Annotated in this window: 49 protein-coding genes (2 of these 49 cut by a window edge); 26 read left to right on the top strand and 23 right to left on the bottom strand. The window is 66.7% G+C overall.

Features of this window, described 5'->3' with window-relative positions; translation table 11 throughout:
• Both FHX60_RS15375 and FHX60_RS15370 read left to right on the top strand, forming a co-directional pair.
• Positions 1 to 146, top strand: the final stretch of a protein-coding gene (locus FHX60_RS15375; protein ID WP_183283849.1) for an XdhC family protein. Its footprint begins 892 nt before the window's first position; only the last 146 of its 1,038 coding nucleotides appear in the window; its start codon lies beyond the left edge, outside the window; the stop codon is at positions 144 to 146.
• A gap of 19 nt (positions 147 to 165) precedes the next feature.
• Positions 166 to 771 carry a nucleotidyltransferase family protein gene (locus FHX60_RS15370; protein WP_112773799.1) on the top strand — a complete coding sequence of 202 codons (606 nt, stop codon included), beginning with the start codon at positions 166 to 168 and terminating at the stop codon, positions 769 to 771.
• A gap of 398 nt (positions 772 to 1,169) precedes the next feature.
• On the opposite strand, the gene FHX60_RS15365 is transcribed toward FHX60_RS15370, so the two are convergent.
• The 4 genes from FHX60_RS15365 to otsB form a co-directional block, all read right to left on the bottom strand.
• Positions 1,170 to 1,523 (bottom strand): 4a-hydroxytetrahydrobiopterin dehydratase, encoded by a 354-nt coding sequence (locus FHX60_RS15365; protein ID WP_092307621.1) that lies wholly within the window; start codon positions 1,521 to 1,523, stop codon positions 1,170 to 1,172.
• Between the two features lie 54 nt (positions 1,524 to 1,577).
• Entirely contained in the window at positions 1,578 to 2,969 is a 1,392-nt protein-coding gene (gene otsA, locus FHX60_RS15360; RefSeq protein WP_018008747.1) for an alpha,alpha-trehalose-phosphate synthase (UDP-forming), read from the bottom strand.
• A gap of 76 nt (positions 2,970 to 3,045) precedes the next feature.
• Positions 3,046 to 4,911 carry a glycoside hydrolase family 15 protein gene (locus tag FHX60_RS15355; protein ID WP_183283848.1) on the bottom strand — a complete coding sequence of 622 codons (1,866 nt, stop codon included), beginning with the start codon at positions 4,909 to 4,911 and terminating at the stop codon, positions 3,046 to 3,048.
• Positions 4,912 to 4,924: 13 nt separating this feature from the next.
• Entirely contained in the window at positions 4,925 to 5,731 is an 807-nt protein-coding gene (otsB, locus tag FHX60_RS15350; protein ID WP_092307618.1) for a trehalose-phosphatase, read from the bottom strand.
• 305 nt (positions 5,732 to 6,036) lie between these two features.
• On the opposite strand from otsB, the gene ilvA reads away from it, so the two are divergent.
• From ilvA to FHX60_RS15315, 7 genes are all read left to right on the top strand, one after another.
• On the top strand, positions 6,037 to 7,575 hold the full coding sequence (gene ilvA / locus FHX60_RS15345) for a threonine ammonia-lyase, biosynthetic (RefSeq protein WP_112773802.1): 1,539 nt from the start codon (positions 6,037 to 6,039) through the stop codon (positions 7,573 to 7,575).
• A gap of 16 nt (positions 7,576 to 7,591) precedes the next feature.
• Positions 7,592 to 8,425: an NADPH-dependent 7-cyano-7-deazaguanine reductase QueF gene (queF, locus tag FHX60_RS15340; protein ID WP_112773803.1), complete on the top strand. Its 834-nt coding sequence runs from the start codon at positions 7,592 to 7,594 to the stop codon at positions 8,423 to 8,425.
• 246 nt (positions 8,426 to 8,671) lie between these two features.
• On the top strand, positions 8,672 to 9,409 hold the full coding sequence (locus FHX60_RS15335; RefSeq protein WP_183283847.1) for a TetR/AcrR family transcriptional regulator: 738 nt from the start codon (positions 8,672 to 8,674) through the stop codon (positions 9,407 to 9,409).
• Positions 9,406 to 10,395 (top strand): HlyD family secretion protein, encoded by a 990-nt coding sequence (locus tag FHX60_RS15330; RefSeq protein WP_092307613.1) that lies wholly within the window; start codon positions 9,406 to 9,408, stop codon positions 10,393 to 10,395. Before FHX60_RS15335 ends, FHX60_RS15330 begins: the two co-directional genes overlap by 4 nt.
• Positions 10,392 to 11,351, top strand: a complete 960-nt coding sequence (locus FHX60_RS15325; protein ID WP_092307611.1) for an ABC transporter ATP-binding protein — start codon at positions 10,392 to 10,394, stop codon at positions 11,349 to 11,351. Before FHX60_RS15330 ends, FHX60_RS15325 begins: the two co-directional genes overlap by 4 nt.
• Complete coding sequence (locus tag FHX60_RS15320) at positions 11,348 to 12,493, top strand: ABC transporter permease (RefSeq protein WP_112773806.1); 1,146 nt, start codon at positions 11,348 to 11,350, stop codon at positions 12,491 to 12,493. Before FHX60_RS15325 ends, FHX60_RS15320 begins: the two co-directional genes overlap by 4 nt.
• Before the next feature lie 11 nt (positions 12,494 to 12,504).
• Positions 12,505 to 13,998 carry an efflux transporter outer membrane subunit gene (locus FHX60_RS15315; protein WP_183283846.1) on the top strand — a complete coding sequence of 498 codons (1,494 nt, stop codon included), beginning with the start codon at positions 12,505 to 12,507 and terminating at the stop codon, positions 13,996 to 13,998.
• 20 nt (positions 13,999 to 14,018) lie between these two features.
• On the opposite strand, the gene FHX60_RS15310 is transcribed toward FHX60_RS15315, so the two are convergent.
• The 6 genes from FHX60_RS15310 to FHX60_RS15285 form a co-directional block, all read right to left on the bottom strand.
• Positions 14,019 to 17,219, bottom strand: coding sequence for a pilus assembly protein (locus tag FHX60_RS15310; RefSeq protein ID WP_260164014.1), 3,201 nt, complete (start codon positions 17,217 to 17,219; stop codon positions 14,019 to 14,021).
• A gap of 128 nt (positions 17,220 to 17,347) precedes the next feature.
• A complete protein-coding gene (locus FHX60_RS15305) occupies positions 17,348 to 17,899 on the bottom strand; it encodes a pilus assembly PilX family protein (protein ID WP_183283844.1) in 552 nt (183 codons plus the stop codon).
• Between the two features lie 39 nt (positions 17,900 to 17,938).
• Positions 17,939 to 19,000: a PilW family protein gene (locus tag FHX60_RS15300; RefSeq protein ID WP_183283843.1), complete on the bottom strand. Its 1,062-nt coding sequence runs from the start codon at positions 18,998 to 19,000 to the stop codon at positions 17,939 to 17,941.
• The gene (pilV, locus tag FHX60_RS15295) at positions 18,997 to 19,617 is read right to left on the bottom strand and encodes a type IV pilus modification protein PilV (RefSeq protein ID WP_112773809.1); all 621 of its coding nucleotides are present in this window, start codon (positions 19,615 to 19,617) and stop codon (positions 18,997 to 18,999) included. Before pilV ends, FHX60_RS15300 begins: the two co-directional genes overlap by 4 nt.
• The gene (locus tag FHX60_RS15290; RefSeq protein WP_183283842.1) at positions 19,614 to 20,108 is read right to left on the bottom strand and encodes a GspH/FimT family pseudopilin; all 495 of its coding nucleotides are present in this window, start codon (positions 20,106 to 20,108) and stop codon (positions 19,614 to 19,616) included. Before FHX60_RS15290 ends, pilV begins: the two co-directional genes overlap by 4 nt.
• Before the next feature lie 2 nt (positions 20,109 to 20,110).
• Positions 20,111 to 20,527 carry a type IV pilin protein gene (locus FHX60_RS15285; protein WP_243419613.1) on the bottom strand — a complete coding sequence of 139 codons (417 nt, stop codon included), beginning with the start codon at positions 20,525 to 20,527 and terminating at the stop codon, positions 20,111 to 20,113.
• A 398-nt stretch (positions 20,528 to 20,925) separates the two neighbouring features.
• Here FHX60_RS15285 and FHX60_RS15280 point away from each other — a divergent pair, with 398 nt between their 5' ends.
• Complete coding sequence (locus tag FHX60_RS15280) at positions 20,926 to 21,861, top strand: MurR/RpiR family transcriptional regulator (RefSeq protein WP_092307597.1); 936 nt, start codon at positions 20,926 to 20,928, stop codon at positions 21,859 to 21,861.
• A gap of 37 nt (positions 21,862 to 21,898) precedes the next feature.
• Here the strand turns inward: FHX60_RS15280 and FHX60_RS15275 are convergent, their stop codons facing one another.
• From FHX60_RS15275 to FHX60_RS15260, 4 genes are all read right to left on the bottom strand, one after another.
• The gene (locus FHX60_RS15275; RefSeq protein ID WP_183283840.1) at positions 21,899 to 22,246 is read right to left on the bottom strand and encodes a hypothetical protein; all 348 of its coding nucleotides are present in this window, start codon (positions 22,244 to 22,246) and stop codon (positions 21,899 to 21,901) included.
• 48 nt (positions 22,247 to 22,294) lie between these two features.
• Positions 22,295 to 23,740, bottom strand: a complete 1,446-nt coding sequence (locus FHX60_RS15270) for an HdeD family acid-resistance protein (protein WP_183283839.1) — start codon at positions 23,738 to 23,740, stop codon at positions 22,295 to 22,297.
• Positions 23,741 to 23,836: 96 nt separating this feature from the next.
• Positions 23,837 to 24,337: an ion channel gene (locus FHX60_RS15265; protein WP_112773814.1), complete on the bottom strand. Its 501-nt coding sequence runs from the start codon at positions 24,335 to 24,337 to the stop codon at positions 23,837 to 23,839.
• 217 nt (positions 24,338 to 24,554) lie between these two features.
• Positions 24,555 to 25,550, bottom strand: coding sequence for a collagen-like domain-containing protein (locus tag FHX60_RS15260; RefSeq protein WP_183283838.1), 996 nt, complete (start codon positions 25,548 to 25,550; stop codon positions 24,555 to 24,557).
• 445 nt (positions 25,551 to 25,995) lie between these two features.
• Here FHX60_RS15260 and FHX60_RS15255 point away from each other — a divergent pair, with 445 nt between their 5' ends.
• Complete coding sequence (locus FHX60_RS15255) at positions 25,996 to 26,244, top strand: PA2433 domain-containing protein (RefSeq protein WP_112773816.1); 249 nt, start codon at positions 25,996 to 25,998, stop codon at positions 26,242 to 26,244.
• A 66-nt stretch (positions 26,245 to 26,310) separates the two neighbouring features.
• Here FHX60_RS15255 and FHX60_RS15250 read toward each other — a convergent pair whose 3' ends face one another.
• A complete protein-coding gene (locus FHX60_RS15250; RefSeq protein ID WP_183283837.1) occupies positions 26,311 to 26,649 on the bottom strand; it encodes an RcnB family protein in 339 nt (112 codons plus the stop codon).
• A 396-nt stretch (positions 26,650 to 27,045) separates the two neighbouring features.
• Here FHX60_RS15250 and FHX60_RS15245 point away from each other — a divergent pair, with 396 nt between their 5' ends.
• The 5 genes from FHX60_RS15245 (at position 27,046) to FHX60_RS15225 (ending at position 39,426) form a co-directional block, all read left to right on the top strand.
• The gene (locus tag FHX60_RS15245; RefSeq protein ID WP_092307572.1) at positions 27,046 to 28,218 is read left to right on the top strand and encodes a GGDEF domain-containing protein; all 1,173 of its coding nucleotides are present in this window, start codon (positions 27,046 to 27,048) and stop codon (positions 28,216 to 28,218) included.
• A 1,052-nt stretch (positions 28,219 to 29,270) separates the two neighbouring features.
• A complete protein-coding gene (locus tag FHX60_RS15240) occupies positions 29,271 to 31,094 on the top strand; it encodes an AAA family ATPase (RefSeq protein ID WP_183283836.1) in 1,824 nt (607 codons plus the stop codon).
• Positions 31,095 to 31,097: 3 nt separating this feature from the next.
• A complete protein-coding gene (locus tag FHX60_RS15235) occupies positions 31,098 to 31,742 on the top strand; it encodes a 4Fe-4S single cluster domain-containing protein (RefSeq protein WP_183283835.1) in 645 nt (214 codons plus the stop codon).
• Positions 31,743 to 31,759: 17 nt separating this feature from the next.
• Positions 31,760 to 38,068, top strand: a complete 6,309-nt coding sequence (locus FHX60_RS15230; protein WP_183284044.1) for an AAA domain-containing protein — start codon at positions 31,760 to 31,762, stop codon at positions 38,066 to 38,068.
• Entirely contained in the window at positions 38,065 to 39,426 is a 1,362-nt protein-coding gene (locus tag FHX60_RS15225) for a hypothetical protein (RefSeq protein ID WP_183283834.1), read from the top strand. Before FHX60_RS15230 ends, FHX60_RS15225 begins: the two co-directional genes overlap by 4 nt.
• Before the next feature lie 114 nt (positions 39,427 to 39,540).
• Here FHX60_RS15225 and FHX60_RS15220 read toward each other — a convergent pair whose 3' ends face one another.
• Both FHX60_RS15220 and FHX60_RS15215 read right to left on the bottom strand, forming a co-directional pair.
• On the bottom strand, positions 39,541 to 40,086 hold the full coding sequence (locus FHX60_RS15220) for a single-stranded DNA-binding protein (protein WP_112773818.1): 546 nt from the start codon (positions 40,084 to 40,086) through the stop codon (positions 39,541 to 39,543).
• Between the two features lie 199 nt (positions 40,087 to 40,285).
• Complete coding sequence (locus FHX60_RS15215; RefSeq protein ID WP_112773819.1) at positions 40,286 to 41,536, bottom strand: MFS transporter; 1,251 nt, start codon at positions 41,534 to 41,536, stop codon at positions 40,286 to 40,288.
• A gap of 225 nt (positions 41,537 to 41,761) precedes the next feature.
• On the opposite strand from FHX60_RS15215, the gene uvrA reads away from it, so the two are divergent.
• Complete coding sequence (gene uvrA, locus FHX60_RS15210) at positions 41,762 to 44,623, top strand: excinuclease ABC subunit UvrA (protein WP_112773820.1); 2,862 nt, start codon at positions 41,762 to 41,764, stop codon at positions 44,621 to 44,623.
• Positions 44,624 to 44,758: 135 nt separating this feature from the next.
• Positions 44,759 to 45,544: a hypothetical protein gene (locus FHX60_RS15205; protein ID WP_183283833.1), complete on the top strand. Its 786-nt coding sequence runs from the start codon at positions 44,759 to 44,761 to the stop codon at positions 45,542 to 45,544.
• A gap of 71 nt (positions 45,545 to 45,615) precedes the next feature.
• Here FHX60_RS15205 and FHX60_RS15200 read toward each other — a convergent pair whose 3' ends face one another.
• Positions 45,616 to 46,209: a histidine phosphatase family protein gene (locus FHX60_RS15200; RefSeq protein WP_183283832.1), complete on the bottom strand. Its 594-nt coding sequence runs from the start codon at positions 46,207 to 46,209 to the stop codon at positions 45,616 to 45,618.
• 117 nt (positions 46,210 to 46,326) lie between these two features.
• On the opposite strand from FHX60_RS15200, the gene FHX60_RS15195 reads away from it, so the two are divergent.
• Positions 46,327 to 46,812 (top strand): adenosine-specific kinase, encoded by a 486-nt coding sequence (locus tag FHX60_RS15195; RefSeq protein WP_183283831.1) that lies wholly within the window; start codon positions 46,327 to 46,329, stop codon positions 46,810 to 46,812.
• Positions 46,813 to 46,821: 9 nt separating this feature from the next.
• On the opposite strand, the gene FHX60_RS15190 is transcribed toward FHX60_RS15195, so the two are convergent.
• From FHX60_RS15190 to FHX60_RS15180, 3 genes are all read right to left on the bottom strand, one after another.
• Positions 46,822 to 48,501: a Na/Pi cotransporter family protein gene (locus tag FHX60_RS15190; protein ID WP_092307552.1), complete on the bottom strand. Its 1,680-nt coding sequence runs from the start codon at positions 48,499 to 48,501 to the stop codon at positions 46,822 to 46,824.
• A 211-nt stretch (positions 48,502 to 48,712) separates the two neighbouring features.
• The gene (locus FHX60_RS15185) at positions 48,713 to 49,324 is read right to left on the bottom strand and encodes a LysE family translocator (RefSeq protein ID WP_183283830.1); all 612 of its coding nucleotides are present in this window, start codon (positions 49,322 to 49,324) and stop codon (positions 48,713 to 48,715) included.
• Positions 49,325 to 49,364: 40 nt separating this feature from the next.
• A complete protein-coding gene (locus FHX60_RS15180) occupies positions 49,365 to 49,937 on the bottom strand; it encodes an adenine phosphoribosyltransferase (RefSeq protein ID WP_092307548.1) in 573 nt (190 codons plus the stop codon).
• Between the two features lie 212 nt (positions 49,938 to 50,149).
• On the opposite strand from FHX60_RS15180, the gene FHX60_RS15175 reads away from it, so the two are divergent.
• On the top strand, positions 50,150 to 50,728 hold the full coding sequence (locus tag FHX60_RS15175; protein ID WP_092307546.1) for a DJ-1/PfpI family protein: 579 nt from the start codon (positions 50,150 to 50,152) through the stop codon (positions 50,726 to 50,728).
• A 99-nt stretch (positions 50,729 to 50,827) separates the two neighbouring features.
• A complete protein-coding gene (locus FHX60_RS15170; RefSeq protein ID WP_062802030.1) occupies positions 50,828 to 51,202 on the top strand; it encodes a ribbon-helix-helix domain-containing protein in 375 nt (124 codons plus the stop codon).
• A 27-nt stretch (positions 51,203 to 51,229) separates the two neighbouring features.
• Here the strand turns inward: FHX60_RS15170 and FHX60_RS15165 are convergent, their stop codons facing one another.
• The gene (locus tag FHX60_RS15165) at positions 51,230 to 53,209 is read right to left on the bottom strand and encodes a monovalent cation:proton antiporter family protein (RefSeq protein ID WP_112773824.1); all 1,980 of its coding nucleotides are present in this window, start codon (positions 53,207 to 53,209) and stop codon (positions 51,230 to 51,232) included.
• Positions 53,209 to 53,466 carry a hypothetical protein gene (locus FHX60_RS15160; RefSeq protein ID WP_165835130.1) on the bottom strand — a complete coding sequence of 86 codons (258 nt, stop codon included), beginning with the start codon at positions 53,464 to 53,466 and terminating at the stop codon, positions 53,209 to 53,211. The genes FHX60_RS15165 and FHX60_RS15160 overlap by 1 nt, the downstream gene beginning before the upstream one ends.
• On the opposite strand from FHX60_RS15160, the gene FHX60_RS15155 reads away from it, so the two are divergent.
• The 5 genes from FHX60_RS15155 to FHX60_RS15135 all read left to right on the top strand — a co-directional run.
• Entirely contained in the window at positions 53,353 to 54,336 is a 984-nt protein-coding gene (locus tag FHX60_RS15155; RefSeq protein WP_092308376.1) for a KpsF/GutQ family sugar-phosphate isomerase, read from the top strand. The genes FHX60_RS15160 and FHX60_RS15155 overlap by 114 nt on opposite strands.
• A gap of 46 nt (positions 54,337 to 54,382) precedes the next feature.
• Positions 54,383 to 55,012: an LPS export ABC transporter periplasmic protein LptC gene (gene lptC, locus FHX60_RS15150; RefSeq protein WP_062796657.1), complete on the top strand. Its 630-nt coding sequence runs from the start codon at positions 54,383 to 54,385 to the stop codon at positions 55,010 to 55,012.
• A gap of 114 nt (positions 55,013 to 55,126) precedes the next feature.
• Positions 55,127 to 55,771, top strand: coding sequence for a lipopolysaccharide transport periplasmic protein LptA (gene lptA, locus FHX60_RS15145; protein ID WP_112773826.1), 645 nt, complete (start codon positions 55,127 to 55,129; stop codon positions 55,769 to 55,771).
• 8 nt (positions 55,772 to 55,779) lie between these two features.
• Positions 55,780 to 56,580: an LPS export ABC transporter ATP-binding protein gene (gene lptB, locus FHX60_RS15140; protein WP_092307540.1), complete on the top strand. Its 801-nt coding sequence runs from the start codon at positions 55,780 to 55,782 to the stop codon at positions 56,578 to 56,580.
• Between the two features lie 123 nt (positions 56,581 to 56,703).
• A protein-coding gene (locus FHX60_RS15135; RefSeq protein ID WP_092307538.1) for an RNA polymerase factor sigma-54 crosses the window boundary here: on the top strand, positions 56,704 to 56,996 show its 5' end (the start). The gene runs 1,186 nt beyond the window's last position; 293 of the gene's 1,479 nt are visible here — the first part of the coding sequence; it begins with the start codon at positions 56,704 to 56,706; its stop codon lies off the right edge, out of view.

Below are 56,996 nucleotides of genomic sequence, written 5' to 3'. Positions count from 1 at the left end.
TCGCGATCTCGATCCTGGCCGAGGTGATCGCGGCCAAGAACCATGTCTCGCTGCCCGACATCCTGCAGGTGGAAGGCGCCAAGGCCGCGCGCGAAATGGCCGCCAGTACCGGCAGCAGCTGCGCCGTGGCGCCCGATCCTGCCTGACGACCCCGCGAGTGCCGCCATGACCGCCGCCCCCAACGCTCCCCTGCTCCGCACCGACCTGCCCACCGGCATCCTGCTGGCCGCGGGCTTCGGCCGCCGCTTCGATGCCGCCGGCCAGCGCAACAAGCTGCTCGAGGTCCTGCCCGGCGGCCGCACCGTTGCCTGGCGCAGCGCCCGCACGCTGGCTGCGGCCTTGCCGGAATCGATCGCCGTGATCCGCCCGGGCAACCCGGCATTGGCGGAAGAACTGCGCCGCGGCGGCTGCCGCGTGCTGGAAGCGCCCGAGGCCGAAGCGGGCATGGGCGCGGCGCTGCGCGCCGCCGTGGCGGCGACGCCGGATGCGCGCGGCTGGGTGGTGGCGCTGGCCGACATGCCGTGGCTGCCGATGGAGCTGATCCGCGCGGTGGCGCTGACCATCACCACGCCCGACACCATCGCCGCACCGTGGCGCAACGGGCAACGCGGCCATCCGGTGGGCTTTGGCGCGGCCTGGCGCGACGCCCTGCTGGCGCTGGACGGCGACGAAGGCGCGCGCGCGCTGCTGAAGGACAAGCCCGTGACGCGGATCCTGACGGAGGAAGAGGGAGCGTTCCGGGATATCGATACGCCGGCGGACTTGCGCTGAGGCTGAGGATGCCTTCCCATCCCGCTGGTGTGCTCCCCTCTCCCGCTTGCGGGAGAGGGGCCGGGGGAGAGGGCCGGCGGTGGCAATAGCGACGGCCTTCACTTCGTTGATATTCCCGCCCTCACCCTAACCCTCTCCCGCAAGCGGGAGAGGGAGTACATAATCGGGAATGGTAAAGCTCGAAGCAATGATGCTGTCGCCGGTTTGCTCCCCTCTCCCGCGCGCGGGAGAGGGGCGGGGGAGAGGGCGGGCGGTGGCAATAGCGACGGCCCTCGTTCATTGATGCTCCCGCCCTCTCCCTAACCCTCTCCCGCAAGCGGGAGAGGGGACCGGCTTGCGGTGGTTCTAACGGCAGCGCTGGATGCATGCCGCAAGGCGCCGCAGCAGCCGCAGCAGCCTCAGCCGCCCCCGTCCTGCCCCTCGGCCAGCTCCGTTGTCTTCACCGCCATGATGAAGTCATTGCGGTGCAAGCCCTTGATCTTCTTGGTGCGCCACGACACCGTGGCATGTCCCCAGCCGAAACTGATCTCGGGGTGATGCCCCTGCGCCTCGGCCAGCTGGCCGACGCCGGTCACGAACGCCAGCGCCTGCGCGAAATTGCCGAAGGTGAAACGCCGTTCGAGCCGCGTCGCGCCATCGGCCAGCTCCCAGCCGGGCGCCTGCTGCAGCAGGGCCTCGGCCTCATCGGGCGTCAGCGGCGGCACGCCGCCGCGGCAAGGCGTGCAGGATTGCGCTGCCAGGTTTTCGCTCATGGTCTTGCTCCCCGACCGGAACGCGCCCTGCCCTGTGCAGGAACGCGCCGCGCGCTATGCGCCCTCGGTCTCAGTCAGTGCGCGCAGGTATTCCCGGCTCCACCAGTGCACATCCTGCGCGCGGATGCGCTCCAGCAGTTTCTGGTGCCGCTGCTGGCGCTCGGCCAGCGGCATGTGCAGCGCCTGCTGGATCGCCTGCGCGGTGGCGCGCGTGTCGTAGGGGTTGACCAGCAGCGCCTCGCGCAGCTGCTCGGCGGCGCCGGCAAAGCGCGACAGCACCAGCACGCCCGGATCCTCCGGGTCCTGCGCCGCGATGAATTCCTTCGCCACCAGGTTCATGCCGTCGCGCAGCGGCGTCACCAGCGCCACGCGGCTGGCGCGGCACAGCCCCGGCAGCCGCTTGCGCGCGGTGGTGCGGTGGATATAGCGCACCGGCATCCAGTCCAGCTCACCGAATTCGCCGTTGATCGATCCGCTCAGCTGCTCCATCTCGCGGCGCAGGTCGACGTAGGCGTCGACCGATTCGCGCGAGGGCGCGGCAATCTGCACCAGCGTTGCGCTCGAGCGGTTCTCGGGGTATTCCGCCAGCAGCCGGTAGAACGCCTTGAGCCGCTGCGGCAGGCCCTTGGAATAGTCGAGCCGGTCGATGCCCAGCAGCAGCCGGCGGCGCGCATATTGCGCGCACATCATCTCGTAGGTTTCCTGCGCTTCCTCGCCGCGGCCCAGCTCCATGAACTCGTCGACGTCGATGCCGATCGGGAACGCCTGCGCGCGCACGGTGCGGTGGAAGGCGCGGTAGCGATGCTCGCCCATCGGCTCGGCCTGCGCCTCGGCCTGCACGTAGCGCGAGAAATGCTCGACGTCGGCATGGCTCTGGAACCCGAGCAGGTCGTAGGCAAAGAGCGCGCGCATCAGCCACTCGTGCTGCGGAATCGCGGCCAGGATCAGCGGCGGCGGCAGCGGCACGTGCAGGAAGAAGCCGATCTTCTGCCCGCAGCCGATCGCGCGCAGCTCGGACGCCAGCGGGATCAGGTGGTAGTCGTGGATCCAGATGATGTCGTCGGGCTGCAGCAGCGGCGCCAGCTTGCGCGCGAACAGCTGGTTCACGCGCCGGTAGCCGTTCAAAAAATTGGAATCGAAATCGGCCAGGTCGAGCCGGTAGTGGAACACCGGCCACAGCACGCCGTTGCTGTAGCCCAGGTAGTAGGCGTCGTGGTCCTCGCGGCTCAGGTCGACGGTGGCCAGCGTGACATTGCCGGCCTGCTGCAGGTGCAGGTCGCCTTCGCCGGGGGTGCCGCCCTGGGCGGTTTCCAGCGCCTTGCCGCTCCAGCCGAACCACAGGCCGCCGGTCTGCCGCAGGGCTTCGGAAAGCGCGACGGCCAGGCCGCCCGCGGCCACGTTGCGGGGATCTGCGACCCGGTTGGATACCGCTACAAGTCTTGGCATAAATCTTTTTCTTGGTCCCTTGTTGTTTGCGCAGTCGCTGCCTGCCGTGGCCGGGCTGCCGCGCCGCATTCCAGGCTCAGATCACCGTGTCCCACGGCGCCGACAGCCGCATGGCGCCATTGATCAGGCCCACCATCGAATAGGTCTGCGGGAAATTGCCCCACATCTCGCCCGTCACCGGATGGGTATCCTCGGACAGCAGCCCGAGCGGGTTGCGCGCGGCCAGCATGGCCTCGAAGATTGCGCGCGCCTCGTCGCGACGGCCGATGCGCGCGAGCGCGTCGATGCGCCAGAAGGTGCAGATATTGAACGCGGTCTCGGGCTTGCCGAAATCGTCCGGTGCCTCGTAGCGGCGCATATAGGGGCCGTCGCAGAGCGAGGTCTCCAGCGCCTTGACGGTGGCGATGAAGCGCGGGTCGCGCGGCTCGATGAAGTTGACTTCGGCCATCAGCAGCACGCTGGCGTCCAGTTCGCGCCCGCCGAAGCTCTCGGCGAAAGCCTGGCGCGATTCGCTCCACGACTCGGCCAGGATGCGTTCCTTCATGCGCCCGGCGTGGCCGTGCCAGTAGGCGGCGCGCTCGGGCAACACCAGCTTCTCGGCCACCTTGGCGAGCCGGTCGCAGGCGGCCCAGCTCATCAGCGCCGACGAGGTATGCACGCGCGCGCGCGTGCGCAGCTCCCACATGCCGGCGTCGGGCGTGCCGAACACCCGCACCGCCTGCTCGCCCACCGCTTCCAGGCGGCCGAACTCGGCCGGGCCACCGCGATGCAGCAGCCGGTGGTCATGGAAGGCCTGCGCCGCGCCCAGCACCACGTTGCCATAGACGTCGTGCTGGAAGTGCTCCTGCGCCTGGTTGCCCACCCGCACCGGCCCCATGCCGCGGTAGCCGGACAGGTGGTCGAGCATGCTTTCGGGCAGCTCGCGCTCCAGGCCGATGCCGTACAGCGGCTGGATATGGCCGTCCTGCGACTGCATCACCACGTTGGAGAGCCAGCGCAGGTAGTCCTCCATGGTGCCGACCTCGGACAGGCTGTTGAGCGCGCGCACCACGAAAAACGCGTCGCGCAGCCAGCAGAAGCGGTAGTCCCAGTTGCGGCCGCTGCCCGGCGCTTCCGGAATGCTGGTGGTCATGGCCGCGACGATGGCGCCGGTTTCTTCGTACAGCGACATCTTCAGCGTGATGGCGGCGCGGATCACCGCATCCTGCCATTCGCGCGGCACCGCCAGGCGTCGGCTCCACAGGCGCCAGTAGGCGGTGGTCTCCTGCTCGAAGTCGCGCGCGGTCTCTTCCACGCCGTGCGCCAGGGTCTCGTCCGGGCCCAGGATGAAGTTATGCCCGCGCGTGACCAGGAACGGCGTGTGCGACAGCACGTAGGCAAGCGGCGCGTCGGTGGTCATGCGCAGCGTCATGTCGTCGCCGGTGTAGCGCACGTGGCTGCTGCCGCGCGTGACCTGCGGCGCCTTGCGGCCCCATTCGAAGCGCGGCGCCACCACCACGCGCACGCGCGGCGCGCCGCGCACCGGGCGGATGCGGCGAATCAGCGTGGTCGGGCGGAAATAGCGCCCGAGCCGGAAAAAGCGCGGGGCGAAGTCGGTGATCTCCAGGCAGTTGCCGTGGATATCCGTCAGCCGCGTACGCAGCACCGCGGTATTGGGCTCGTACCACTGCCGCGACGAATGGAAGTCCTCGATCTCGATCGAGAAATGGCCGGCGTTCTCGCTCGGGTCCAGCAGCGCATTGAACACCGGGTCGCCGTCGAAGCGCGGCAGGCAGGTCCAGACGATGCGTCCGCGGCAATCGACCAGCGCCGAGATGGCGCAGTTGCCGATCATGCCAAGCGACAGCGACGGGTTGGCGAAGCGCGTGCCGCCGTCGACGGTTCGATTCACGCCTTCGGTCGGCGGCTTGCCCAGCTCGGCCGGGCTGCTCGGGTTGGTCACGGCAGGTTCTCCCTTACGATGTCGTGGGGCGCCGGCCCCGGCCTGGCCCGGCCTCGTGGGGCACGGCGCGCGGTGCGCCGGCGCTGGCCGATGACGCCAGCGCATGCGCCGAGCGGTGCAGCCAGCTGCGCAGCGCCGCCGGCCCGGGCACGCTCACCGCGGCGACGGTCTCGCGCTGGCCCACCAGCACACCCAGCCCGCCCAGCTTGCGCACCGCGGCGAAGCCGGGTTCGTCGGTCATGTCGTCGCCGGCAAAGAGCGGCACGCGCTCGGCAAAAGGCGCGGCCTTCATGAAGGCCGCGATGGCATCGCCCTTGTCGACGCCGGCCGGCTTGATCTCGACCACCATCTTGCCCGGCAGCGCTTCCAGGCCGACGGCATGGCGCAATACGTCAGTGACCGCGGCATCCACGATGCCGGCCAGCTCGGGCGCCTGCCGGTAGTGGATCGCGACCGCGACCGACTTGCGCTCCAGCCGCAGTGCCGGGTAGGCGTGCACCAGCGCTTCCAGGTGGGGGATCAGGGGCTCGAGTCCGGGGGCCGGGGTCTTGGTCACCATGCCGCCGTCGGTGCGGAATTCCGCGCCGTGGATGCCGGCCGCGGGCAGTTGCAGCGGCTGCAGGAAGTGGTCGAGTTCGAGGATCGGCCGCCCGGAGATGACGGCCAGCGCGCCGTCCAGCCGCTGGTACAGCGTGCGCAGCGTGCCGACCAGTTCTGGTTCGACCTGCACCAGTTCGGGCCGCGGGGCCAGGTCGGCCAGCGTGCCGTCGAAGTCGAGAAACAGGGCGGTATTGGGTTCGATTAGCGGTAGCTGTGGCATCGCGTTAAACCGTAACACGTCGTTTTGACCGGCGTCCACCGGGCGCCGTCCTACATGACGCAAGCGCAACCCGGCGACGATGCAAGGCCGGCGCCGGCCCGGCGTGCCGTCCGCACCACGCCCCGAGTGAATGCCGATCCACTCCGTGGCCGCGGCTCACGCCTGGCGGGGGCCAGTACCGGGCGGCGGCTGCGCCGCCCGGTCCGGGTGCGGCAGGCCGGCATCCTTTATCATTGACGGTTTCCGCCAGAATTTCCCGGCTTTTTTGTGCGCCTGCTGCGCGCGCGCCGGCCAGCCCCGAGACCATGACCCGCCAGTCCGCCGCCCGACCCGATTATTTGAAGAAGATCCTGACCGCCAAGGTCTATGACGTGGCGCAGGAGACTGAACTGACCTATGCGCACCAGCTGTCGGCCCGCACCGGCAACTCGGTCTGGTTCAAGCGCGAGGACACCCAGCCGGTCTTTTCCTTCAAGCTGCGCGGCGCGTACAACAAGATGGCCTCGCTGTCGCCGGAAGAACTGAAGCGCGGCGTGATCGCCGCCTCGGCCGGCAACCACGCGCAAGGCGTGGCGCTGGCCGCGGCCCGGCTGCAATGCAAGGCCATCATCGCCATGCCGGTGACCACGCCGCAGGTGAAGATCGACGCCGTGCGCGAGCGCGGCGGCCAGTGGGTCGAGATCGTGCTGCACGGCGAGTCCTACAGCGACGCGTACACCCACGCCGCGGTGCTGGAGACCAAGCACAAGCTGACCTTCATCCACCCGTTCGACGATCCCGAGGTGATCGCCGGCCAGGGCACCATCGCCATGGAGATCCTGCGCCAGCACCCGGGCCCGATCCACGCCGTGTTCGTCGCCATCGGCGGCGGCGGGCTGATCTCCGGCATCGCCGCGTACATCAAGGCGGTGCGTCCCGAGATCAAGGTCATCGGCGTGCAGACGGTCGATTCGGACGCGATGAAACGCTCGGTCGATGCCGGCAAGCGCATCGAGCTGAAGGAGGTGGGCCTGTTCTCGGACGGCACCGCGGTCAAGCTGGTCGGCAAGGAGACCTTCCGCATCACGCGCGAACTCGTCGACGACATCATCCTGTGCGATACCGACGCGATCTGCGCGGGCGTGAAGGACGTGTTCCAGGACACCCGCAGCATCCTCGAGCCGGCCGGCGCGCTGGCGGTGGCGGGCCTGAAGGCGTACGCCGAGCGCGAGAAGCTCAAGGGCCAGCACCTGGTGGCGATCGCCTGCGGCGCCAACATGAACTTCGACCGCCTGCGCTTTGTCGCCGAGCGCGCCGAGGTGGGCGAGGCCCGCGAAGGCGTGTTCGCCGTGACCATCCCGGAAGAGCGCGGCAGCTTCAAGCGCTTCTGCGAACTGGTGGGCACGCGCAACGTGACCGAGTTCAACTACCGCATCGCCGACACCAGCATGGCGCATATCTTCGTTGGCGTGCAGATCGCCAGCCGCGCCGAGAACGACAAGATCGCCGCCAGCTTCCGCAAGCATGGCTTCGACACGCTCGACCTGTCCAACGACGAACTCGCCAAGCAGCATATCCGCTACATGGTGGGCGGGCGCTCGGCGCTGGCGCATGACGAACTGCTGTACCGCTTCGAGTTCCCGGAGCGGCCGGGCGCGCTGATGAAGTTCCTGTCGAGCATGAGCCCGAACTGGAACATCAGCCTGTTCCACTACCGCAACCAGGGCGCCGACACCTCCAACATCCTGGTCGGCATCCAGGTGCCGAAGAACGAGAAGCGCGCCTTCCGCGCCTTCCTTTCGACGCTGGGTTACGTACACTGGGACGAGACCGACAACCCGGTGTACAAGCTGTTCCTGTCCTGATCCCGCCGAGCGCGCAATGAGCCTTCCTGAACACTCGCCGCTGGGCAAGCCCTCGGCCTACAAGACCGAGTACGACGCCACCCTGCTGTTTCCGATCCCGCGCCAGCCCAAGCGCACCGAGATCGGCCTGCCCCAGGGCCGGCCGGTGCCGTTCTTCGGCGTCGACATCTGGAACGCGTACGAACTGTCGTGGCTGAACCTGAAGGGCAAGCCGCAGGTGGCGCTGGCCACCTTCATCATCCCGTCGGACACGCCCAACATCATCGAGTCCAAGTCGTTCAAGCTCTACCTGAACTCGTTCAACCAGACCCGGATCGCTTCGCCCGAAGCGCTGCAGCAACTGCTGCACCACGACCTGTCCGAAGCCACCGGCGGCACCGTGCAGGTGCGGCTGGTGACCGAAGCGGAGCTGGGCACGCAGAAGATGGGCGAGCTCGACGGCCTGCTGCTGGACCGCCTCGACATCGAAGTGGACCGCTACGAGCCCGCGCCGGAACTGCTTAGCGCCGACCAGGAAGAAACGCCGGTGGAAGAGACGCTGGTATCGCACCTGCTCAAATCCAACTGCCTGGTCACCGGCCAGCCGGACTGGGGCAGCGTGCAGATCCGCTACGTCGGCGCGCCGATCAACCAGGAAGGCCTGCTCAAGTACCTGATCTCGTTCCGCAACCACAACGAGTTCCACGAGCAATGCGTCGAGCGGATCTTCATGGACGTGATGCGCCAGTGCAAGCCGGTGAAGCTGGCGGTGTATGCGCGCTATACGCGGCGCGGCGGGCTGGACATCAATCCGTTCCGCACCAACTTCAATACGGCATGGCCGGATAACAAGCGGAATGCGCGGCAGTAGCGTTTAAAGCGGCGATAGCGTCAAAGCTATCGCCGGTTTGCTTCCCTCTCCCGCTCGCGCAGCGGGGACTGTCCTGCACCATGTGGGGCGGCAACGTCGCTTGCCGGCCTCAGTTCGTATCCCCTGACATCACATTTCCCGCTCGGGCGCCCACGACCCGCGCCCAAGTTGTAACCGTCCTTGAATTAATTAACGAAAAAATTAATATGAGCTGAACACACCCCTGCCGCACAGAAACCAGCCGCCATGCCCCGCACACCCGCCGCTCCCAAGCCTCCCAGGCGCAGTCCGGGCCGACCGGCCGCAGGCCAGCCGGGCCAGCGCGAGCGCATTCTCGACGCGGCCACCGAGCTGTTTTCGCGGCAGGGCGTCGCCGGCACGCCGGTCAAGGCCATCGCGGCGCTGGCCGGCGTCACCCCCGCACTGGTGCACTACTACTTCAGCGATCGCGACCTGCTGCTCGATGCCGTGATCGAAGAGAAGGTGCAGCCGCTGGTGGCCCGCTTCTTTGCCGGCAGCCAGTCCGGCGATGAGCCGCTGGCGATGCTGGTCGGCATCGCCACCCGGCTGATCCGCGCCGTCGCCGGCGCCTCGTGGTTTCCGGGCCTGTGGATCCGCGAAGTGGCCAGCGACGACGGCGCGCTGCGCGAGCGCGTGCTCAAGCGCTTCGCGCTGGAACGCGCCGGCGCGCTGATGGCGCCGCTGCAGGCGGCGATTGCGCGCGGGCAGCTCAACCCCGGCCTGGAGCCGGCGCTGGTGGTGCCGTCGCTGATCGGGCTGACGCTGTTGCCGCTGGCCACCACGCATATCTGGCGCCGGCTGCCCGGCGCGGAGGCGGTCGATACCGACGCGCTGGTGCGCCATGTCACGGCGCTGCTGACGCATGGGCTGTCCGCAGCGCCGGCGACGGCGGCCCGGAAGCCGCCCACAGGCGCCGCCAAACGGAAGGGCCGCACGGCCCGGCATTTCCCGGAGTCCGCATGAACCACGCTGCTTCCCTCCATCGTCCGCGCCTGCGCACGGCGTTGCGTGGCACCGCCCTGCTCGCCGCCGCATGGCTTGCCGCCGCTTGCGGCAACGCCCGCACCGACACCTGGCAAGGCTACGTCGAAGGCGAATTCGTCAGCGTGGCCTCGCCCTTCGCCGGTCGCCTCGACGCGCTCTCGGTGCAACGCGGCCAGCAGGTCGGCCAGGGCGCCGCGCTGTTCGCGCTGGAAGCCGACGACGAGCGCGCAGCGCGCCAACAGGCCGAGGACCAGCTGCGCGCCGCCGAAGCCACGCTGCAGGACCTGAAGACCGGCAAGCGTCCGCTCGAGGTCGAGGTCAGCCGGGCCCAGCTTGCGCAGGCCCAGGCCCAGGCCCAGCGCAGCGCCGCGGCCCTGCGGCGCGACCAGCGCCAGTACGAGATCGGCGGCATCGCCCAGGCGCAGCTCGACGAATCGCGCGCGCAGGCCAGCAGCGACGCCGCGCGCGTGCGCGAACTGCAGCGCGATATCGACGTGGCGCGCCTGCCTGGCCGCGATGCGCAGCAGGCAGCCCAGGCCGCACAGGTGGCGGCCGCGCGCGCCGCACTGGCGCAGGCGCAGTGGAAGCTGTCGCGCAAGACCGTGGCCGCCACGCAGGCCGGACTGGTCTACGACGTGCCCTACCGCCTGGGCGAATGGGTGCCGGCCGGCAGCCCGGTGGTGCGCATGCTGCCGCCGGGCAACGTCAAGGTGCGCTTCTATGTGCCGGAAACCGTGGTCGGTGCGCTGCGCAACGGCCAGGCGGTGCAAGTGCGCTGCGACGGCTGCGCCGCGCCGGTGGCGGCCACCATCAGCTATGTCGCCAACGAGGCCGAGTACACGCCGCCGGTGATCTACAGCAACGAGACCCGGCGCAAGCTGGTGTTCCTGGTCGAGGCGCGCCCGTCGGCCGCCGATGCGCCCAAGCTGCGGCCCGGGCAGCCGGTGGAAGTGGTGCGGCAATGAACACGACCGCCAACGGCAACGGCCTCGCCATCGACGTGCGCGGCCTGAACAAGCACTTCGGCGACAAGCATGTGGTCAACGACCTCAGCATGCAGGTGGCGCGCGGCGAGATCTTCGGCTTCCTCGGCCCCAACGGCAGCGGCAAGACCACCTCGATCCGCATGATGTGCGGGCTGCTGACGCCGGACTCCGGCACGGGCACCTGCCTGGGCTACGACATCCTGACCGAGTCGGACGAGATCAAGCGCCGCGTCGGCTATATGACGCAGAAATTCTCGTACTGGGACGACCTGTCGATCCGCGAGAACCTGGACTTCGTCGCGCGCGTGTACGGCATGCCCAACCGGCGCGAGGCGGTCGAGCGCGCGCTCGAAGACCTGGGCCTGGCGACGCGCTCGGCGCAGTTGGCCGGCGCGCTGTCGGGCGGCTGGAAGCAGCGCCTGGCGCTGGCGGCCTGCCTGCTGCACGAGCCCGAGCTGCTGCTGCTCGACGAGCCCACCGCCGGCGTCGATCCCAAGGCGCGGCGCGAGTTCTGGGAGCAGCTGCACCAGCTGGCCGCGCGCGGCATCTCGGTGCTGGTCAGCACGCATTACATGGACGAGGCCGAGCGCTGCCACAAGCTGGCTTATATCGCCTACGGCAGGCTGCTGGCGCAGGGCACCGCCGATGAAGTGGTGGCAAGCCAGCGGCTGTCGACCTGGAGCGTGGAAGGCGACGACCTCGCGACGCTGTCGGCGCAGCTGCAGGGCGCGCCGGGCGTGGAGCAGACCGTGGCCTTCGGCACCGCGCTGCACGTGACCGGGCGCGATGCCCAGGCGCTGGCCGACACCCTCGCGCGCCTGGCCGGCCCGGGCCGGCGCATCGAGCAGGCCCAGACCAGCCTGGAAGACGTGTTCATCCACATGATGAGCGGGGCCGAGGACAACATGGCGCGCAAGAAAAAGGAGGCGTCATGACGCCCGCCCCGGCGCGCTTCTCGCTGCAGCGCTGGTGGAGCATCGTGCTGAAGGAGTTCCTGCAGCTGCGGCGCGACCGCGTCACCTTCGGCATGATCGTCGGCCTGCCGATCATGCAGCTGCTGCTGTTCGGCTTTGCCATCAACACCGATCCGCGCCAGCTGCCGACCGCGGTGATCGCCGCCGACCAGAGCGAGTTCACGCGCTCGTTCGTCGCCAGCATGGAGCAATCGACCTACTTCCGTCTGGTCGGCACGCTGCCCGACGAGCGCGCCGGGCGCGAGGCGCTGATGAAAGGCGAGGTGCAGTTCGTGCTGACCATCCCGCCCGACTTCACGCGCCGGCTGCTGCGCGGCGAGCGGCCCGCGCTGCTGGTCGAGGCCGATGCCACCGACCCCGCCGCCACCGGCCAGGCCATCGCCGCGCTGGCGCAGCTGCCTTACCGCGTCGCCGCGCACGATCTGAAGGGAGCGCTGGCGCCGCTGGCCGGCGGCAAGCCGCCGTTCGAGGTGCAGGTGCAGCGGCTCTACAACCCCGAAGGCATCACCCAGTACAACATCATTCCCGGGCTGATGGGCGTGATCCTGTCGATGACCATGGTGATGATGACCGGGCTGGCGATGACGCGCGAACGCGAGCGCGGCACCATGGAGAACCTGCTGGCCACGCCGGTGCGGCCGATCGAAGTGATGACCGGCAAGATCGTGCCGTACATCTTCATCGGCCTGATCCAGTCGACCATCGTGCTGCTGGCCGCGCGCTGGATCTTCAGCGTGCCCTTTGTCGGCTCGGTGCTGGCGGTGTACCTGGCGGCGCTGCTGTTTATCGCGGCCAACCTCACCGTGGGCATCACGCTGTCGTCGCTGGCGCGGAACCAGCTGCAGGCGATGCAGCTGACCTTCTTCTACTTCCTGCCCAACATCCTGCTGTCCGGCTTCATGTTCCCGTTTGCCGGCATGCCGGGCTGGGCGCAGGCGATCGGCAACATCCTGCCGATGACCTACTTCCACCGCATGGTGCGCGGCATCCTGCTCAAGGGCAACGGCTGGTTCGAGCTGTGGCCCAATGTGTGGCCGATGGCGCTGTTTATCGTGGTGGTGATGCTGATCGCGGTGCGCTTCTACCGGCGCACGCTCGATTGAAGGAGCGGGCCATGCAACGACTCACGTCCCTGTGCGCCGCCGCGCTGCTGTGCGGCTGCGCGGTCGGCCCCGATTTCAGCGCGCCGGCGCCGGTGGACGATGCCGGCTACGTGCCGGGTCCGCAGCCGGTGGCCACCGTTGCCGCGGACGGTGCCGGCGCGCCGGGCCAGGCCCACGCGCAGACGCTGGCGGCCGGCGCCGATGTGCCGGCGCAGTGGTGGACGCTGTTCCGCAGCCCGGCGCTCGACGCCACCATCCGCAGTGCGCTGGAGGCCAGCCCGACGCTGGCGCAGGCCCGCGCGCGGCTGCTGGAAGCCCGCGAGAACCTGGCCGCTCGCACCGGCGCGACGCGCTGGCCTGCCATCGACGCGAAGCTGGACACCGCGCGCCAGCAGGTCGATTTCCAGTCGATGGGCATCACCGCCATCCCCAGCCCCGGCCCGTTCACGCTGTACGGCGCGACGGTGCAGGTGTCCTATGCGCTGGACCTGTTCGGCGGCCAGCGGCGCGAGCTGGAAGGCCTGCAGGCCGTGGTGGACTACCAGCGCTACGAGCTCGAGGCCGCGCGCCTGGCGCTGGCCGCCAACGTCGCCACTGCCGCCATCCGCGAAGCCGGGCTGCGCGCGCAGCTGGCCGACACCGCCGCGATGGTGGCGGCGCAGCAGCGCCAGCTCGGCATCACCGAGGCACGCCTGCGCGCGGGCGGCGTGGCACGCGTCGAGGTGCAGCGCCGGCGCGCCGAGCTGGCGCAAACCCAGGCGCTGGTGCCGGCGCTGCAACGCCAGCTCGATGCCACGCGGCACCAGCTTGCGGTCTACACGGGCCAGACCCCGGCCTCGGCCGCGCTGCCCGAGTTCCACCTCGACGCGCTGCACCTGCCCGACACGCTGCCGCTCAGCCTGCCTGCCACGCTGGCGCGCCGCCGGCCCGATATCCGCGCCGCCGAGGCGCTGCTGCAGCAGGCCTCGGCCAATATCGGCGTGGCAACCGCCAACCTCTATCCGCAGGTCACGCTGAGCGCCAGCGGCGGCACGCAGGCCACCGCGGCGCGCGACCTGTTCAGCAGCCTCAACGTCTGGAGCCTGGCCGCCGGCCTGGTGCAGCCGGTATTCCGCGGCGGCGAACTGCAGGCGCGCAAGCGCGCCGCGGAAGCTGCGTATGAGCAGTCGCTGGCCGCGTACCGGCAAGCTGTGCTGCAGGGCCTGCAGAATGTCGCCGACGCGCTGCGCGCGCTCGAGGCCGATGCTGCCGCGCTGCGCGAACGCGCCGACAGCGCGCGCCAGGCGCGCGATACGCTGGCAGTGGTGTCGGAGCAGTACCGCCTCGGCGGCGTCAGCCAGCTGGCGCTGCTGGATGCCGAACGGCAGTCGCGCCAGGCCACGCTGGAACTGGCGCAGGCGCGCGCCGACCGGCTGGCCGATTCGGCGGCGCTGCTGCAGGCGCTGGGGGGTGGGTGGTGGCAGGAGCCGCCGGACACGAACGCGGCGGCGGTGTCATCACGCTAGCGCGGCAGCGCCGATGGCATTCACTTTTTGTCGGTCTGGGTGTACCAGTAGGTACGCTTGCGCTTGCCGATGCCGGGCGGGGAGATTTTCTGCGCGCCCAGCGACGAAGTATTGTCGCCACCCCCGGGACCGGTCTGATTGCCGCCACCGATCAGCACCGGCACGTTGCTGGTGTTGCCCGACTTGTCCGTGACGGCAACCACGCCGAACACCGGCGACGGCGGCAGGCCACCATTGTTGAACACCACGTAGCGGTTATTGTTGATGCCCTTGCCGGTCAGGAACGACACTGCATATCCGCGGGCAGTGCCAAGGTCGGGATAGCAGGCGCCGGCCTTGGGAACGCTTGGCTGGTTGGTCCCGAAATAGGTATAGCCGGCCACGGTGAGGGGTGCGTTGACCACCTTCTCGCCGGCGCCCAAGGTCAGGTAGAAGCCTTTTGCGGTGGTCGCATCGGCGTATTCGGTGGTGGTGGCGTCGAACAGGCTGCTCTCGGTCAGCGGCGTCCAGGTCGATGGCAAACCGCCGGTGAGTGCGGTGTCCTTCAGCATGTAGAACCGGTTGACGACGTTGTAGGCCAGTCCCGGCGTGGTGCTGGTGGTATATAGCGGATGCTCGCGGTCGCCGCTGCCGATCATCACCGCATCGTAGCCCCCGGTGGTGATGACGTCGGGCGGGTACATGAACTTGCGCGCGTCGTTGGTATCCTGTGCGCCGCCCAGCGCGGCGAACTTGCCCAGCGTCCACGCAGCCGGCCCGGTGCCGGCCGTCGTCTCGAAATCGAGCCGCCAGATATTGCCGCCGACGTCGCCGACATAGCCCTTGTCGACCAGCGCGTCACCGTTGCGATCGACCACCGCCACGTCGGACGGGATCGCGCGGCTCATGCCGGCCGGCGTACTGCAGACCGTGTCGGCGAGGCCGGAGCAATTCGCCAGCCAGGCGCGCACCACATTGCCTTCGAACGCGTCGAAGACAATGACACCGCGCCCCTGCGCGCCGCTGCCGCCGCCCTTCGACGGCTCCGCGTCCTCGCCCGGATCGTAGCCGGCACCCATCACCACCAGCGGGTTGTCATAACCCTTGACGCGGATCACGCGCGGTTGCGACCAGGTCTGGCCGAGCTCCGCAATCGCGCCACTGTCGGATTTCCACAAGAACTGCGGCGCCATCGGATCGGTCACGTCCAGCGCATAGACCAGCCGCCCGCCGCGACGCGCCGTCAGGTAGATCACCACACGTGGCTTCGACGGGTCGCGCAGGTCCTGGTACACCGTGGTGGTGCCGTCGAAGAAGTAGTCGCGCGGCCTGGCACCCGAGCCGGTCGGCGAGCCGCTCAGTTGCACCTCCGGCGCGTTGGTATAGAGCCGGCTGAGCTTGCCGTAAAACTCTGGCGGGACGAAGCCCCACAGTTCCCCGCCGGGACGCACCCCGCCAATGCCGCTGGCCTGGTTGCCGTTGACCGCATGGAACACGCCATCGTTGGCGCCGTAGAACACCACCACGCCGGTACTGCCGCCGTAGTTGATCACCACCGGCCGTGAATGCAGTACGTCGCCGTGGACCGAACCGCGCACCGTCACGTCCCCGCCCGGACCCGCCTGGAGTTCCTTGCCGGCCACCGTGCTTTCCTTGAGCGCGTACACGTCGCGGCCGCGCACCCAGTTGATAAGGTTGGCGACATCGGCCGCGGTGCTGTTCAGCGCCGACTGTCCAGCCGCGCCGGTCAGCGCGGCATTGCCGGTATCGAACGACACCAGCGCCTTGCTGGTCTTGCTGCAGCCACCGCTGGGGCAGGTATAGAGCTTGCGCCCCGACTGGTCCCTGACGATCTGCGCACGCAGCATCTCGCCCGCGCCGCCCTTCTCGACGATCTCGCCGTCGCCGCCAACGATGCCGCTGACACCATCGGCCGAATCCAGCGCGCCCGCGGCGCCCGATGGACTATTGACCCAGAAGCCCTTGGCCGGCCACCCCGCCACCGCGCTGCCGGTATAGCTGTTGCCGCTGAACCCCTGGGGCGGCTCGGCGGTCCAGAAGCTCTTGGCATTGGGCGAGATGAAACCCGTGCCGGCGCTGCTGATCGCACTCTGCTGGTTTGGCCCGGGCGGATTGGCGTCCAGTACCACGATCTGGTTCTTGTTGTCGTAGCCGAGCTTGTACTGCTTCAGGTTGCCCATCCACCGCGGCGCCGCGGTGGCGTCGGGCCGGAACATGCCGATGTAGATCTGGTTCAGGTACGAACCCTGCCCGTTGACGCTGACCGGCAGGCTCACCGACGAGAACACGTTGTTGATCGCCTGCATCTCGTTGAAGATCTGCAGCAAGGCGTCGACCATTGCCTGGACATCGCCGAGCTCGACCACATAGCGCTTGCCGCCGGCGTTGTCGGCCATGCTGCGGGTCGATTCGACATAGTCCGGGTTCCTGCCGTCGGTGACCGCAATCGTGTAGGTGATGATGTTCTGGTTGTTGTCGAGATTGCCGTTGATGTCGGTCTCGTACATGAACCGCGCCCACTCATCGCCCCAGTTGCTGGAGTACTTGTCCTTGCCGGCCTCGAGCTTGAGCGGGGTCAGCTGCCTGGTCGTGGCACCCGCCGACACCAGCGCATCGTAGGCCACCGATCCGGTGTCCTGCGGCTTGCCGTTGTTGACCGCGTTGGCGATATAGATGACGAAGTTCTTCTGGCAGGGATTGGTGATGGGCGAGGTGTACTGCGTGCCCGACAAGCCCTTCCTGCCTCCGAAGAAGGCCCATGCCTCCTGCATGCCGGCGCCGACCTGCGAATTGTTGGAGTTGTCGGCCTGGCGATCGATGGTCGTGATGTACTTGAGAAATTCGGCGCCATTCGTGGCGTCCATCACCGGCAGCGTGTACGGGGCCGCCGCCGGATGACGGAAACTGCCGCCGACGTTGTTGCCGGTGCCGAACATCATCAGCCCCATATTGATGTTGCCGCTGAGCTGGGGGTTGGTCACCAGCGTGTTGACCGCGCGGTACAGCGCGCACTGGATCGCGCCGACATCGGTGCCCGCGTTGTTGGCGCTGACGACGTTGGGCGTGTCGCAGCCCCTGATGGTCGTGGCGGCATTCCAGGTCGAGGCATTGTCGAGCAGCAACAGGACGTTGGGCTTGGTGCCGGCATTGGTCTGCAGGCCGGTGAACAGGTCAATGTCTTCCGCCCGTGCTCCTTGCCATCCGACGAGGGTCAGCAGCATGGCGAAGCCGGCATGCGTGAAACAGGTGCGCAGGCGAAGGGTCATGTTCGAGGCGCAACGGCGGGCAGGGTTCGTCATGCGGGTTCCCGTGCTGGGCATGGTGAAAGGGTGGCGCTGCGGCGTCGACATCACGGGCATGCCGAGCCGGTCGGCATCCGTACCGCCACCCCCTGGTGGACGGTGGCCGCGGCACCCGTGCCGGCGGCGTCATTCACCGTGGCGGCAACGTCCCACTGGGTGGCATTGCACAGCGAATTGCCGGCGTTGTTGCCGGCCGTGACGATGCCAGTGTTCTGCACGTTGCTGCCGACGAAGCAGGACACGTCGTCGGGATCGGCCAGGTCCAGCTCGACGTTCTTCATTGGCTTGCTGGCTACGCACTCCGGCTGGGCCACCTGGGCGACGTAGTCGGCCTTGCCATCGGCGCTGACGTCCACCGGCACGCTGAGCGCCGCCGGTGCCTTGGTGAAGTCGTCCGAGATCACCTGTTCAATGGCCTGCTGCGCGACGTCGCGTGCCTCCATCGCGTTTTGCTGGTTGGCCGCAACCTTGACGTTGATCAGTCCGGAGTTGACCATCGCCACCGCGATCAGCAAGAACAACACCATGAACACCAGCGTCACGACCAGCGTGACCCCGGTTTGCCTGCGGCGCGGCGCCGTGCCGGATGACCTTTTCATTGCATGCCTTGACGATATCGGGTGATGACGGCCTTCGGCCTATTGCTCGCGCAGCCCGGCGACGTTGACCACGCGCGCCACCTGGGCGTAGACATGGCGCTTGTAGCCGTCGTTGAAGGGGCCGCTCGCCAGCGCGCGCCCCAGGTCGTAGGTGCGGTTGTCCGCCTGGCCGCCGGAAGGCCGCAGCGTGCGGGCCAGCACGTCGACACGCACGGTTGTGACGTTGCCCCAGTTGGCGAGCGCATTGGTCCAGTCGTAGCCCGGCACGACCGCACAGGCGGCGGCGTTGTTGGCGCCCGGGTCTTCCACATAGCAGTCGGCCGAACCATTGCTGTCGAGATCCATGCCGTAGCGGATGTGCATATCCTGCACGCCCTGCGCCACGGAGCGCGCCTGGAATGCGCCATTGACCAGCTCAGCCATCTTGAGGGTGGGAATGCCGTCGCCGCCGTTGGTGCAGCGGTCGCAGCCGGCAAGGTAGAAGACGCGCACCACGGCCTGGCGCAGTTCCGCGCGGATGCCGGGATCGCAAGCCTTGGTGAGCAGCGGGAAAGCCGCGGCCGCGCTGGCGTCGAAAACGAAAGACACACTGTCCTCGGGACAGGCGGAGACCTGCAGGTAGGACACGCCGGGCACCGGTGCAGCCACGGGGGTGGTCGACACGCGCCGTACCACCAGCACTTCCGAATTGGCCGACATATCGGGCAGGCACGGCGCCACCACGCCCGGGGCATAGCCGGCAAGCGCCAGCGGCACGGTGGTGCCCGCAACGAATCCCAATGCCGCTGGATCGGTCGCACACAGCGCCGGCCCCGCAAGGGTCGCGCCGCGCGCAATGCTGCCCACACCGAAGAAGCCCGCCAGCTCCACCTCGCGCCGGATCTGCTCCAGCGCGTACCGTCCGTTTTCCACCTGTTCGGCCGATTTGGCGAACTCCGTGCGCGACAGGCTGTTGGCGTAATACAGGCTGGCCAGCGCGGTCAGCAGCACCAGGCCGATGGTAATGCCGATCATCAGCTCGATCAGCGAGATGCCGCGCTGGCGGCGCAGGCGCGTGGCGCGGGCGCGGGATGAAGGCACGGGGAAACGCGGCGCGGTCATGACACGGTCCCGAGGGTGCCGATGCGGATCTGGGTGCTGACCGCGCGGCGATAGGCATCGTTGCCGTACTGGTCCTTGCCGCACCCGAGCGCCGGTGCGCCCGTGGTGGCAAGACCCTGCCACGCCACGGTGATGCGGTAGACCTGGTTGACCGCGTCGACGGTCTCGATGCAGCCGCGCGCGCCGATCATCGCGCCCACCGCTTGCGCGGGATCGACCGCGCTGGCGCCCGGACGCATCTCGGCGCTGCCGAGCAAGGCCGCGTTCCAGGCCTGCAGGTCGGCGTTGGCGGTGGCGTTCTGCGCGGCGCTGCCCTGCGTGCATGCGGCCGGCGGCGCGGCCGCGCTGCCCAGCTGCATGCCGGCAGCGCCGTTGGCATAGCACGCTGCCACCTGGCGGTTGGCGTTCAGGCGCGCGGCCATGTCCTGCAGCAGCGCCAGCGCCTGCACGCGCTGGTAGGACTCCATCTCGGTCTGGCCCGAGCGCGCCACCAGTCCGGCGGTACCCAGCAGCGCGACCAGCAGTATCACCACCGCCACCAGCACTTCGATCAGCAGGAAGCCGGCCTGCGCGCGGCGCGCCGGCAGGCGCCGCCGCGACTTCGCGATGCGCGTCATGTGCAGGCTCCGGTGGTGGAGGCGATGCGGCCGGTCTCGCTGACCTGCACGCATACGCGCGTGGTGGCCGAGGTCTCGCCGCCGGGCGCGAACTCGAAGGTCATCGCCGCGCCGGTCAGCCGGCCGTCGTTGCCAACTGCCAGGCCGCCGTCCGCACTGGGCGTGATGGTGAGCCCGCCATAGGGCCCGAACGAACGTATCGTCTCGGCGCCCGCGCTCACGGTCCACCCTGCCGTCCAGGCGGCGCCGGCCGGTGCCAGCGAAACCGTGGCATTGCGCTTGACCGCTTCGCTGCGCGCCAGCACCAGCGCGGAAGCCAGGTCGAGCGAGGCGCTGCGCACGCGCTGGCTGGCCATCAGCGCGGCAAAGGAAGGCGCCGCCGCGACTGCCAGGATTGCCAGCACCGACAACGCGCACAGCAACTCGATCAGCGTAAAGCCGCGGCGCGCGGGCCGCCGGCGATCATTCGCGCGCGAAAGGCTGGGCCGCATGGTCAGTTCCAGCAGTCGGTGCCTGCGCCCGACGCGGATTTGGCGCCGGCGCTGGTCAGCGTCAGCGTGCCGCAATCGGTGTCGCTGAGCTGGCTGCCCCTGGGTGTGGCGACGATGCTGTAGCGCGGCGGCGGCGCCGCGGCCGGTGTCACCGTGACGTCGTAGCGCGTGGCCAGCCCGGCGGGCACTGACATGCCGAGCGCGCCGAGGCTGGCGGCATAGGCGCGGTTGTCTACCAGGAAGCGCTCCTGCGCGCTCGAGACCTCCAGCATGAAGGACTCGATCGCCGCGCGGTTCGAGCGCACCACATAACGGCTGTAGTTGGGAATGGCGACGGCGGCAAGAATGGCAATGACCGCCACGGTGATCATCACTTCGATCAGCGTGAAGCCATGCGGCGGCCTGCCCCGGCATGACATGCCGGCAGCCCCCTGAGTCCCGTCGGCCCGGATTCCTGCGTAGGATCCGACCTCCGGGATCACCCTGAATATGACCCGAAACGGCGGGTTGACCCTCCCACCGTGTCGCACTGCCGGGCTTCTATGTCCCATGCTCGCGCTCCGCTGCTCATTATGTTCCGGACGACCGAATTCCGGAGGTTATGGCGCGGAGTGTAAGTCACGATCTGTTAAGCGGGTAAGGAAAATACGATGCGGATGGACCGGCGTTGTAGCGAAGTGACAGTGGTGTGGCCCGGTGTCATCAGGGGTAAAGATTCCGGTCCGCGCAGACGTTAATCCGCCCGCCCTCGCCCGACGCGGTGCGCAGGCGGCCGCACCTGTGCAACAATCGTTACATCCTTGAAGCCGGAGCACCCATGTCGTCCGATCCCCCCGCCTCTTCCCGGCCCGGGACACCAGCGCCGCCATCTTCGCCAGCGCCGCCCCATGACCTGGAGGCATTGCTGGAACTGCTGCGCCGCGGCTTTCCCACCCTCAGCACGCAGTTCCAGGGCGGTGCCCGCTACCTGCTCGACCATCCGCAGGACGTGCCGGTGCTGTCGATGCGCAAGATCGCGGCCAGCGCCGGGGTGCAGCCAGCCACCCTGGTGCGGCTGTCGCAGCACCTGGGCTTCGAGGGCTGGCAGGCCATGCGCGAGCTGTTTGTCGATGCGCTGCGCGGCGGCGCCCAGCCGTATGCGCGTCGCGCGCGCAAGGTGGTGCGCGAAAGCAGCGCCAGCCGCATGCTGGGCGAGATGCTCGAGGCGCAGCACCACAACCTGGACCGGATCGCCGCCAGCAACGAGAAGACCCTGCCGCAAGCCGCCGAGCTGCTGTCGCACGCGGCCTGCGTGCATGTGGCGGGCTTCCGCGCATGCTTCCCGATCGCCTTTACCTTCCACTATGTCTACCGGCTGTTCCGCAGCACTGTGCATTTGATCCGCGCCGATGCCGGCACGCTCGAGATGGAACTGCGCGGCCTGGCGCCCAAGGATGCGGTGGTGGTGGTCAGCTTCGCGCCGTACTCACAGGAAAGCATCCGCGTGGCCGAGGCCGCGCGCGAGTGCGGCTGCAAGGTGATCGCGCTGACCGACAGCACGGTCGCGCCGATCGCGCTGGCCGCGGACTGCACGCTGCTGTTCTCGGTCGAAAGCCCGTCGTTCTTTCCGTCGATCACGGCCGGCGTGGCCGTGGTCGAGGCGCTGGTCGAGCAACTGCTGGCGCGCAAGGGCAAGGGCGCCATCCGCGCGCTGGAGCAGGCCGAGGGCGAATTGCACCGCACCGGCGCCTACGTCACCCCCGGGCACGGCTGAGCGCGCGGCCAGCGCGAAAGCGCGGCCGGGCGGCCTACTACGTGCACTTCTCCCGGTACGCCTGCTGCAGCGACTTCTTCGGCCGGTCCCGTTCCAGCTCCGGCAACTTGCGGCCCTGGGCGGTCTCGATGGCCGGCGCGGTGGCGCGGTACTCGCGCTTGGGCGCCTGCGCGATCTGCTCGGCCAGCGCACGGCACTCGTCCGACCGGATGGTGGCCGGCGTCGCCGAAGGGTCGGGCCGGTAAGGGGTGGTGCCTTGCTGCACGGCTTCATTGATGGCGGCGGCGGCACCGCCCTGGTCCTGCCTCTGCGCATGCGCGCCGCACGCCACCGCCAGGGCGGCGACGGCGGCAATGCGGGTCAGGATTCGCTGGCGTCTTGGCATGATGCGATGTCTCCTCTGGCTCGACGGTTTCAGACAAGTACCGCGAGCTTAATCGTTCCCGCGCGGCCTGGCACTACCCGCATTTGCGGCACTTGCGACATTCCCAGCCTGCTGGCCCTCCCCGGCTTCGGCGCGCTGCGCCGCCTCACGCCAGTCCTGGCGCTGGCGCCGCATCTGTCCCAGCGCCATGCGCGTCATGCTGGCCCAGCCGGACGGCCGCGGATCGGCCAGCATGCTGAGCGCGCGGGCGTAATCCAGCGTCAGGCCCGGGGTCCAGGCCATGGTCTTGGCGCGCTTGCGGATCTGCGCCGCCACCCATAGCTCGGGCGTGGTGAGCAGGCGCCACAGCGGCCGCCAGCCTCGCGCCTGGCGCCAGACCCGGGCCGATGCGCCTTCCAGCGCCGCTTCGAGCGCGTGCGAAACCGTGCTGGAGCAATTGCGGTAAGTCAGGTTGTAGGTGGTGTCCTGCCGGTACGCGTCCCAGAAGCGGCGCAGGCGCTCTGGGTCGTAGTTGCGGATGCGCACCTGTACCGTCGACGGGCACCAGGCGCGCGCCTCGGTCTGGTAATCCGGCTGGAACTTGCCCGGCACGTCGTTCTCGCGGGTGGCGCGCAGGATGCGGGTGAAATCGTCGGGCGAGCGGTCGATCTCTTCGGCCGGATACAGGCTGATGTAGATGCCCTCGGGCGATTCCAGCGCGGCATGGCCGGTGGAGATCACGCCGTCGCGGTCGACCGCGGCGATATAGCGGTCCACCAGCGGCTGCCGGCGCGCTTCGCCTCGGGCGGAGCCGACCGGGGTCCAGACGTGCACCACCAGCGCATGCTCGCCGGGCTCGGGCGGGCCGTCCCACAGCGTCAGGTCGGGCGCGTCGCTGGCCGTGTGCAGCGTCGGCGCGGTCCCGGCCGGCACCGCATCGGCCTGGTCCATGCCGGGGTTATGGTCCAGCCGGCGCAGGCGCGAGGCCAGCAGCAACAGGTTCCAGCCGCCGAAGATCAGCCCCAGGCCAAGGCAATACGGCACGGTGCCGACATAGTGGGTCGGGTACGGCTGATAGAAGAAGATCGCGACCAGGATCTCGAACACGCCCACGGCCATCGCCAGGCGCCAGGTGCGGAAGCGCACCACCCGCGCCGACACGATCTGCAGCAGCCCGTCGGCCAGGAACAGCGTGGCGAAGATCATCGACAGCACGAAATGGCCGTGATGGTGGCCCGCCAGGATCAGCAACGCGGCAAGGCAGAACGACACGCCCTTGACCTGGCGCAGCGTGCGCTGCCCGCCGATGCCGCTGCGCGCCACCACCAGCGTGGCCAGCCCTTCGAGCAGCAGCACCACCGCGAGCGGCGTCATCGGGAAGTAGATGGCGTTGTCCAGCGCATCGACGAACGCCACCACGCCCAGCAGCACGCTCACACAGCCCAGCCACAGCAGGCCGCGCCAGCGCGTGCGCAGGTAGTCGACGCCCAGCAGGATCATTACCAGTCTTGCCATGTCCGCTTATCCCCTTTTGTTGTTGGCCGCCGCGGCGGCCCGTGGTTTGAGCGCAGACGCAATGCGCAGAGGAAGGTGGAACGATACCGACAAACACTAGCCCCGGCGATGCTCGCCGCCTTCGTCGCGCTCCAGTTCCCAGTCGCGGCGCATCATGACATAGGTGAACGAGGTGGACCAGCCGATCAGGATCAGGCCGACCAGCGGCTCGATACTGGCGATCAGGCGGCTGGCGCCCACCGGCACGATATCGCCCAGGCTCTGGGTGGTAAAGGTTTCCAGCGCGAAGTAGGCGTAGCGCAGCGCGTCCGGCTGCGCACGCGCGGCCCCGACCCCGGGCACCGCCACCCCGGCCAGTCCGCCCAGCCCCAGCACGCGGTCGGCAAACCAGAAGCCCACGGCGAACACCATCGCCTCGAGGCAATGGACCAGGATGATGCAGACGATCAGCACGCCGATATTCATGCGCCCGCTCCAGCGCCGCGGATGCATCGCGGACAGCAGGCGCAGCGCCTCGTAATGGATGCCGACCACCGTCACGGTCAGCACGGCGGCGCACAGCAGGGCCAGCGAATAATGTTCGGCGGAGGTTTCCATGCGCGGGGGCGCTCCCGTATGACGTCAGTGCAATCGGGATGGTACGGATAGGGCCGGGCAAAAAAAATGACGCCCTCCAAAAATAACACCGGAAGGCGTGGGGGAAAACCAGGACGCGCTACGTGGCCCGCGCGCGTCGTGCGCCGGCCGACCTGGCAGAGGGTGAGGAGGCGGCCTGGCGGCCGCTGTTTTGCTAGGCGCGACGCGGCGCCGTGGTTCAGTTACCGGACTTGCACGACAGGTTCACGTACAGCCCGCCGCCCCAGTTGAAAGCGTTGTTGCCGCTGACCTGGACCTGGACCACGTCGTTGGCGGCCACCGGTGTGGTCGCCGGGGTCGAGCAGGTGCGCTCGCTGTTGTCGAGCACGCATTGCGACGCGTCGGTGATGGGCAGCACGTCGACCTGGTCCAGCGCCGTGCCGCTGGCGACACGGTGCGCCGTGACGGTGTACGACGCCTTGGCCGGCACCTGTCCCGCCAGGATCGCGGTCAGGGTGAAGCCGCCCTCGCAGGCCACCGGCATCACTGCGCCGAAGTATGGATCGCTGCTCTGCAGCGTCAGCCCGGTACCGGTCATGACATAGGTGCCGACGCCACCCGGCGGCGCCGTGACGGCGAAGTTGGCGGTATAGACGGTGGCGCCCGCGCCGGGCTCGCCCGGGTCTCCCTTCTCGCCTTGCTCACCCTGCTCGCCCTTCTCTCCGGCGGGGCCGGGCGCACCATCGGCACCTGCGGGGCCCGCGGGCCCGACCGGGCCGGTCAGGCCGACCACCGAGATCCCCGCCGGCCACCCGTCCGCCGTCTTCGGCCCGAACAGCGTGCTGGTGGTGGTGTTCAGGTAGAAGCTGCCCACCGCGCCGTCCGCCGCGGTCGGATCGGCCGCGCCATGCAGCAGCGTGGCGCCCGGCGCCCCGGCCACGCCTTGCGGGCCGATCAGCGACACGCCGGCGGGCCACTCGCCGCCGGCCTTCGGGCCGTACAGCGTCGAGCTCGAGACATTGAGGTAGAAATCGCCATCGCTGCCCATGTCCGCGGTGGGCGCATTGGTACCGGACAGGATCGTCTTGCCATCGGCGCCGGCGGGGCCAGGCAGGCTGGCGGCCGGGCCAGCTCCGGCGCTGGTGGAATCGCCACCGCCGCCGCCGCATCCGCCGAGCAGGATGGCAAGGCAGGCGAGCGGAATCGCCGCGCGTTTCAGGTCGATCGGTTGCATCGTGGAAGCCCCCCGTTTTCATGGATTGAAGTCCCGGTGCGATGCCGGGTAGCTCCAATTTAGAAAGCGAGGCGACTGCGATAAATCGTGCATTGGCATGGGCTGTTTCAACCCTGAAGCGCCAGCCAGAACACGGAAAATGCCCTGGCCATTGCCATGTCCGGCAGTTGAGTCAGCCTGCCAAAAGGCCCGTGAAAATGCGGGACCACACCATGGGAATGGCCCTTGCGGGCCCCGTTGCACGCTTCGGCCAAATGGTTGAATACCGGATGAATTGCGAACCGCAGGGCCGGTGAACGGCCGGCGCGGCAGCGTTCAAACGAGAAACAAAACCGCGCCATTTACCCCTTCGAGAGGGTATGTTCCGCGCCGACGGCCGGCCTGCCGCCGATGGCAGTGCCATGCACTATGCTGAAGACTCCAACCGTTCCGCGTGGAGGCCACCATGCACAAGTTCCTTCCCATCGCCACGGCCATGGTGCTGTGCGGCGCGTCCGGCATGGCATTCGCCCATAACTGTCCCAACGAGATGAAGGCCATCGATGCCAAGCTGTCGACCAACCCCAAGCTCTCGACGGAAGACGCCGCCAAGGTCTCCAAGCTGCGCGCCGACGGCGAGGCCTATCACAAGGCCGGCAAGCACGATGAATCGATGAAGTCGCTGCTCGAGGCGAAAAAGATCCTGGGCATGTGACAGCCGCTGCCGGCCACAAAAAAAACCGCCACGCATCAGGCGTGGCGGTTTTTCAATTTTCTGGCCTCAGGAGCCTGACCCGACCTGCTGGATCATGCCGTTGGGCGCCACCAGGTAATACTCGGCGCCGACCCCGACCCAGCGCGTACCCTTGCGCGGCGCCGGCAGGTTGTACTGCTTGTAGTCGTCGATCACATACTGGCGGTCACGGAACTCGGTGGGCAGCCGGTCGCCCTTCTTCCACTGCTGCACCTGCATATAGGGCGAGCTCTGCGCCATCGGCGCGGACGCGGGCATGGGTTCGGTCATCGGGCTGGACCTGGCACCGCCCTGCGCCATCGCGAACGGCGCCGCCAGCACGCTTGCCACCAGCAACAACACTGGCATCGCTTTCTTGGTCTTCATCGTGATCTCCTTGCGTACGGGAAAACCGAACTGCCGGAGGATCCGACAGCATCTACCAGATTAGTCACAAATACCGGCAAGCGGGCATCCGGCGGCCGCGGCGCCAAGGGCAAGCGCGGGCGCGCGTGTTCACAATTGTTTGCCGGTCCGGCCCCCATTCGGGGGGGCGCCTCAAGCGCCACCCGTGTCTAGAATGCTCGCACAGAAACAATTTGTTACGAGCAGTTGCCGCCCGGCTCATTTGCTGCGGGCCGCGCTGCAGGCCCGCCCGACGGTGCGACTCAGCGCACGCGCGGGCGCATGCCGCTTTCCATGTTCCCTGGCTTGCGCGCTTTGACGCGCTTCGCACCGCGGGCTTCATTCCCTGCCAGAGAACATCAAGACAGGGGACTCTCCGTGTTGCATGATGCCGGTCTATTCCTGGCACTGGTCAATCCCGCCATTGCCTTGCTGCTTGCTCTCAGCTTCCTGTTTGCGTGGCACCACGAGCGCGCGCGGCCCCACCTGCTGCAGATGGGCGCCTGCTATCTGCTGGCCGCCGCGGCCATCGGCCTGCAGGTCTTGTGGCCGCCACGCGCTGGCGGCGGGACCGCCACCGTCACCGGCGCGCTCTACCTGGGCAGCGCCGTGCTGCTGCTGCGCGGCATGCTGGCCCGCATCGGCGCGCGCCCCGACCGCTGCGCGGCGGTGGCGCTGCCGCTCGCCCTGTTCGGCATGGTGGCGTGGTTCGACCTGGTGTATCCGAGCCTGGTCGCGCGCATCTACGTCCTGAATGTCGGGGTCGCGCTGGTCCTGCTGCCGGGGGTCGCGCCGCTGGCCCGGCTGCGCACCGGCCGCACCGTCGACCGGGTGCTGTTCTGGGTGTACCTGGTGTTCGCGCTCCAGTTCCTGCCGCGCACGCTGCTGGCGCTGGCGCCCGCCGCCGGGCACGATGCCGCCGTGCTGGCGCCCACCACCTACTGGCTATGGCTGCAGGCGACGCTGGCCTTGTTGCTGCTGGCGCTCGGGCTGGCACTGCTGGCAGCCACCGCACAGGACGTGATCGACGGCCTGCGCCATGAACGCGATACCGATCCGCTGACCCAGCTGCACACGCGCCGCAGCCTCGAGGCGCTGGCGGCGCGCCAGATCCCGCCGCGCCCGGGCGAGGCGCTGAGCGTGCTGCTGTGCGACCTGGACTACTTCAAGTTCATCAACGACAACTACGGCCACAGCGCCGGCGATGCGGTGCTGACGCAGGTCGGCCGCGTCATCGCCGCGGGCATCCGCCGCCGCGATATCGCGGCGCGCCTGGGCGGCGAGGAATTCGTCGTGCTGTTGCCCGACACGCCGCACGAAGCGGCGCTGCAACTGGCGGAGCGGCTGCGCGAGACGCTGGCGCAGACCAGCATGGAGGCCTTGCCAGGCATGCACAACGTGACCGCCAGCTTTGGCGTGGCCACGCTGCGGCCTGGCGAAGACCTGGAAGCGCTGCTGATGCGCGCGGACAACGTGCTGTATGCGGCCAAGAACAACGGCCGCAATTGCGTCGAGTGGGAGCGCGAGGCCGGCCTGGCGGCGCTGGCCTGAGGCCCGGTCTGGCGCGGCACGCTGGCGCGCCCGCGCCCGAAAAAGCGGAACCCCCGCAGCGCGGGGGTTCCATGGCGATACCGGCGAGCGTCTATCGCGATGCTCAGAACGGTTAGCGGAACGTGCAGCTGTCAAATTGGCCGGCTAGTGCCTGACTACATTAAGAGAAAAAGAAGCAAAACCTAAGTTTCGTCGCGAGCAAGAACATCAATAGCCTTCCCTTTTGTCCCGGAACTGGGAGGGTGGGGACCGCGCGGGGTAGTGGGAGTCTCAAAGTCTGTGTGCAGCCAACTCATCCCTTACAGGATTCTGCACCCCTCATCCAAACAGCTCGATCGCAGGATTACGCCAATGCCTGTGACTGCTCTTAAGTCGGTTGAGGCCATGCAGAGTGAGTTTCCGGACGACGCGCATCTCACCTACAACGTGGCAAATGGGCTTGCTGCTGTTGCCGGCTATCCTCACCGCGACGACACTTGGGTAGATTTTCAGGAGCGTACTCGAACGCTACGCATTGAGGCCCGACGACATACTGGGAAGTTTCTCAGGGCCTGACTTCAGAAGCATCGGTGAGGACCCAGGCCTGGACAAACCTTGTTAATCAATTGAGCCACAGCTATCGTGTGAGCGAAGCTCATAATGCACACTTGGCTGGGCTCCAGATTGATCCTCAGAACGGTGTTGTCGAAGCTGTGCAGCTCGTGATTTGCTGTCGCTGTATCATCAAGGAATCTCCTCAGACCTTGCGCGCACCGAAGCCATTATGTTGGCCAAAGTCGCACATCGGCATTTCGGCTCCGTCATTCCCCGCTGGTTCCGAGAAGGCACTTCAGTGCGGCTTCGCGGCATACCCCCTGTCGGCAGGGCCTCGACCACCCCACTTCGGTAGGGTCTGCCGGCGTTCGCTAGTGGGCACTCCCTTCCGAGTCCGAAGCTCTCGTAGCCGCAAGCTCCCCACCGTTCAAAAGTCGCTACTAGACCCCGACCTCAACCTTTCACCGATTTATGGCTGTGGTAACGTTTCTGCTTCGCTCAGCCAATATATCTGAGACATGTCGGCCTATGTAAAGCCTCGCTGGATGCGCGATTTACTGCGCTTTCTTCCCCTGAAGAGCCAATTCGTCTTGTCTGGCAATATCCGGGACCTTCAAGCCTGCGAGGTTGCTCCTGGCATCGTAACGGCGCAGCCCTTGACCGCCGCGCTCTGCGACAATCTCCGGGAAGCCGGATACGCTCAGGTGGTCGTTTGGGATCCGATTTCGGGATTTACCGTAGCCGAAGGCAGGACCAGTTTGGTGGTGCCAGCCGAGGACACGCTCCGCAGCCTCGGATTATCGCCCGTTGATGCTGCCGCGCCTGGAGGGATAGACATGCTGGCGGCAACCTTCGAACGGCTGGTCAGCCTCGCCGGGGAGCCAGTGGCGCTGGTAGTCGATTTTGCATCGCGGCTGACCGTTCGGCCTGAAACGCTCAGCGCTTCCGAACATAATCTGTTCACGCGCGCCCTGGTGCTTGCGCATCAGGCCAAACCTCGTCCTGCGGGGGCGCAACGTCGCCCGTTCTTCAATACGATTCTCTGGGTTGTCGACAAGGAAGGAGACCTGCCGGACTGGCTCCTCATCGACAATCCAAGGGTGAGACACATTCCCGTATCCAAGCCCGACAGCGCGTCCCGGCGCGCCTTGTCTAAAGTGCTCCTTCGTGGCGTGCCAGGCGCACAGGAGGCCTCGCCTGATGTCCTCGCGCAAGCCGACGCCGCATTCGTCGATGGCTCCGAGGGACTCCTGCTGGCTGACATGAACGCGATCGCAACACTCGCTCGCGTGGAGAATGTCCCTGTCGGGAAGATTGCCGATGCGGTGCGTCGGTACAAGGTCGGCGTGACAGAGGACCCGTGGCTGCAGATTGATCGGGAAAAGATCCGGAACGCAGAAGTATTCGTTCGAAATCGGGTCAAAGGTCAGGCACACGCTGTCACTCATATGCTTGACCTGGTCAAGAGAGCTATGACCGGCGTGGGATCGCAGCGCAAGGGGAGCCGCCCCCGCGGGATTGCCTTTCTGGCCGGCCCAACCGGCGTGGGTAAGACTGAGCTTGCAAAGACCGTTACCAGTCTCTTGTTCGGCGATGAAAGCGCCTACATCCGCTTCGACATGTCTGAGTTCAGCGCTGAGCACGCCGATCAACGGCTCATTGGCGCGCCGCCCGGGTATGTCGGATATGACGTCGGCGGCGAACTCACCAACGCCATCCGGGAACGGCCGTTCAGCGTCGTGCTGTTTGACGAAGTTGAGAAGGCACATCCGCGCATCCTCGACAAGTTCCTACAGATTCTTGACGACGGTGTGCTCACCTCAGGCCGGGGGGACAGAGTCTATTTTTCGGAAGCGCTGATCATTTTCACATCCAACCTTGGGATATACCGACAGGACGATATGGGAGAGCGCATTGCCAATGTCCAGCCGGGCGACGCCTTCGAGACGATTCAGGAGAGAGTTCTCGCCGAGATCCAGCGACACTTCAAGTTGGTCCTGAACCGGCCGGAAATTCTCAACCGCATTGGTGAAAATATTATAGTTTTCGATTTCATTCGCGATGATGTCGGTGACGAAATCTTCGAGCAAATGGTGCGTGCCGTGCTCGATGACATCGCCGGCGAGGGAATAACGATCGAACTGGAAAGCGAATCGTTGGCCGCGCTCAGGAAGCGCTGCTTGCATGACCTTTCGAACGGCGGTCGCGGCATTCGCAACCAGATCGAAGCGCATCTCATCAACCCCCTGGCACGGGGACTCTTTGACCAGAATGCGAAGGCCGGTGACCACTTTGTTCTGACCGGCCTGGCGTCCGGGCAGCTCGAGGTACAAAGGCAGTAGGTCATGAACCTCTATCTGTCGCGCGTGCATTTCCCCATCAGGAGCCTTGGACCGGGCCGACGCCTGGGGATCTGGTTCCAGGGCTGCGGCATTCGCTGCCCAGGCTGTATCTCGGCTGACACCTGGGCCGGCAATCGCGGCAAGACGACGCTTGAACGGTTGCTGGCGCGCATTGCCGCGTGGCTGCCGCAGGCGGAGGGCATCACCATTTCCGGCGGCGAGCCTTTTGAGCAGCCAGATGCGCTGATCGCCCTGCTCGAGGCCCTGCGCCAGCAGACGAGCGTCGATATCCTGGTCTACAGCGGACATCCGATAGAGGCACTGACGCCAACGCTTGCGAAAGCGTCCAGTCTGATCGATGTCTTGATTTCGGATCCGTTTGATCTGGATGCATCACATACCCGCCCTCTGCGCGGCAGCGACAACCAGCGCATGCATCTGCTCACGGCTTTGGGCCGCGAAAGATTTACCCCGTACGACCGCCTCCTAACGGAAGGAGACAAGTCTCTCGATGTCATGTTTGACGAAGCTGGAAGCGTCTGGCTGGCTGGGATACCCAGTCGGGGTGATTTTCAGCGCTTGAAAGGCCTTTTGAACGACGAGGGTCATCTGGTCCAGATCAGCGCCGACAAGGCGCGAAGCCGATAAGACAGGAAATGTCAGCAATGATGCGTTTTTGCACCAATTGCAGGACCGAGCGGTCCGTGCAGGAGTGGTATTGCGAGGGCACCATTGCCGGCGCGCCCTGCCAATGGGATCTGTCGAATCTTCCCATTCGCGAATGCGGCTGGAGACCACACGAAGTCGTCACTGCCGAGTCGGCGCAGCGCATTGCTGCTGACTCTGGACGCGTAGGCGCCGCACGGTCATTGCTTTGCACGAACGGCCACCCGATGAACGACGGCGACCTTATGTGCCTCACGTGCGGTGCTGACCCGACCCCCGAGGCCGGGCATGAAGGCCAACCGCAGCAGTCGTCCGGCGATCCGGCTGACACTACGCAGGAGAGCCCGTCTTCGCCGCAGGAAACCCGGATTGAAGGCTGGCGACTGCTTAGGCAAATATCCGGCACGGATGCGACCCGCGAACGATACCTTGCCCAGCATCGCGACGATAACCGGCAGGCGGTACTCACGCTTTACCGCCCAGGAGCCGAGCCAGATCCGTCGATCTACGAGGTCGTTCGTCGGCTTCCGCGCGGACACGTGCCAGAGATAATTGCGACCGGCCGTTGGGAGGGTCGCGCATACGAAGTTGCAGAAGAGCTGAGCAACGGGACACTCGCAGACATCGGCATTGCGCTCCAGGACATGCCGACTATCCGACATGTGGTCGAAGAACTGGGACAAGCGCTGCAAGCATTCTCTGAAGCCGGACTACGTCACCGGGACCTCCGCCCAAGTACGCTGCTGGTGCGCAGCCGCGACCCCATCGACCTGGTCATCAGCGGTTTCGGGTCGGCCCGCTTGTCGGACTTTGACCTTGACATCGTCTCCCCGCTTGAAACGACGCGCTATATGGCACCCGAGGCGATCGCCGGAGGCGTAGCGGCCGCGTCCGACTGGTGGAGTCTGGGGATGATTCTGCTGGAGCAATTGACGCAGGGGGCATGCTTCGAGGGCGTCAACCCGCACGCGTTCCTGATTCACGTGCTCGCGAACGGCGTCACCCTGCCTGACGACCTCGACCCGTCGCTACACCTGTTGCTTCGCGGTTTGCTTGCTCGCGACCGGCATCAACGATGGCAATGGCCCCAGGTGAAAGCGTGGCTTGAGGGCAAGGATGTCGATGCCCCATCCGCGAGCACCAAGGAAGGCGACAGTGAGGAGGGTGCCAGCATCGCGCTCGGCAAGCATCGGTATCGCAAGCCGACCGTCTTTGCATTGGCGGCTGCGGAACGCGACAATTGGGCGGAAGCACTCGACCATCTGCAGCGCGGCGGGCTTGCCACATGGGCCGAAAACGCGGGGCTTTCGCCGAAGGCGCTCGCCGGCATACGCCACGTCACGCAGCTCGATGGCGTCGACGACGATGCGCGGCTCATGATCGCACTAAAGCTGCTGAATCCGGAAATTCCGCTCATTCTTCGCGGAGACATTGTTACACCGGGCTGGCTACTTCAAAACCCGCTCGAAGGGTATGACCTGATCACCGGACCGGTTCCCCCTTTCCTCGAACGGCTTGAAACGGAGACTTGGCTTTCGCGCCTGCGCTTGCGTGCCGAACACGTGCGAAATCGGGCGCATGGTCATCATATCGAACTCGACGAGAATACGGTCCGTATCCACCTGCTCTCGACCTCGCGGGCACGCCTTGCCGCCATGTGGGAAGAGAGGCGGCTTCTCCTTCCGGATTCGGACCATCCGGGACTTCTGTCCCTGTCGGAGCGGCGTGTCATCGGCGAAGAGGACCTGATTGTCCTCCTGGGTGCGTCCATCAGCCAGTTCCGGTCGGTTGATACCATTCTGGAAGAAGCTTCGCGGCTGGCCGAGATGGAACAGATTCTGGCGTTTGATCCCGTAGCGGCGCGCGCGGAACTCGCGTTGTCGCGAAGCGAACTTTTCCGAAAGGTTGACGACCGGATTGCCGGCTTTGCACGGACAGGCCACAAAACGATCGACGGCTGGGCCGAGCACTTCCGGCTTGAGCGTCGCCTGCCGCTCCACCAAGCCATCGCCCTCCTGTCGGTGCCGGTCGAGCAATGGCTGGAACCGCAAAAGCAGCAGTATGTCTCTCAAATACTCGACTTCTTCGAGAAAAGGGTAGCGACGGCAGTTCTGCGGGGGCCTCTCGTGCGGATGACGATCGGCAAAACGACGGGCCGCGTCGATATTCACGAATTGAACGCCGATCGACACGCCAGTGCCGCAATCCTAGAGCACCTGCTTCAGCGCAACATGCAGACCGTGGCGATTGATCCGTCGATCTTCGGCACTAGCCCGAGCCTTGAGAGCCGCCTCGCCACGCTGTACCGGCAAACTTCCCTCTATAAGAGGGATACAGGCATTGACGGCCTTTACCTCGGTTTTCCCTTCCTGCTTTGGAAGGACACACGTAGTAACACCAAGCCTCGCATCGCACCGGTGTTGCTATGGCCGGTCAAGCTCCTGACGGAACTAGGTGCGCGCGGCCAGGTAGAGCTTGCCTTCGATGGTGAACGCGAAGAGGTCCGCCTCAACCCGGCGCTGGAGGGCCTGCTCGGTCGCGAGGCCATCAAGGCGTGGCGGTCAGCGGCGGAAGACGTCCTTGGCCGCTCCGCCCTGAAGATTGCCGACGTGATCGACGCCTTTGGCATGGTGGCGGCTGCCGCGAGCAGACAGCTCGGGCGATTGCCGTCGGCGAACGTCGAGGTTCGCCCCGGCCAGCAGCAACTGTCTTGCTCCGCCGTGTTATTCCACGTAACGTTCATGGGGCAAGCAATCGGTGAAGACCTGCGACAGTTGAAATCCCTGTCGCCGTCGGGCACCGCGCTTGAGACCATGCTGCGCCTCAAGGACAAGGCCGAGGCTGAACCTGCACCCGACAGTCACGGGGAAATCGACAGATACCTGACTGTGGCAAGCGATCCGTCGCAGGAGTCCGCGATTTTGCAGGCCCGTCAGGGGCCGGGCCTCCTGGTCGAAGGACCTCCCGGCACAGGAAAGAGCCAGACGATCGTCAACATGGTTGCGGACGCTATAGGGCACGGAAGAAGTCTGCTGATCGTCTGTCAGAAACACGCGGCGCTGGAGGTAGTTCACAAGCGGCTCGTGGCTGAGGGTCTCGGAGACCGGATTATCATGGTCAACGATGTCAACAAGGATCGGGAACCGACCATACGCGCCGTGCGCGAGCAACTCGACGCCATTTTCAAGGGCTCGTCATTCGACAATGGCTGGATTCGGCAACGAGAGCGGATGGCGGCGCGAATCGAAGCACTCGAAGGAGAGCTAGACCGTCATCACCAGGCACTCCATGCGGTGGATGATGCCACTGGCCTGAGCTATCGGGTGCTCCTCGGCGAGCTGATACAGCTTGAAACGGGGGAGCCGCCAGTTGACGTACCGCAGTTGCGGAGCAAGCTGTCCACCATGGACATCTCCACGCTGACCACGATCGAAGAGCAATGCGCCCCGCTCGCCCGGTACTGGTTGCCGGCACGGTTCGAAGGCAGCGCGCTTGTCCAGTTGAAGCCATTTGCAACGGATCCGGCGACCATCAAGGAATTTCACACGGCGTTCGCTTCCTTCCTCGAGGCCGAGCAGCTTCGAATGGATACCATTGCGGCCTATCCCGCTAGATTCGACGTGGACGACCCTGCGCCATATCGCGCGTGGCTGGATGCCAATGCACACGCCCTAGTCGAACTTGACGACATACAGCGCAAACGCCTGGCGCAATGGTTACCGCTATTCCGCCCTGCGGGCCAGGCCGATTCGCCAGGACACGTACACTACGCGTCGCTCAAGGCGCTGTATCAGGACCTCGTCCAGACAGACAGCGGCCCCTTCGACGAAAGACTATCTCCCGCCCTTGCCCGACTGCCTGCTTCCGAGCTTGCCCACATCGAAGTCCGCGCCACGCTCGCCACGCGTGCGCCGACATTCTTTGATCGTCTCAACCCGGCAACCTACATTCGGCGCCGTGGCCTATTGAAGTTCGTGGGCGGCCTTGGCGCACCTGCCACGAATGAAACCCTGAACCGGCTGCTGGCCGCCGCACGCCTGGAGCTGAGGTGGCGGCCGTTGCGCGAATCCCTGAATACGACGAGCCAATCCCTACGTCTAGAGATCGTTGACCAGGACAGCGGCCCAACGCTTGCCGATGAATGTCTGATACGCCTCCGTCAGCTCGAGGAAGTCCGGGAACTGGCGCAACACCTGGCCATTGCCCCGCGCAGTGACGAGTTCGATTCCGCCGTCATGACGGGCGACCGGGCTCCAGTTGAACAGCTCCTTGACGGATTCGAAACAGCGTTCATCCGCTACAACGCACGCAAGCACAGTACGGACGCGCTCTCGTCGCTGACGGACTGGTTCTCGCCGGAGCTCTCCGAAGCCTGCAAAGATGCGGTCGCCCGGAATATCAGCTATCAGGCGCCGCTAAACCGGGTTCACGACGCCCTGCCAACGTTGCCGGCGTATCAACAGTTCCGTACTCGTGCCCGACAACTGGGCGATGCTGCGCTTGAGATCTTTTCGTTGATGCGCACGCAAGAAGCTTCTCTGACAAGGGTGCGCCCCGAGAATCTGGACTGGGAAGTGCGCCGTCTGATCAACCGCGAAGCACGCCTGGGGTGGAAACGCAAAATGGAGCAGGCATATCCCGAACTGCTGCTGGACCAGAACGAGACAAAGGCAAAAATTGAAGCCCTGGCTGCCGCGGATGAGCAAATGCGCCATCTCAACCGCGACGTACTTCGTGAGGGCGTGGATCGTGGCAAGCTGCGTACGGCGCGCGAGTGGGAAGACGTAACCCGTCTGACAGGGCGCCGTTCCCGGCGCCTCCGGGAATTCATCGAACTCGGCGCCGGGCTCGGGCTGATGACCCTTCGTCCCGTGTGGCTCATGAACCCCGACGTGGCCAGTCGCGTTCTTCCGCTCAAATCGGACCTGTTTGACGCGGTCGTCTATGACGAGGCATCGCAGATGCCGGTCGAATATGCCGTACCTACCCTCTTTCGAGCCACCCTTTCGATTGTCAGCGGCGACGAGAAACAAATGCCGCCGACTGCCTTCTTCTCGAGTCGCGCAGAAAGCGACGAAGCGGAACTCTTCGATGGCGAACAGCCGGACGACGACGCGACAGAGGAAGAACGGGAGATTTTCGAAGACACGTGGAACCGGCGCGAGATCAAAGACTGTCCCGACCTGTTGCAGTTAGCCCGAACAGCATTGCCGAGCTCGACGCTGCAGATTCACTACCGCTCTGCCTACCGCGAGCTGATTGGCTACTCGAATGCGGCTTTTTATGAGAACAATCTGAGTGTGCCGGTTCGCCATCCGGACGAAACCGTACGCGAGGTGAGACCTCTCGAACTCATTCAGGTCGACGGCCTGTATGAGCAGCAAACCAACGAAGCCGAGGCAGGCCGTGTGGTTGAGTATCTTGCCAAACTCTGGCAACAGCCCTTCGACGAGCGGCCTTCCGTCGGCGTTGTGACCTTCAATCGCAAGCAGGCCGACCTGATCGAGGAAAAGCTGGAACTGCGCGCGGAAGAGGACATCGGTTTCCGGAATGCATACCGTGAAGAAAGCGATCGTATTGAAGGCGGCGAGGACATGGCTGTCTTTGTCAAGAACGTCGAGAATGTTCAGGGCGACGAGCGCGACGTCATTGTTTTCTCGACGACCTTCGGTCGGAACAGCCAGGGCACGTTCCGTCGCCATTTCGGCGTTCTCGGCCAGAAAGGTGGCGAGCGTCGACTGAACGTTGCGGTCACGCGGGCGCGCAGGAAAGTAATTCTTGTGACATCCATGCCCATTCGCGAAATCTCCGACATGCTCAACACCCATCGCAAGCCGGCCATCCCACGAGACTATCTGCAGGGCTACATGGAGTATGCGCGAGCCATGTCGAACGGCGAGCTCCCGAGCGGCCGCGCTCTCCTGGCCAGGATGTCCAACGAACGGGCTCAGGCCAGATCCGAGGAACGCGACAAGGTCGACGGCTTCGCGAACGACGTCCTGGCATACATTGGATTGTGTGGCTTCCACGCGGTGCCGGCGCAGGAAGGTGATGCCTTCGGCATGGATTTCGCCATCGCCGATCCCCAAACGGGACTGTACGCCATCGGGATCGAATGTGACGCTCCGCGACACCCCTTGTTGCGGCGTGCTCGTGCCCGCGAAATCTGGCGTCCGTCGGTTTTGCGGCGTGCGATACCACATCTGCACCGCGTATCTTCTCAAGCGTGGTATCACAACGGCGACGAAGAGCGCGCGCGACTCAAATCCGCCATTGAGGCCGCCCTGGCTATGGAGAGTTCAGCATGAGTGGCCCAAAGGTCGTACGCATTGTGACGCGCGAAGAGATCCTCGCCATCTGTGAGGGACAACTTCGCCAGCTAGATCAGGCAATAACGCAATGGACCGCTCAGTGCGGGGAGATGGGAGAGCTTTCCGACGCAGAGGCAAGCGCAACGCGCGAGCGCCGACGTGTGCTCGCTGAGTTGCTGAAACAAGATGCCTTCATAGATTTGCAGAAGAGAGTCCCTGAGGAAATCGCCTTTCTCAAGGCTGACGCGCTTCGGCGTGAACGCTTGGCAATAGAAAGGGCCGCGGCGGCACGGCAGCGGGGGCGCAGGGGACAGGAGAACGCGGCCACCCTTCTCAACGTGCTCAAAGCACGTGGCACGAACGTTCCCGACGAGCTGAAAAAGCAACTGGAGTCGATCGCCTGCGGCGAAGGCGCCGATCATGTCGATGCGCTTCTCGCTCAGGGTTTCAATCTGCTGGCTACGGAGCAGAAATCGGCCCTGACCGCCGCACAGCGAGACCTGGCAAACCGGCTTGCCGAGCCCAACGAAGGGCAGAGTTTCGAAGCGTGGAAAGCGAGAAACAAGCCCACATCCCCAGTGGACATGCTGCTCGAGCGTGTGGACGCCCAGATTGCCGAAGCAGAGACCATTCTTGGTCGCGAGGAAACAGCGACGTACCTTACGCGGCTGCGCTCGATGGAAAGCGAGCCAAATGAGGCACGAAGGAAGCTGCTGCTCGACAGCCTCATTCTTGACGTGTCAAAGGGAATAGAAACAGCGCGGGTTCGGCGCTCCGCCATTGAGCAACTTGCCGAAATTGCGGTACAAATCGAGCCGTTCATTTCCGAGGCGTCGACATCGCTGCGCGCGCAAGCCGCGGCTTGTACCGGAGCGACGCCCATATCGACGCTCACGGCGCTTGTCGAACAGTGCCAGACTTTGCTCGAGAGTGAATTGCGGCGTAAGGCGGCAGAGGCGCGACGGGAAGTCATCCTACAAGGGCTTGCCCAACTTGGCTACGAGGTTCATGAAGGCATGGCCACAGCATGGGCAACAGACGGGCGCGTCGTCCTGCGCAAATCTTCCTTGCCAGGCTACGGCGTCGAAATTGGCGGCCAGGCTGAATCGAGTCGCCTTCAGGTTCGTGCTGTTGCACTGACCAGCGATCGCGACACAAACCGCGACAAGGATGTGGAGACGATCTGGTGCGGAGAATTTGCCCGACTGCAGCAACTCGTCACCGAGAATGGAAATGGCCTGCTTATCGAAAGGGCAATGGGTATCGGGCAGGTGCCCCTCAAGGTTGTTGACGATACCCGTCAGATTTCAGAATCGATCGACAATCGAAAGCTGTCGTCCCGACGCGTCATCTAGCGACAAAAACTCGGTCGCTTGGCGTCAGTGACTGCGACCCAAAAATTCCCGTCTAACTCATTGATTGGACGGGAATTTCTGGGCCTTTCGTTACACTTTTAGCGCAAGTTCCGATTAGAACGGAATGTCGTCGTCCATATCCTCGAAGCCGTTCGAGGCCGGCTGCTGCGGACGGCGCGCCGCGCCGCCCTGCTGACCACCGCCCTGCTGGCCACCGCCCTGCGCGCCGCGGCCGCCGCCATAGCCGCCGCCCGAGGCTTCGCGGCTATAGCCACCGCCACCGCCGCCGTAGCCGCCTTCATCGCCGCCACCGCCGCCGCCGCCCTGGCGCGAACCCAGCATCTGCATCTGGTCGGCAACGATCTCGGTGGAGTACTTGTCCTGGCCGGACTGGTCCTGCCACTTGCGGGTGCGGATGCGGCCTTCGATATAGACCGACGAGCCCTTGCGCAGGTACTGGGCGGCGATTTCGGCCAGCTTGCCGAACATCGCCACGCGGTGCCATTCGGTGGCTTCCTTCATCTCGCCGGACTGTTTGTCCTTGTAGCGGTCGGTGGTGGCCAGGCGCAGGTTGGTAACGGCGTCGCCGCTGGGCATGTAGCGGGTTTCGGGGTCTGCGCCGAGGTTGCCGACGAGAATGACTTTGTTGACCGATGCCATGTGAATGTTCTCCAAAAGCCACGCGCGGTGTTGAAAAGCGTGGCAATACGATGACGGTGAAAGCGGGTTGTAGTTTGACGCGATCGTGCCGCGACGTAAACGAACATCGCGCCCCCGCCAGAATGCCGGGTGGCGCGATGATGCTAGGCCTCTTTCCGGCCCGAATGCTTTACGAAATGATGCGGAACCAGGCGCCGGCTCAGGCCGCGGTCGCCGGTGCGGCTTCCTGCCCGCGCGCCGGCGGCGCCTTCATGCTCCAGGCGATTATAAGCCACAGCAACAGCACCGCCGCGCAGCCGACGAACACGGCACTGCGGCCCTCGTGCTTGAGCAGCCAGCCACCAGCGGCGCCGCCCAGGAACAGGCCCAGCGCCTGGGTGGTGTTGTAGACCCCGAGCGCCGCGCCGCGCGCGGCCGCGGCGTAGCGCGACACCAGCGAAGGCTGCATCGCCTCCAGCACGTTGAAGGCGACGAAGAACAGCAGCAAGACCCCGACGATGGCCCACAGCCCGTGCACCGCGGCGAACAGCAGCTGCACCGCGGTCATCAGCGCGACCGCGCCCAGCAGCACCGGGCGCACGCGGCCATAGCGCTCGGCCGCCATCATCGGGCCCAGCATCAGCACGAACGACACCAGCACCACCGGCAGGTAGACCTTCCAGTGCTGGTCCAGCGGCATGCCGGCATCGGCCAGCATCGCCGGCACCACCATGAACATCGCCACCTGCGACGCGTGCAGCGCCAGCACGCCGACATTGAGCCGCGCCAGGTCGCCGTTGAGCAGCACCTTGCGGAACGGCAGCCGCACCGGGTGCGGCGGCGGCGGGGTCGGCACCAGGAACACGGTCACGCCGATGGCGACCAGGCCCAGCACCGACATCAGCCCGAAGATGCCGGACATGCCGATGCTGTGCAGCAGCGGCGAGGCAATCACCAGCGACAGCGCGAAAGTCAGCCCGATGCTGCCGCCCACCATCGCCATGGCCTTGGTGCGATGGCGCTCGCGGGTCAGGTCGGCGATGCAGGCGGTGATGGCAGCGGAGATCGCGCCCATGCCCTGCAGCGCGCGCCCGGCGATGATGCCGGACAGCGTGTCGGAAAACGCCGCCACCAGGCCGCCGGCGATGAACAGCAGCAGGCCGCCCACCATCACCGGCTTGCGTCCGACTCGGTCGGACAGCCAGCCCAGCGGGATGTGCAGGAACGCCTGCATCAGGCCGTAGATGCCCATCGCCAGGCCGACGCGCTGCGCGTCTTGCCCGTCGGGCAGGGCCCGGGCGTACTCGGCAAAGACCGGCAGGATCAGGAACAGGCCCAGCATGCGCAGCGCGAAGATGCTGGCCAGCGACACCGCGGCGCGCAGTTCGGCGCGCGTCATGCGTTCGCGCGCGGGGGCCTGGGATGCGTCGGCGGCACCCGTTTCCGGGGAAGAAGAAGGGATCGACGGCATTGCGATCGTGGGATCGTGTGGATTCGGGGTCGGGCTGGTTGCCGGTGGGCGGCAATGGTCGGGTCCGCTGGTGGCCGGACAACCCCGGAAACCGAAGTTGGGTATATTAACAGGTTTGCTCCTTCGCGCTTCCCGGGTCACCTGGCCATGCCGGCTGCCCCCGAGAGGTGCGCCCGGGCGCGCATTCCGGCCGGGGCGGCCCGCCTGGCGACGACTTTTCGGCATATGGAAGAAATCAAGATTCGTGGGGCGCGTACCCACAACCTGAAGAACATCAATCTCGACCTGCCGCGCAACCGGCTGATCGTGATCACGGGTCTGTCCGGTTCGGGCAAGTCCTCGCTCGCCTTCGACACGCTCTATGCCGAGGGCCAGCGCCGCTACGTGGAATCGCTCTCCGCCTACGCCCGCCAGTTCCTGCAGCTGATGGAGAAGCCGGATGTCGACCTGATCGAAGGGCTGTCGCCGGCGATTTCGATCGAGCAGAAGGCCACCAGCCACAACCCGCGCTCGACCGTCGGCACCGTCACCGAGATCCACGACTACCTGCGCCTGCTGTACGCGCGCGCCGGCACCCCCTACTGCCCCGACCACAACCTGCCGCTGCAGGCGCAGAGCGTGTCGCAGATGGTCGACGCGGCGCTGGCGCTGCCGGAAGACACCAAGCTGATGATCCTGGCGCCGGTGGTGGTCGACCGCAAGGGCGAGCACTCGGACCTGTTCGACAGCATGCAGGCGCAGGGTTTCGTGCGCTTTCGCATCCGCTCGGGCGGCGGCACCGCGCACGAGGCGCAGGCCCGGGTCTACGAGGTCGACGCGCTGCCCAAGCTGAAGAAAACCGAGAAGCACAGCATCGACGTGGTGGTCGACCGCGTCAAGGTGCGCGCCGACATCAAGCAGCGCCTGGCCGAGTCGTTCGAGACCGCGCTGCGGCTGGCCGACGGCCGCGCGCTGGCGCTGGAGATGGACAGCGGCAAGGAGCACACCTTCAGCTCGCGCTTTGCCTGCCCGATCTGCTCGTACTCGCTGCAGGAACTGGAGCCGCGGCTGTTCTCGTTCAACAACCCGATGGGCGCGTGCCCGAGCTGCGACGGGCTGGGGCAGATCACGTTCTTCGATCCGAAGCGCGTGGTGGCATTCCCCAACCTGTCGCTGGCGTCGGGCGCGATCAAGGGCTGGGACCGCCGCAACCAGTTCTACTTCCAGATGCTGCAAAGCCTGGCGGCGTACTACGACTTCGACACCGAGACCGCGTTCGAGGCCCTGCCGGAGAACGTGCAGCAGGTGGTGCTGCACGGCTCGGGCGAGCAGGAAATCCCGTTCACCTACATCAACGAACGCGGCCGCACCACGGTGCGCGAGCATGTGTTCGAAGGGATCATCCCCAACCTGGAACGCCGCTACCGCGAGACTGATTCGGTCGCGGTGCGCGAGGAACTGGCCAAGTACCAGAACAACCAGCCCTGCCCGGCCTGCCACGGCACCCGGCTGCGCACCGAGGCGCGCCACGTCAAGCTGGGCGACGGCGAGCAGGCGCGCGCGATCTTCGAGATCAACGGCTGGCCGCTGCGCGACGCGCTGACCTATTTCCTGACGCTGGACATGCACGGCGCCAAGCGCGAGATCGCCGACAAGATCGTCAAGGAGATCACCGCGCGGCTGAACTTTCTCAACAACGTCGGGCTGGACTACCTGTCGCTGGAGCGCAGCGCCGACACGCTGTCGGGCGGCGAGGCCCAGCGCATCCGGCTGGCGTCGCAGATCGGCTCGGGCCTGACCGGCGTGATGTACGTGCTGGACGAGCCCTCGATCGGCCTGCACCAGCGCGACAACGACCGCCTGATCGGCACGCTCAAGCACCTGCGCGATATCGGCAACTCGGTGCTGGTGGTCGAGCATGACGAGGACATGATCCGCGCCTGCGACTACGTGGTCGACATTGGCCCGGGTGCCGGCGTGCACGGCGGCATGATCGTGGCCGAGGGCACGCCGCGGCAAATCGAGGATTCGCCGGCATCGCTGACGGGGCAGTACCTGTCGGGCCAGCGCCGCATCGAAGTGCCGAAGCAGCGCGCCGCCCCGGACGAAGAGCGGCTGCTGCGCATCGTCAACGCCAGCGGCAACAACCTGCGCAACGTCACCGCCGAGGTGCCGGTGGGCCTGCTGACCTGCATCACCGGCGTGTCCGGCTCGGGCAAGTCGACGCTGATCAACGACACGCTCTACCACGCGGTGGCACGCCACCTGTACGGCTCGACCCCTGAGCCGGCGGCGCACGACCGCATCGAGGGACTGGAGCACTTCGACAAGGTCATCAACGTCGACCAGAGCCCGATCGGCCGCACGCCGCGTTCCAACCCGGCCACCTACACCGGCCTGTTCACGCCGATCCGCGAGCTGTTCGCCGGCGTGCCGTCGGCCAAAGAACGCGGCTACGACCCGGGCCGGTTCTCGTTCAACGTCAAGGGCGGCCGCTGCGAATCGTGCCAAGGCGACGGCGTGCTCAAGGTCGAGATGCACTTCCTGCCCGACGTGTACGTGCCCTGCGACGTCTGCCACGGCAAGCGCTACAACCGCGAGACGCTGGAGGTGCTGTACAAGGGCAAGAACATCTCCGAGGTGCTCGACCTGACCGTCGAGCAGGCGCACGAGTTCTTCAGCGCGGTGCCGGTGGTGCGGCGCAAGCTGCAGACGCTGCTTGACGTGGGCCTGGGCTATATCCGCCTGGGACAATCGGCGACCACGCTGTCCGGCGGCGAAGCGCAGCGCGTCAAGCTGTCGCTGGAGCTGTCCAAGCGCGATACCGGGCGCACGCTCTACATCCTGGACGAGCCCACCACCGGGCTGCACTTCCACGATATCGAACTGCTGCTCAAGGTCATCCACAAGCTGCGCGACCAGGGCAATACCGTCGTCATCATCGAGCACAACCTCGACGTCATCAAGACCGCCGACTGGCTGATCGATATGGGGCCGGAGGGCGGCGCTGGTGGCGGCCAGGTGATCGCGCGGGGCACGCCGGAGGCCGTGGCGAAGAGCAAGGCGAGCTTTACGGGGAAGTATCTGAAGCCGTTGTTGGCGCGGTAGGGCCATCGGAATTTTCGGTGAGACGCGGTGCAAGAATCTTCGGGACTTTCTTGCATCGGCGGTCGTTAGTTGCCTTGCATCAAGACGTGCTGACATTGATGGCCTAGGTGCCCGCTCATCTCCTAACGTGAAGACATGGACGTGTCCCATCATGTCCTTCCTTTACTGGGCAACGAGGAGACGCCGATGCGAAGTCGAATGCAGCATGCGCTCAGGATCACCGCGCTCGGGGCTGCGGCATGCATGAGCCATGCCCTTGCGCAGAATGCGCCCGACAACGCGATACGCAATGCCGATGGCTCTCGCACCATCCTGCGCTCGCAACAATTGCCTGAAGCCAATGAGCGCCACGCGCGCTGGTGCCAGCTGCACGCCGGCGTGGACATCACCAATGACGGCGACGTGACGCTAGGGCCGAAGACGTTTGACGCAGTGGTCTGCCGGCGGCTCGGTCCTTCCGCGCCGGGATTCTCGGGCGCCTATATCCCAAAGAGCCCCGACCAGAATGTCATCTCGCCCGACACCGAGATGGAGAAGGCGCCCTTCCTCATTCCGCAGTCTCCGCGGATGTTGTCGCCCGAACAGGACGGCCGCTTGGCCCCCCATTCATCGACTGTGATTCCTACCATCAGCGTCTACCCGAACAACGGCTATACCACTAAGAGAGACACCCTCTTCTATCCCGCTTCCTACGCAATCTTTTATGATTTCACAGGCAGCCCCAAAGGACGCGTCGTATCGAGGATTCCTTTGTTGGGATGCCAATGGAGCTGGGAGGGCCTGATCCAATGGAATCCGCACCAGGTCGACGGCTTTACCGCCTGCATGGCCCCATCGTTTCAAGCAGTGGTTGGAACCAATATCGAAGCATGTGTGGGATTCTTGTGCGCGCGCGGTGAAGGGTCTTTTGTCGTTGAATAGCCGTGCCGCACCGGGGGCCAGCGGCCGCGGTACTAGCCTTCGCAGCCGGCGGCACCGTTCACAGCCCGCGGTCAATCCAGCCCGGCGGCTGGCAACACGCGCGTGCGCCGCGCCGTCCCGCCCAGCGGCAATTCGATCACCACACCCCCGCCGCTGTCGGCACCATGCCCGGTCAGCGCGGTGATCACCACCTGGTGCGTGACCATCAGGTAAGGCCCGCCGCGCGGGTCGAGACCGTCGATCAGCCGCGACAGCTGCGCGACCTGCGCGTCGCGGCGCTGCGCATCCGCGCTGAAGAATGAATTGAGCAGCGGCTGCACCTGCACCGGTCCCAGCCCGATCAGCCGCGCGGTGTCCTGGCAGCGGCACCAGGCGCTGCTCCACACCTGCGTCGGCCTGAAGCCGGCCGCCTTCCAGCTCGCGCCCAGCCGCGCCGCCTGCTCGCGTCCGCGCGCGTCAAGGTTGCGCTGGGTGGCGCAATCCGCCAGCTGGAACCCGGGCGGATCGCCCACGCCCGGCGCGCTGGCATGGCGCAGCACCACCACGAAATTCGGGTGCCGCAGTTCGGTCACCGCGATCTCGCGCTGTGATGCCGGAGCGACCTGCGCGGCGGCAAGCGTCGGAGCGATGGCAAGCAGGGCAAGCCATCTGCAAAAGGCGGGCATGGGCGGCTCCTCCGGTGGTGGGCCAACCCATCCGGTATAGCAGGCGCCGGCTTGCTTTCGCTACCTCGCGCCCTACCATGAAGCGGACGGCGACACCCATCGCACAGGAGCCCCGCCATGGAACTGACGGTCGTACCGGTCACCAAGCCGGAAGCCACCAACTTTATCTTCGGCCAATCGCATTTCATCAAGACCGTGGAAGACCTGCACGAGGCGCTGGTGGGCACGGTCCCCGGCATCCGCTTCGGGCTGGCCTTCTGCGAGGCCTCGGGCAAGCGGCTGGTGCGCTGGTCGGGCACCGACGAGCACCTGATCGACATGGCCTGCGAGAACGCGCGCGCCATCGGCGCGGGCCACAGCTTCCTGATCTTCCTAGGCGACGGCTTCTTCCCGGTGAACGTGCTGGGCGCGGTGCGCGCGGTGCCGGAGGTATGCCGGATCTACTGCGCGACCGCAAACCCGACGCAGGTGATCGTGGCGCAGACCGATGCCGGGCGCGGCGTGGTGGGGGTGATCGACGGCGCTTCGCCGCTGGGGATCGAGACCGAGGCGGATGTGGTGGAACGAAAAGAGCTGTTGCGCAAGTTCGGCTACAAGCTGTAGCCGATCCGCTCAGGGCCGCGCTGCCTCTACGGTCGAGACCGGCGGCACATCGTCTTCCTTCATCCGGCTGCGGTTGAGCACGCCGGCCTGCTCCAGCACCGGATAGGCAGTGGCGCAGAACAGCGAGTTCAGCCGCTTCAGCTCGCTGATCACGTCCAGGTGCAGCGAGCTGGTCTCGATGCTTTCCGCGGTCTGCACCGCCACGCGCTGCAAATGGGTGCGCGCGTATTTGCGCTCCAGTTCGCGGAAGTTGGCCTTCTCCGCCATCAGCGCCTGCGCGCTCTTCAGGTCGCCGTTGAGAAACACCGACAGGCCCAGGCGCAGGTTGGCGACCAGGCGCGCGTGCATCTCGGCGATCTCCTGCATGCCGGCCTCGGAGAACATCAGGTTGTGGGCAATCTTCTTGTCCTTGGTATCGAGCAGGATGCGCTCGATGATATCGCCCGCGTGTTCCAGGTTGATGGTGAGCGAGATGATCTCGGTCCAGCGCTGGCCGTCGCGCTCGTCCAGCGCTTCCAGGCTGATGCGGGTCAGGTAAAGCTTGATCGCGGTGTAGAGGTCGTCGACCTCGTTGTCGATGCGGCAGGTGGCGGTGGCCAGCTTGGCGTCGTTGGTGCGCAGCACGCGCAGCATGTTGTCGAGCATCTGCTCGATGCGGTCGCCGATGCGCAGCACTTCGCGCGCGGCGTTGGACAGCGCCAGCGTGGGCGTCGACAGCGCGGCGGTATCGAGATGGCGCGGCGTGACCTGGCTGTCGCCGGTATTGCGCCCGGGCAGCACTTTTTCGCACAGGCGCGCCAGCGGCGCGGTGGCGCCGAGCAGCAGCACCGCCAGCGCGACGTTGAACAGCAGGTGGAAGTTGACGATCAGCCGTTGCGGCTCATGATCGACCAGCGCCAGCAGTTCCTCGGCCTGGCCCAGCAGCGGCAGCGCGATCAGGCAGCCGAGCAGGCGCGACAGCAGGTTGCCCAGCGTCACGCGCTTGCCCGGCTGGTTGTTGCCCGAGGTGGTCAGCAGCGCCGAGACGCCCGAGCCCAGATTGGCCCCCAGCACCAGCGCCAGCGCCACGTGGATCGACACCACCCCGGCCGAGGCCAGCGCGCCGCAGAACAGCACCACGGCCAGGCTGGAATAGCAAAGGATGGTCAGGAACGCGCCGACCAGCATGTCGAGGCCCGAATCGCCGGTCAGCGAGGCGAACAGCACCTTGACGCCGGCGGCCTGCACCACCGGCCGCGTCGCGATCGAGATCAGTTCCAGCGCCAGCGTGATCAGGCCCAGGCCGATCAGCACGCGGCCGACGTGGCCGGGCTTGCTGCCCTTCCAGGTCAGGTGGCAGATCACGCCGACGAAGATCAGCAGGGGCGACAGCCATGACAGGTCCAGCGAGAACACCTGCACCATCAGCGCGGTGCCGACGTTGGCGCCCAGCATGATCGCCAGCGCCGGCGCGACGGCGATCAGGCCCTGGCCGACGAAGGAGCTGACGATGACCGCGGTGGCGTTGCTGCTCTGGACCAGACCAGTAACGCCCAGCCCGGCCAGGAAGGCGGTGAAGCGGTTGGAGACGCTGGTCGACAGCACGTGGCGCAAATTGGCGCCATAGACGCGCAGGATGCCGACCTTGACGATGTTGGTGCCCCAGACGAGCAGGGCAACGCCCGATAACAGGTGAAGGAGAACGCCCATGGTGCGCCTTTGTGTGACCGGTGCCGAATACTGACTGGAGGCTCCGCCCGGTCATCGTGTCGTTGTCAAGGGCTCATTATGCGCCCGGCCCCCGGCACCGGCAACGGCATGGGCCCCGCGCTGCGGGGCGCGGGCAACATGGCAACACCGCCATCGGCAGCCGCCGCGACGATGCGGCAGCGCAGCGCCGGCAGCGCTGCCAGGGTCCGGATCAGGGCAGCGCGACCTTGATGCCGAGCCCGACGAAGATGGCCCCGGCAGCGCGGTCCAGCCAGCGCCCGGTGGCCGGCCGCCGGCGCAGCCACGCGCCCAGCCAGCCCGCGCACAGCCCGAACAGCGAGAACACCACCGCGGTCTGCAGCATGAAGACCACGCCCAGCAGCAAGAACTGCAGTCCGGGATGCGCGGCGTCGGCGCGCACGAACTGCGGCAGGAACACCAGGAAGAACAGCGTCACCTTGGGGTTCAGCATGTTGCCCAGCACGCTCTGGCGGAATACGCGCGCGAGCGGCACGGACTCGACCTCGCCGCCCTGCGCCAGCCCGCCCTTCGCACGCAGCGCCTGGATGCCGATCCAGATCAGGTAGGCGGCGCCGGCGTACTTGATCAGCTGGAAGGCCAGCGGCGAAGAGCGCAGCACCGCGGCCAGCCCCACCGCGGCAATCACGGTATGGAACAGGCAGCCGACCGAAAAGCCCAGCGCCGCCACCAGCCCCGCGCGACGCCCCTGCGCCATGCCGCGCGCCAGCACCTGCAGGTTGTCCGGCCCCGGGGCCACGGTCACGGCGATGGAGGCCAGCAGGAACAGCAGCAGGTCAGGCATGGAGACTCCTTGCGTGGATCTTTACGCGGGCGCGCATCGCTCAGTGCCCCTCGAACTTGCACACGGTGAACAGCGGCAACCCGGCGCCGTGCAGCAGCTTCGATCCGCCCAGCTCGGGCAGGTCGACGATGGCGGCGCCCTCCACCACCGTCGCGCCCAGGCGCTCCAGCAGCTTGCGCCCGGCCATCATGGTGCCGCCGGTGGCGATCAGGTCGTCGACCAGCAGCACGCGGTCGCCGGCCTTGCAGGCGTCGGCGTGGATCTCGACCGTGGCGCTGCCGTATTCCAGTTCGTATTCCTCGGCCACGGTCTGGAACGGCAGCTTGCCCTTCTTGCGGATCGGCACGAAGCCCAGGTTCAGCTCGTACGCGACGATCGCGCCCAGGATAAAGCCGCGCGCGTCGATACCCGCGACCAGGTCGAGTTGCGCGTCCATATAGCGGTGCACGAACACGTCGATCAGCACGCGCAGGGTCTTGGGATCCTGCAGCAGCGGCGTGATGTCGCGGAACATCACGCCGGGCTGGGGCCAGTCCGGCACGGTACGGATGCGGTCGCGCAGGTAGCCGGTGACGTCGCCGAGGTCGGGGGACTGGATGATGGAATCTGCCATAGGGAGTCGGGAGGATGGGCGCGCGGCGCGCCGGTCAGAAAGCGGTGGCGACGGCATGCGGGCGGCGCGGCAAGCCGGCGTGGTAACCCATTACCACCCGCGCCGCCGGGGTGCCCAGCACAATGGCCCTGCCTGCCGGCCGGACGGGCTGCCCGCGCCGGCTTGCCGCGTCCGGCACCCACCGGACACCCGTAACCATACAGGAGACCACGATGGCAAAAAAGATTCTGATGCTGGTGGGCGACTACGCCGAAGACTACGAAACCATGGTGCCGTTCCAGGCGCTGCAGATGGTCGGCCACACCGTCGATGCGGTGTGTCCCGACAAGCGGGCGGGCGACGCGTGCGCCACCGCGGTTCACGATTTCGAGGGCGACCAGACCTACAGCGAGAAGCGCGGCCACAACTTCACCCTCAATGCCACCTTTGCCGAGATCGACCCGGCCGGCTACGACGCGCTGGTCATCCCCGGCGGCCGCGCCCCCGAATACCTGCGCCTGAACGCGCGCGTGCTGGAGATCGTGCGGCATTTTGCGCAGGCCGGCAAGCCGATTGCCGCGGTGTGCCACGGCGCCCAGCTGCTGGCGGCCGCGGGCGTGCTCGAAGGCAAGACCTGCTCCGCCTACCCGGCCTGCGCGCCGGAAGTGAAGCTGGCCGGCGGCACCTATGCCGAGATCGCGGTCGACCAGGCCCATACCGACGGCAACCTCGTCACCGCCCCGGCCTGGCCGGCGCATCCGGCCTGGCTGGCGCAGTTCCTTGCGGTGCTGGGCACGCGGATCGTACATTAGTGCTTTCCGCACGCGGCGCCCCCACGCGTGATGCATGGCTTGCCGGCCCGGCCGGCCATGCACAGCCTGCCGGCCGCGCCGCTCGCCAGGGAGCCTTTCATGTGTGAAATCTTTATCCGCGCCAATCCGGCGTCTTACCAGAGCCAGTCGCGCTCGCTGCGCCTGCATGGCGCGGCCACTAGCATCCGCCTGGAAAGCCTGTTCTGGGAAGTGCTGGAAGAACTGGCGCAGCGCGACGGCATGACCGTCAACCAGCTGATCACGCGCCTGCACGACGAACTGACCGAACACCGCGGCAGCGAGGCGGTGGCGGGCAATTTCTCATCGTTCCTGCGGGTGTGCTGCCTGCGCTACCTGATGCTGCAGGGCGAGGGGCGCATCCCGGCCGATCGCGACGTGCCGATCCGCTCGCTGGACCCGCGCGCGGTGCTCGACAATCTGCCGGAATCCTGGGTCGAGCCGCGCCCACACTGAGGCTTGCTGCGGCGCCAGTTCCGGCGCTCAGCCGTTCAGGATGCGCGTCTCCGCGGCCTCCAGCGCCTCGGGCGGGCCGCGCAGCACGACGATATCGCCGGGCTCCAGCACGGTCTCGGGCTGTGGATCGAAGGCGCGGATGCCGCGCCGGCGCACCGCGGTCACCTCGACCCCGATACGGTCCAGCCCCAGCGCGCCCAGGCGCCTGCCCACCGCGGTGGATTGCGGGCCCAGCGACACCGAATGCAGCCGCACCGAGTCGCGCTCGACCATGTCCTCTTCGTCGTCGCGCCCGTGGAAATAGCCGCGCAGCAGGCTGTAGCGCGCGTCGCGCGCCTGCTGCACGCCGCGCACCACCCGCCGCATCGGCACGCCCAGCAGCACCAGCGCGTGCGAGGCCAGCATCAGGCTGCCCTCGATGATCTCGGGCACCACCTCGGTGGCGCCGGCCTTCTGCAGCGTGTCGAGTTCGGAATCGTCGACCGTGCGCACGATCACCGGCAGCGCCGGCGCCAGCTCCTGCACATGGTGCAGCACCTTCAGCGCCGACGGCGTGTTGGCGTAGGTCACGATCACCGCGGCGGCGCGGTGCAGGCCCGCGGCGATCAGCGCCTCGCGCCGGCCCGCGTCGCCGTAGACCACGGTGTCGCCGGCGGCGGCGGCCTCGCGCACGCGGTCGGGGTCCAGGTCGAGCGCCACATAGTTGATGCCCTCGCGCTCCAGCATGTGGGCCAGGTTCTGCCCGCTGCGGCCGAAGCCGCAGATGATGGCGTGCTTCTCGGTCTGCAGGCTCTGCGCGGCGATGCGGGTCATGTTCAGCGACTGCATCAGCCATTCGTTGGCGGAAAAGCGCAGCACGATGGCGTCGCTGTACTGGATCAGGAACGGTGCCGCCAGCATCGACAGCAGCATCGACGCGAGGATTACCTGGATCAGCACCGGGTCGACCAGGTTCAGGCCGTCGATCTGGTTCAGCAGCACGAAGCCGAACTCGCCCGCCTGCGCCAGCCCCAGCCCGGTGCGGATGGCCACGCCCTGAGGCGAGCCGAACACGCGCGCCAGCGCCGCGATCAGCACCAGCTTGAACAGCACCGGCACCACCAGCAGCGCCAGCACCAGCCAGATATGGTCGAGCACCACGCGGATATTGAGCAGCATGCCGATGGTGACGAAGAACAGCCCCAGCAGCACGTCGCGGAACGGCTTGATGTCCTCCTCCACCTGGTGGCGGTAGGGCGTCTCGGAGATCAGCATGCCCGCCATGAAGGCGCCCAGCGCCATCGACAGGCCCAGCCGCTCGGTCAGCGCCGCCATGCCCAGCGTGACCAGCAGCAGGTTCAGCATGAACAGTTCCTGCGAGCGGCGCGCCGCCACCACATGGAACCAGCGGCTCATCAGGCGCTGGCCCAGGAAGAAGATCGCGCCCAGCGCCACCACGATCTTGAGCGTGGCCAGGCCTAGCGCCATGACCAGGTCGCCCGGATCGTGCGACAGTGCCGGAATCACGATCAGCAGCGGCACCACCGCCAGGTCCTGGAACAGCAGGATGCTGATGATGTTGCGCCCGTGCTCGCTTTCCAGCTCCATGCGCTCGGACAGCATCTTGGACACGATGGCGGTCGAAGACATGGCCAGGGCTCCGCCCAGCGCCACCGAGGCCTGCCACGACAACGGAAACAGCCAGTTGAAGGCCCAGCTGGCCGGCACCACCGCCAGCATCGACAGCGCCACCTGCGAGCCGCCCATGCCGAACACCAGCCGCTTCATCGCGCGCAGCCTGGCCAGGCTGAATTCCAGCCCGATCGAGAACATCAGGAAGACCACGCCGAACTCGGCCAGGTACTTGGTCTGCGCGGTGTCGCTGGCCAGCCCCAGCGCATGCGGTCCGATCAGGATGCCGACGGCCAGGTAGCCCAGCATCGGCGGCAGCTGCAGCATGCGGAACGCGACCACGCCGAACACGGCGGCGGCCAGCAGCACCAGGGTCAGTTCCAGCGGAGAATGCATCAGGCGGTCAGGGTGACCGGCGAGGCGCGCGGCCGACCCGGCACGGGCACCCTGCCGGCGGAAATACGGCGAGCACGGGCGAGCGCGACGCGCGCGTTGGGTCGGCCCAGGTGCGGTCGCATTCGTTGGTATACTTCGTCGCCATGATAGCTAATTTCGATGCGGATCGAGCACTCAGGCTCGCCCGCGACACGCTCCAGACCGAAGCCGATGCGGTTTCCGCACTTTCCGGCCGCCTGAACGGCGACTTTGCCCATGCCGTGCAGCTGATCCTGCAATGCACCGGGCGCGTGGTCGTTTCGGGCATCGGCAAGTCCGGCCATATCGGCCGCAAGGTCGCGGCCACGCTCGCCTCGACCGGCACCCCCGCGTTCTTCGTGCACCCCGCCGAAGCCAGCCATGGCGACCTCGGCATGGTCACGCGCGACGACGTGCTGATCGCCTTCTCCAATTCCGGCGAGACCGGCGAGCTGCTGTCGATCATCCCGATCGTCAAGCGCATCGGCGCGCGCCTGATCTCGGTCACCGGCAATCCGGAATCCAACCTCGCCAAGCTGGCCGACGTCCACCTGGACGCGGCGGTCGAGAAGGAAGCCTGCCCGCTGAACCTGGCCCCGACCGCCAGCACCACCGCCGCGCTGGCGCTGGGCGACGCGCTCGCGGTGGCGGTGCTCGATGCGCGCGGCTTCGGCGAGGAGGACTTCGCCCGCTCGCACCCCGGCGGCGCGCTCGGCCGCAAGCTGCTGACCCACGTGCGCGACGTGATGCGTACCGGCAACGCCGTGCCCGAGGTGCGCGAAAGCACGCCGCTGGCCCAGGCGCTGATGGAAATCACGCGCAAGGGCATGGCCATGACCGCGGTGGTGGATACCGACGGGCGCGCCATCGGCGTGTTCACCGACGGTGACCTGCGCCGCCTGCTGGAAACCCCGCGCGACTGGAAGACCGTGCCGATCGGCGAGGTCATGCACCGCAACCCGCACGTGGTCAACCAGGACCAGCTGGCAGTGGAAGCCGTGCAAGTGATGGAAGCCAACCGCATCAACCAGCTGCTGGTGGTGGACGACGAAGGGCGCCTGACCGGCGCGCTGCATATCCACGACCTGACCCGCGCCAAGGTCATCTGAGCCGGCGCACCACCGACGGCACCAGCAGCACAACGCCAAGGACACCATGCAGGCACTTCTCGCCTCCCTCAGCGGCATCGTCATGCGGCTGCTGCCGCTGCTGCTGATGGCCATCGTGGCGGGCAGCACGTTCTGGCTGGTCCAGATCAACTCCCCCAAGGAAGACCAGGCCGCGCAGACCACCAAGAAGCACGAGCCGGACTACTTCATGGACCGCTTCTCGGCCACCGAGCTGGCGCCCGACGGCAGTACCAAGATCCGCTTCACCGGCGAGCGCATGGTCCATTTCGAGGACGACCAGACTTACGAGGTCACGCGCCCCGCGATGCGCGCCTACGAGCCGGACCGCCCGCCGGTGACCGCGCGCGCCGACATCGGCCGCATGAACGCCGAAGGCACGGTGATCGACCTGTACGGCAATGGCTACGTGCTGCGCCAGCAAGGCAAGGATCCGTCCAAGGATCCGCAGTTGACCGCGGCGTCGAGCTATTTCCAGCTGCTGGTCAATGACGACATCGTCAAGACCGACAAGCCGGTCAAGCTGACGCGCGGCCCTTCGGTCATGACCGCCAACGGACTCATCTTCAACAACGTCACCCGCGAAGTACAATTGCTCGGCAATGTACGCGGCACCATCATCACCGGGCCGTCCCCGGGCCGCGCGCCAGGGTCCTGAACTCCCGGTCCGGCGCAGCCGCGCGCGCGGTGCCGGCCGGCACCGCAGCACGCGCCGAAGTCCGCGCAAACCGCACCATCACGCATCCAGACGCCCTCTAGCAACCCTGCCAACATGACCGCTTCCCTGACGACATCGTCCCGTCGACGCACCGCCCCGGCCCTGCTCGCGCTGGCCCTGGCCATCGGCCTGCTGGCCCAGCCTGCCCTTGCCGAGCGCGCGGACCGCGACAAGCCGATGGTGCTCGAGGCGGACAACGCCAGCTATGACGATGTCAAGCAGATCTATACGCTGACCGGCAACGTGGTGCTGACCAAGGGCACCATGATCCTGAAGTCCGACGCGGCCGAGCTGCGCACCGACCCCGAGGGCTACCAGTTCGCCGTGGCCACCTCGAAGCCGGGCAAGCAGGCCTATATCCGCCAGAAGCGCGAGGGCGTCGATGAATACATCGACGGCTGGGGCGACCGCATCGAATACGACGGCAAGCAGGAATTCTCCAAGCTGATCGGCAATGCCCGCATGGCGCGGCTGCAGGGCGCCAAGCTGGTCGACGAGATCCGCGGCGCGGTGCTGACCTACGACAGCCGCAAGGAACTCTATACCGCGGCGGGCGGCGGCAGCGGCGATGCCGCGGCGGCCAACCCGTCAGGCCGCGTGCGCGCGGTGCTGTCGCCGCGCCAGGACCAGAAGTCCGGCACCGCAGGCGGCTCGCCGCTGGACCTGAAGTCGGCGCCCGCGCCCGCCAACAAACCCTGACCGTACTTATGACCGATACCGCCACCATTGCCGACAAGCCTGTCGTCGAAGCCAACTCCGTCCTGCCCGGCGGCAGCACGCTGGTCGTGCGCCACCTGAAGAAGCGCTATGGCTCGCGCACGGTGGTCAAGGACGTCTCGCTCGACGTGAAGAGCGGCGAGGTGGTCGGGCTGCTCGGCCCCAACGGCGCGGGCAAGACCACGTCGTTCTACATGATCGTCGGCCTGGTGGCGCTGGACGAAGGCGACATCGTGCTCGACGGCGACCACATCAGCGGCCTGCCGATCCACGAGCGCGCGCGCATGGGCTTGTCATACCTGCCGCAGGAAGCCTCGGTGTTCCGCAAGCTCAACGTCGAGGAAAACATCCGCGCGGTGCTGGAGCTGCAGCAGGACAAGGGCAAGCCGCTGGCCAAGGCCGAGATCGAGCGCCGCCTGGATGCCCTGCTCGACGACCTGCAGATCGCGCACCTGCGCAACAATCCGGCGCTGTCGCTGTCCGGCGGCGAGCGCCGCCGCGTGGAAATCGCGCGCGCACTGGCGTCATCGCCGCGCTTCATCCTGCTGGACGAGCCCTTTGCCGGCGTGGACCCGATCGCCGTGGGCGAGATCCAGCGCATCGTCAGCTTCCTCAAGGCGCGCAATATCGGCGTGCTGATCACCGACCACAACGTGCGCGAGACGCTCGGCATCTGCGATCACGCCTACATCATCAGCGAAGGCACGGTGCTGGCCGCGGGCCAGCCCGAAGACATCATCGCCAATGACGCCGTGCGGCGCGTCTATCTGGGCGAGAACTTCCGCATGTGACAAGTCGGCGGCCCCGCACGGGCCGCCATGGCCGCATGGCAGGGAGAGCCAGCGGCGATCACGGCGCATCAGCGATAGCAATTTCCGTTCCAACATCGGAAAGATGCGCATAAAATAGGTCGCATGAAACCGTCGCTACAGCTCCGCCTCTCCCAGCACCTGGCACTGACCCCGCAGCTGCAACAGTCGATCCGGCTGCTGCAGCTTTCCACGCTGGAACTGCAGCAGGAAGTCGAACAGGCGCTGACGGAAAACCCGCTGCTCGAGCGGGAGAACGACTGGATCGAAAGCCCGCTGCGCGTGGCGGCCGATGGCTCGGTCAACGTCCAGAGCGCGCCCGCGCCCGCCCCCGCCGAGCCCCAGGGCAATGGCGACGCGCGCGCCGAAGGCGGCGCCGATGACAGCTACGGCGACAA

The organism is Cupriavidus alkaliphilus, assembly GCF_014191175.1.
Lineage (GTDB): Bacteria > Pseudomonadota > Gammaproteobacteria > Burkholderiales > Burkholderiaceae > Cupriavidus > Cupriavidus alkaliphilus.
This window is presented reverse-complemented; position numbering and strand designations above follow the sequence as displayed.

Bases quoted from the DNA above. Each gene is read 5' to 3' on its own strand.
- FHX60_RS15370 (WP_112773799.1), top strand. From the start codon at position 166: ATGACCGCCGCCCCCAACGCTCCCCTGCTCCGCACCGACCTGCCCACC.
- lptC (WP_062796657.1), top strand. From the start codon at position 54,383: ATGCAGGCACTTCTCGCCTCCCTCAGCGGCATCGTCATGCGGCTGCTG.
- otsB (WP_092307618.1), bottom strand. From the start codon at position 5,731: ATGCCACAGCTACCGCTAATCGAACCCAATACCGCCCTGTTTCTCGAC.
- FHX60_RS15220 (WP_112773818.1), bottom strand. From the start codon at position 40,086: ATGGCATCGGTCAACAAAGTCATTCTCGTCGGCAACCTCGGCGCAGAC.
- queF (WP_112773803.1), top strand. From the start codon at position 7,592: ATGAGCCTTCCTGAACACTCGCCGCTGGGCAAGCCCTCGGCCTACAAG.
- FHX60_RS15305 (WP_183283844.1), bottom strand. From the start codon at position 17,899: ATGAAAAGGTCATCCGGCACGGCGCCGCGCCGCAGGCAAACCGGGGTC.
- FHX60_RS15195 (WP_183283831.1), top strand. From the start codon at position 46,327: ATGGAACTGACGGTCGTACCGGTCACCAAGCCGGAAGCCACCAACTTT.
- FHX60_RS15170 (WP_062802030.1), top strand. From the start codon at position 50,828: ATGTGTGAAATCTTTATCCGCGCCAATCCGGCGTCTTACCAGAGCCAG.
- FHX60_RS15315 (WP_183283846.1), top strand. From the start codon at position 12,505: ATGCAACGACTCACGTCCCTGTGCGCCGCCGCGCTGCTGTGCGGCTGC.
- FHX60_RS15325 (WP_092307611.1), top strand. From the start codon at position 10,392: ATGAACACGACCGCCAACGGCAACGGCCTCGCCATCGACGTGCGCGGC.
- FHX60_RS15165 (WP_112773824.1), bottom strand. From the start codon at position 53,209: ATGCATTCTCCGCTGGAACTGACCCTGGTGCTGCTGGCCGCCGCCGTG.
- ilvA (WP_112773802.1), top strand. From the start codon at position 6,037: ATGACCCGCCAGTCCGCCGCCCGACCCGATTATTTGAAGAAGATCCTG.
- FHX60_RS15280 (WP_092307597.1), top strand. From the start codon at position 20,926: ATGTCGTCCGATCCCCCCGCCTCTTCCCGGCCCGGGACACCAGCGCCG.
- FHX60_RS15365 (WP_092307621.1), bottom strand. From the start codon at position 1,523: ATGAGCGAAAACCTGGCAGCGCAATCCTGCACGCCTTGCCGCGGCGGC.
- pilV (WP_112773809.1), bottom strand. From the start codon at position 19,617: ATGACGCGCATCGCGAAGTCGCGGCGGCGCCTGCCGGCGCGCCGCGCG.
- uvrA (WP_112773820.1), top strand. From the start codon at position 41,762: ATGGAAGAAATCAAGATTCGTGGGGCGCGTACCCACAACCTGAAGAAC.
- FHX60_RS15250 (WP_183283837.1), bottom strand. From the start codon at position 26,649: ATGAAGACCAAGAAAGCGATGCCAGTGTTGTTGCTGGTGGCAAGCGTG.
- FHX60_RS15330 (WP_092307613.1), top strand. From the start codon at position 9,406: ATGAACCACGCTGCTTCCCTCCATCGTCCGCGCCTGCGCACGGCGTTG.
- FHX60_RS15200 (WP_183283832.1), bottom strand. From the start codon at position 46,209: ATGCCCGCCTTTTGCAGATGGCTTGCCCTGCTTGCCATCGCTCCGACG.
- otsA (WP_018008747.1), bottom strand. From the start codon at position 2,969: ATGCCAAGACTTGTAGCGGTATCCAACCGGGTCGCAGATCCCCGCAAC.
- FHX60_RS15160 (WP_165835130.1), bottom strand. From the start codon at position 53,466: ATGGGCAAAGTCGCCGTTCAGGCGGCCGGAAAGTGCGGAAACCGCATC.
- FHX60_RS15205 (WP_183283833.1), top strand. From the start codon at position 44,759: ATGGACGTGTCCCATCATGTCCTTCCTTTACTGGGCAACGAGGAGACG.
- FHX60_RS15255 (WP_112773816.1), top strand. From the start codon at position 25,996: ATGCACAAGTTCCTTCCCATCGCCACGGCCATGGTGCTGTGCGGCGCG.
- FHX60_RS15190 (WP_092307552.1), bottom strand. From the start codon at position 48,501: ATGGGCGTTCTCCTTCACCTGTTATCGGGCGTTGCCCTGCTCGTCTGG.
- FHX60_RS15285 (WP_243419613.1), bottom strand. From the start codon at position 20,527: ATGTCATGCCGGGGCAGGCCGCCGCATGGCTTCACGCTGATCGAAGTG.
- FHX60_RS15230 (WP_183284044.1), top strand. From the start codon at position 31,760: ATGATGCGTTTTTGCACCAATTGCAGGACCGAGCGGTCCGTGCAGGAG.
- lptA (WP_112773826.1), top strand. From the start codon at position 55,127: ATGACCGCTTCCCTGACGACATCGTCCCGTCGACGCACCGCCCCGGCC.
- FHX60_RS15235 (WP_183283835.1), top strand. From the start codon at position 31,098: ATGAACCTCTATCTGTCGCGCGTGCATTTCCCCATCAGGAGCCTTGGA.
- FHX60_RS15265 (WP_112773814.1), bottom strand. From the start codon at position 24,337: ATGGAAACCTCCGCCGAACATTATTCGCTGGCCCTGCTGTGCGCCGCC.
- FHX60_RS15260 (WP_183283838.1), bottom strand. From the start codon at position 25,550: ATGCAACCGATCGACCTGAAACGCGCGGCGATTCCGCTCGCCTGCCTT.
- FHX60_RS15175 (WP_092307546.1), top strand. From the start codon at position 50,150: ATGGCAAAAAAGATTCTGATGCTGGTGGGCGACTACGCCGAAGACTAC.
- FHX60_RS15180 (WP_092307548.1), bottom strand. From the start codon at position 49,937: ATGGCAGATTCCATCATCCAGTCCCCCGACCTCGGCGACGTCACCGGC.
- FHX60_RS15215 (WP_112773819.1), bottom strand. From the start codon at position 41,536: ATGCCGTCGATCCCTTCTTCTTCCCCGGAAACGGGTGCCGCCGACGCA.
- FHX60_RS15320 (WP_112773806.1), top strand. From the start codon at position 11,348: ATGACGCCCGCCCCGGCGCGCTTCTCGCTGCAGCGCTGGTGGAGCATC.
- FHX60_RS15275 (WP_183283840.1), bottom strand. From the start codon at position 22,246: ATGCCAAGACGCCAGCGAATCCTGACCCGCATTGCCGCCGTCGCCGCC.
- FHX60_RS15310 (WP_260164014.1), bottom strand. From the start codon at position 17,219: ATGCTGCTGACCCTCGTCGGATGGCAAGGAGCACGGGCGGAAGACATT.
- FHX60_RS15335 (WP_183283847.1), top strand. From the start codon at position 8,672: ATGCCCCGCACACCCGCCGCTCCCAAGCCTCCCAGGCGCAGTCCGGGC.
- FHX60_RS15290 (WP_183283842.1), bottom strand. From the start codon at position 20,108: ATGCGGCCCAGCCTTTCGCGCGCGAATGATCGCCGGCGGCCCGCGCGC.
- FHX60_RS15270 (WP_183283839.1), bottom strand. From the start codon at position 23,740: ATGGCAAGACTGGTAATGATCCTGCTGGGCGTCGACTACCTGCGCACG.
- FHX60_RS15185 (WP_183283830.1), bottom strand. From the start codon at position 49,324: ATGCCTGACCTGCTGCTGTTCCTGCTGGCCTCCATCGCCGTGACCGTG.
- FHX60_RS15155 (WP_092308376.1), top strand. From the start codon at position 53,353: ATGATAGCTAATTTCGATGCGGATCGAGCACTCAGGCTCGCCCGCGAC.
- FHX60_RS15300 (WP_183283843.1), bottom strand. From the start codon at position 19,000: ATGACCGCGCCGCGTTTCCCCGTGCCTTCATCCCGCGCCCGCGCCACG.
- FHX60_RS15240 (WP_183283836.1), top strand. From the start codon at position 29,271: ATGTCGGCCTATGTAAAGCCTCGCTGGATGCGCGATTTACTGCGCTTT.
- FHX60_RS15225 (WP_183283834.1), top strand. From the start codon at position 38,065: ATGAGTGGCCCAAAGGTCGTACGCATTGTGACGCGCGAAGAGATCCTC.
- lptB (WP_092307540.1), top strand. From the start codon at position 55,780: ATGACCGATACCGCCACCATTGCCGACAAGCCTGTCGTCGAAGCCAAC.